This is a genomic window from Kitasatospora sp. NPDC088548 (assembly GCF_044753005.1).
Classification (GTDB): domain Bacteria; phylum Actinomycetota; class Actinomycetes; order Streptomycetales; family Streptomycetaceae; genus Kitasatospora.
Genome location: NZ_JBIVMI010000040.1, coordinates 1 through 57,671 on the forward strand (window position 1 = coordinate 1; position 57,671 = coordinate 57,671).

Here is a 57,671-nt window from a genome sequence, read left to right on the forward strand (position 1 = left end):
AGCCTGACGGCTGGACGATGGGAGCCGTGTGAGCCGAGAGGCTCCCGCACGGTTCTGCGAGCGGCGGCGGGTGCAATTCCCGCCGCCGACTCACCACGTCGTCTTGTTAAGGGGAGATTCTGCAGACGGCGTTGAAGGGCTGCGCGAGGAGATCAGCCAAGTGCTCGAACCCATGGGACTACGGCTCTCCGAGGCCAAGACCAGGGTAGTGCACATGGAGGAGGGGTTCGACTTTCTTGGGTTCCACATCCGGTGGGGCCGCAAGAGGGGAACGGATAAGTGGTACGTCTACACCTTCGTCGCTGACCGGCCGTTCAAGTCTGTCAAGGCGAAGATCCGGATGATGACCCCCAGGACGTCACAGCAAGACCTGAGGGACGTGCTTGAGCGCATCAATCGGCTCGTGCGCGGCTGGACCACCTACTTCCGGCATGCAGTGGCAAGCCAGACGTTCGCACATCTGCGCCAGTTCATCTGGTGGCGGATCGTTCGGATGATGCGCCATCGGCATCGTTGGGCGTGGAAGGACGTTCGTCGTTGGCTCACCGGTCCCACCGGGGCATGGAAGCCAATCGCGGCGGACGGGATCGAGATGTTCAACCCGGCAGCGGTCACCATCATCCGGTACCGCTACCGGGGCGAACGCATCCCCAACCCTTGGGCTCAGGCTGTCTAAATCACGCCCACGGCGACTCTGTGGAGAGCCCGGTGCTCGGTAACGGGCACGCCGGGTTCGGCGAGCGGCCTGGAGAAACGGACAGCGGGCAACCGCTGCACCGCGCTCCAGGCCGACTCAACTTCCCCGACCCGACCGGCCAGCACGTGTGCGAGCGCCGTGCCCGGGACGTGGCCAGCGCCGACCACCTCTACGTCAAGTCCGCAGCCATCGCCTGGCTCCTCGACCAGGACCACCAGGGCGCCGTCCACCTGCGCGAGCCGCTCGGCTCCGTCGTCGACATCGCCTGGGAACACGGAACCCGCGGGCTGCGCCTGATCAGGTAGATCATGTCGCGTGACGCGAGTGCAACTGACGGATGAGGAATGGGAGTTCATCGAGCCGTACCTGCCGATCGGCGAGTACGGCCCGTACCCGGAGCGACTGCGGCAGCAGTTCGGGGGCGTGATCTGGCGGTTCAGGACCGGAGGGCAGTGGCGGGAGATGCCGGCGGAGTTCGGCGCGTGGTCAACCGTCTCCGATCGCTTCCGGCAATGGCGTGACGCGGGCGTCTTCGAAGCCCTGCTGGAGGGCACGATCGCGGAGGCCGCGAGGCGGGGCGAGCGCCCGATCAACAAGTTGAAGGCCTGGCGGGGCATCGCCACCCGCTACGACAGGACGTCCGCCGGCTACCTCGCCGGCCTCCACCTTCGCGGCGCGATGATCTGGATCCAAAGACCTCAACAGGATCACCCCTTGATCGCGACCAAATACGCTCCATGGGCGGGCGGTAACTCAGGGTTAAGGCCTCGCTATGATGACAGCCTGTTCGACGGGCCTGGGCCCACTCGAAGTTGTCCAGCAGGGACCACAGGTAGTAGCCGCGGACATCGGCGCCCGCGGCGAGGGCCCGGGAGACCGCGCCCAGGTGCTGGGTCGAGGTAGCGGATGCGCCGGGGGTCGTCGACCGAGCCGTCGGGGGCGACGGTGTCCTCGAAGGCCGCCCCGTTCTCGGTGACCAGCAGGGGCAGGCCGTGGCGTCGGTGCAGGGAGACCGGCGAGTCGGACAGTCCGGTGGCGTCGATGGGCCAGCCCATCGCGGTGACGTCGTCGTTGGCGCGGTGGAAGCCGACGCCCTCGCAGCCGGGCCAGGGGCTGTGCGGGCCGTCGCCGTGGCCGTCCCCGCGGGGGCGCCGCACGCCCGGGACGGCGGCGGACACCACCGTCGGCGTGTAGTAGTTGAGGCCGAGCAGGTCGACCGACTGGGCGATGTCGGCGAGGTCCCCGGCGCGGACGAGGGCGGCCCAGTCGACCAGGTGGCCGGTGTCGGCCAGCAGGTCGTCGGGGTACCCGCCGTCGAGCATCGGCCCGGTGAAGACCCGGTTGCCGACGGCGTCGACCCGGCGGGCCGCCTCCGTGTCGTCGGAGCCGGCGGTGAGCGGGCGGACGGCGTGCAGGTTGAGCGAGACGGCGACCTCTGCGGTGGCCGGCAGCGCCGCGCGCAGGGCCCGCACCGCCCGGCCGTGGCCCAGGTTGAGGCGGTGCGCGGCGCGGCGCGGCGCGGCGCGGAGGGCGTCGGTGCGTCCGGGGGCGTGGGCCCCCGATCCGTAGCCGAGGAAGGCGCTGCACCAGGGTTCGTTGAGGGTGATCCAGGTGGGGACCCGGTCGCCGAGCGCCCCGGCGGCCAGGGCGGCGTAGTCGGCGAAGTGGTTCGCCGTGTCCCGGTCGGGCCAGCCGCCGGCGTCCTCCAGCTCCTGGGGGAGGTCCCAGTGGTACAGCGTGGCGGCCGGAGTGATGCCGTGCTCCAGGAGCTCGTCGGTCAGCGCCCGGTAGGAGTCGAGGCCCCGGGGGTTCGCCGGGCCGCGGCCGGTGGGCTGGACACGGGGCCAGGAGAGGGAGAACCGGTAGGAGGTGAGGCCGAGGCGGGCCATCAGCCGGACGTCCTCGCGGAAGCGGTGGAAGTGGTCGACGGCGGTGTCGCCGTTCGCGGTCCGTCCGGGGGGGCTGAAGGCGTCCCAGATGGAGGGGTACGGCCGGCCTCGGCGACCGCGCCCTCGATCTGGTAGGCGGCGGTGGCGGCGCCCCAGCGGAAACCCCGGGGGAACGCGGCAGCGGGGTGGCCGGGGGAGGCGGTGGCGGGGACGGCCCGGGGTGCGGTGTCGGTCACGGTCGGGTGCTCCTCGGTGGGCTCGGTCACCTGAAGAGGTGAGGTGATGCCGGCTTCGACGGCGCCGGTGGTGATGCCGCCGACACCATGCATGCCCAGGACGGCGCGGGCCAGCAGCGGAAGAGCACCGATGCGGGGGCCGAGAACGCGTCCGCACCGGGCCGCCGCCACCCGAATGCCCCCCCTCCCGGCCCCGCGCTTTACCACGTCCGGGCCCGCGAGCCGGGCGCGGCACGCGGGATCTGTCACCTGGACGGCAGATCCCCGCGGTCCTACCGGGTGCACCCCAGTGGCGGTCACCGCGTTATCGACTGACGGTGAATAAGCATTCACTGCGAGCTAGCGAACTGGCGCCCGGTCGGTTCCGCGCGGTGGCACTGAAAGGAACACACGCTCATGCGTTCTGTACGCACCGTTGTTATCGGCGCGGCGCTCGCCGCGTCCTTCATCCTGGCCGCGCCCGGCGCCGCGTTCGCCGATGACGGCCACCGGTCCGACGGCAGGGGCAATTTTTCCTCCGAGAAGGGCGGCGGCCGTGGCGAGGAGGGCCGCGGCGAGGGCCGTGGTGACGAGGGCCGTGGTGACGAGGGTCGCGGCGGTGAGGGCCGTGGTGACGAGGGTCGCGGCGGTGAGGGCCGTGGTGACGAGGGTCGCGGCGGTGAGGGCCGTGGTGAGGGCGGTCGTCACGAGGGCGGTCGGGGCGGTGAGGGCCGTGGTGAGGGTGGCCGTCACGAGGGCCGGGGCGAGGGCGGTCGTCACGAGGGTGGCCGTCACGAGGGTGGCCGTGGGGGCGAGCGCGGTGAGCGTCCCCGTGGCGGGGTTCACGCGGGTGGCGGGTTCATGGCTTCCTTCGTGACCGCGGACCAGGGCCGGGAGGAGGGCCGTGGTGACGAGAAGGGCCGGGGCGAGGAAGGTCGCGGCGAGGGTGGCCGTGGCGAGGGCGGCCGTGGTGAGAGTGGCCGTGGTGAGGGTGGCCGTGGCGAGGAGGGCCGGGGCGGCGAGCGCGGTGAGCGTCCGCACGGCGGTGTCCACGCGGGTGGCGGCTTCCTCGCCTCGCCCGGTTCCGACCTGCTGGGCGGCACCGCCCTGCTGCTGGGCGGAGCCGGCTTCAGCGCGTTCGCCCTGCGTCGTCGCGCGGCGAACCGCAGCGCGATCTGACCTGACCCCGCTCGGCGCTGCCGGTGCGGTCACCGTCCGCAGCGGCGACCGCACCGGCAGGCGCCGGGCCTCCGTACGATGACCGGCTTCCATGGAAGGGCATACACCCCATGAGGTCCCGTTCCGCACCACCGGACGCCAACCCCTGCCGGCGGGCACCCCGGAGCTTCGGCAGACGCTGGCTCCTCGGTCCTGGCATCGGAATGTTCGCTCTCGGCCTCTCCATGATCTATGGGGCCAACGACATCTCCCCCCGCGCCGCGTCCCTACCACCGGCCCCGGCCCCGGCCGTCGTCTCGTCGCTGGCGGTCACCACCGCTCCGGCACCGGAACCCAGCCCCCCGGCGGCCTCTTCTCCGGTCTCTTCCCCGGTGGTCTCTTCCCCGGAGGTCTCTCCTCCGGAGACCGTGACGGCGCTGCCGTACTCGCCGCCGACCCGCCTCAGCATCCCCGCCATCGGCGTGGACGCACCGTTCGGTGAACTCACCCTGGACGCCTCGGGTGCGCTCACCGCCCCGCCGCCGGAGGAGGAGAACCTTGTCGGCTGGTACCGCGACGGTGCCGCGCCGGGCGAGAACGGCACCGCCGTGGTCGTCGGCCACGTCGACACCACGACCGGACCGGCGGTGTTCCTGCTGCTCCGCAAGCTCGCACCGGGAAGCACCGTCGACGTCACCCGCGCGGACGGCGTGGTCGCGACGTTCTCCGTCGACGCCGTCCGTCGCTACTCCAAGGACCAGTTTCCCGACCAGGACGTGTACGGGGACAGCCCTGACGCCCAGCTGCGGCTGATCACCTGCGGGGGGACCTACGACAAGGCCCGCAACGACTACACGGACAACGTGGTCGCCTTCGCGCACCTCGTCTCCTCCAAGTAGCGGCCCTGCTACCGGGCCCCGTCGGCGATGGAGTCACGGACGGACCGTGACGTCGCCGTCGGGGCCGTCGGGGTGTCCTGGACCGGTTGCCGGCCGTCCGCCCAGGTCAGAGTGGAGACCAGGGACCGGAACGCGGTGCGGTAGGTGCGGGGGCTGGTGCCCGTGTGGTGCTGGAAGTGGTGGCGAAGGTTGGCGGGGGTGCCCAGCCCGGTGCGGGCGGCGATGCGCTCCACCGGCTCGTCTCCGCGTTCCAGCAGACGCTGCGCCAGCTGGATGCGGGCGCGCAGGAGGTACTGGAGCGGGGTGAGCCCGGTCTCGGCCCGGAACCGCCGGGTCAGGCTGCGGACGGTGAGTCCCGCGTGGTCGGCGATGTCGTTCAGGGTCAGCGGGCGGTCGAGGTGGGCCTCCATCCACCGGGTGGTGGGCCCGAGGCCGCTTCCGGGCCGGGTGACCGCGCGGTACGCCGCGTCCGCCCGGGCGGCAGGGACCGCGGCTTCCCCGGCGTCGGCGGGGCCGGCGGGCAGGTGGAGCTGCAGGAAGATCTGCCGCTCGGTCTCGACGGCGACCGGGTTGCCGTGATCCAGGGTGATCAGCCGCAGGCAGAGATCGAGACCGCCGAGCACCCCCGCCGCGCTGTAGTACGGATCCGCGTCCACGACCGAACCCTCCGGGTCGACCTCGACCAGGGGGTGGCGCCGCGCCAGCTCGGCGGCGTGCCGGCGGCTGGTGGTGGCCCGCCGGCCGTCCAGGAGACCGGTGGCGGCGAGGGTGAACGTCCCGGTGCCGATCGCGCCGATCCGGCTGCCCCGGTCCGCGGCGGCCCGCAGCGCGTCGACGACCTCGGCGGGCGGTTCGTCGCGGAACCCGTCGTGCCCGGGCAGCAGGACGGTGTCGGCGCCCTCCAGCCCCTCCAGGCCCCAGGGTGTGTCGATCCGGAACGGGGCCGGGGAGCCGGTCGCCCGAAGGCCGGGGGCGGTGCAGTACCACAGCTCGTAGGCGACGTGGGGGTGGTGGCGCACGGCGGTGCCGAAGGAGAGCCCCGGACCGGTGAGCTGATGGCCCGGCACGCCGTCGAGCGCGAGGACAGCGATCACTGACATGTCCAGAATTTAGCCGAGGGTGACATCGGGACCGCTTTTTCCGGCCGGGCCGGCTGCGGAGGATGGGTCGTACGCGGATCCGGAGCGAGGGGACGCCCGGCAGCCGGCTTCGTCCTTTCCGTTTCAGGTATTTCCGTTTCATCCGAACGAAGGGTTTTCCGTGTTCAAGCCCAGCTCTCTGCCGCGCAGTGCCGCGCGCGTCGCCGCCGTCGCCCTGGCCGCCGGGACGGTGTGCGCCACCGCCATGACCGGCAGCGCCGGAGCCATCGTCAAGGGTCAGGACTCCACCGAGCGTTACCCGTTCATGGTGTCGATCCCGCTGAGCGCCCCGGACATCCACGTGTACGACGCCCCGTGCGGCGGAACGCTGATCGACCCGCAGTGGGTGCTGACGGCGGCCCACTGCGTCGACCCCGATCTGGTGAAGCTGGACGGGACCGTCCGCGTCGGCTCCGCGCAGCGCAAGTCCGGGGGCACCGTCCGCGCCATCGACCGGACGGTGATCCACCCCGGCTACCGGCTGGGCAGCCCCAACCAGAACGACCTCGCGCTCGTCCGGCTGGCCCGCCCGGTCGCGGAGAAGCCGATCAGGATCGCCGGGGAGCCGGGGCGGCCCGGCACCCCGACCCGGCTGCTCGGGTTCGGCACCGTCCTCGACACGACCGATCTCACGAAGGCGGAGTTCCCGGACCGGCTCCAGGAGCTGGACACCCGCAGGGGGGCCGACGACGAGTGCTCTCCCGGGCGTGCGGGAGCGACCAGGCTCTGCACGGTCAGCCGGACGCCGGGCAGCATGGCCTGCTTCGGGGACTCCGGCGGCCCGCAGATCCAGCAGGGCAGGGGCGGCCGCTGGGAGCTGATCGGGACCACCTCGGGTGACGGGGACACCGACCCGGCCTGCTCCACCGGCCCCGGCCTCTACACCAACGTTCCCGCCTACGCGAGCTGGATCTGGAAGACGGTCCACCAGCACGGCTGACGCGGGCCGGAATGTGGTCCGGGCCCGGCTCTCGGTTAGGTTCCAGGCATGTCGGTGATCGCCGTTCTCGTACTCGACGGGGTGCCCGGACACCACCTCACCACCCCGGGGCTGGTGTTCGGCGCGGCGGCCCGCGACCGCCCGGGCGTCGCCTACGAGGTGCGGCTCTGCGCCGGTCCCGGGTTCACCGGGGTGGGGCTGCCGGCCCCGCTGCGGATCACCGTTCCCTGGGGGCTGGAGGGTCTCGCCGACGCGGACATCGTGCTGGTGCCCGGTCACGACGGCTACCACGGCGAGCCCGCGGCGGCGGTGCTCACCGCACTGCGGGCCGCCGCCGCGCGGGGGAGCCGGATCGGGGCGGTGGGGACGGGTGTGTTCACCCTGGCGGCCACCGGCCTGCTCGACGCCCGGCGTGCCACCACCGGCTGGCGCCACACCGGGGAACTGGCCCGGCGCCACCCCCGGATCGAGGTCGACCCGGTCGGTTCGGCCGTGGCCGACGGCCCCTTCCTGACCTCGGCCGGGATCTTCGGCGGCATGGACGTCTGCCTGCGCCTGCTGGCCCAGGACCACGGGGAGCGGACCGCCGGTGAGACGTCCCGGGAACTCCTCACCCCACTGCTGTCGTACGCGGACCGTGTCCAGGAGGACATCGACCGGGAGATCGCGGACAGCGTCGGCATCGAGCCGACCCTGCGGTGGCTGGAGACCCGTCTGCACCTCCCGCTGACCCCCGCGGACATCGCCGCGCACGCCGGGATCAGCGTCAGCAGCCTCGTCCGCCGCTTCCGCGCGCACGCCGGCGTCAGCCCGCCGCAGTACCTGCTGCGACGGCGGCTGGAGCGGGCGTGTGAGCTGCTGGAGGGCACCGACGAACCGGTGGAGCGGGTGGCGGCCCTCGCCGGGTTCACGTCCCCGGCGAGCCTGCGGCAGCACTTCTCCCGGCTGACGGGCACCACGCCCCGGTCCTACCGCTCCCGGCGCAGGGCGGCCCGCGCGGCGGCGGACGGTCCGGTCGGGGCCGGGCCGGGGCCGGATGTGAGGATCGGGGGATGAACCACATCATCAGGGCCGTGCGGCACGAGGACTGGAGCAGGGTCAAGGCGATCAGGCTGGAAGCACTGCGGGACCCGCTCGCGCATCTCGCCTTCCTCGAAACCCACGAGCAGGCCGCGGCGAAGCCCGACGCCTTCTGGCAGGAGCGCGCCGCCGGAGCCGCCGAGGGGAGGACGGCCCGGCAGTTCGTCGCCGAGTCGGCGGACGGGCGCTGGCTCGGCACGGTCTCGGTGCTCGTCGAGCGGGCGGGCGTCGAGACGTTCTTCGACGATGTCCCGGAGCAGGCGCAGACCCACTTCGTGGGGGTGTTCGTCCAGCCGGAGGCGCGCGGTACCGGCCTCGCGGAGGAGCTTTTCCGGGCCGCGCTCGCGTGGTCGTGGTCACTCCCCGAGCCACGGATCGAACGCGTCCGGCTCTTCGTGCACGAGGACAACCCCCGCGCGGAGGCGCTGTACGCCAAGGTCGGTTTCCGGCGCACGGGCTTCTCGGTGCCCGCCGCCGCGGACCCGGCGCGCCGGGACAACGAGCTCGTCCTGCTTCGCGGTTGAGAAAAGCGGCTTGCCTGGTCCCGGGCGGGGCGGGCGCGGTCGTCCTTCGGTGACCGCGCCCGCTCGCGCCTGGCGGCGGCGCACCGGTAGGAGACGGAGGGGGCGCCGTCGCGCTCAGCCGGTGCCGGGAATTCTCCCAGGGTTCACCCAGCGGGGTGTGGCACGCTCTTACGGTTCGCGCTCTTACGGTCCGATTTCTTTTACCCGTGCCCGGGCCGTTGCGGTGGTTTGCCCCCCCCGGGAGTCTTCGTTCCGTGTCCATTCGTCACGCCGTTCCCCATTCCGTGCGACGCCCGCTCGCCGCGCTGGCCCGCCGATGGGCTGTAGCGCGTCCCGAGACGGGCACCGCGGCCGAGCCCGAGCAGCCCGAGCAGCCCGAGCAGCCCGAGCCGGGGACCGGTCCGGAGGAACCGGCGGTGGACGGACGGCGGATACGGGAGGACGAGCTGCTCGCCGGTCTTCCCGGGACGGTTCGGCACGGCGACCACCTGGCGGTGGTGCGGGAGGGGCTCATGCCGGCCGCGTGCCGGGACGGGAACCTCGCCGACGTCGCCGATGTGCTGGAGGCGGCGGGCATCGCCTACGGGGTGGTGCCCGACCCGCTGCCGCGCCACCGCCTGGCGATCGCCCCCGGCGACCGGGCGGCCGTGCTGGAGGCGGTGTCCGCCGCCTTCGGCGGACAGGCCGTCTATGCCGATCTCCTCGAACACGGCCGGACCCTCGCCACCGCCCTGGCCGAGCAGCTCGTCGAGACGGTCGCGGCCGTCGAAGGCCCCGAAGCCGTTGAGGTCGCTGAAGCCGGCGAGGCCGTCGAGGCCCCCGGGTCCGAGCTCCCGGCCGAGCCGGACCCGGCCGGCCCGCCGCCGGACCGGGTCAAGGGCATCCGCGTCTACCGGCCCGCCGTGGTCGGCGACCTCCTGTACGGGGCGCAGGAGGGCTGCGACGTCGAGTTCTGGGACTCGGCCGCGCCGTCCCCGGGTGCGATCGCCTCGATCGACCAGACCTCCTTCGGATGGTGGCTGCCGTCGCTGGCCGCCACCGCCACCACCAGCGTCTCCGGCCGCGACTACCCGCTGGTCGACGCGTTCGCCACCGTGTTCCCCGACGATGTCGACTTCCCCGTCGACGCCGTCATCACCTGGGTCGACGGCGACGACCCGGACTGGCGCCGGCGCCGGGACGCGGCCCGCGGGGACCACCCCGGCCGGTCGCGGGGCCTGGCCGACGACACCGAGCAGCGCTACCGGAGCCGCGACGAACTGCGCTACTGCCTGCGCTCGATAGCGGCGTACGCCCCGTGGATCCGCCAGGTCTTCCTCGTCACCGACGACCAGGTCCCCGCCTGGCTGGACGCCACCGGGCCGGGCCTGACCGTCGTCTCGCACCGTGAGCTGTTCGCCGGAACGGGCGCCGGGCCGGTGTTCAACTCCCGCGCCATCGAGAGCCGCCTGCACCTCGTCCCCGGCCTCGCCGAGCACTTCCTCTACCTCAACGACGACATGTTCCTCGCCCGCCCGCTCGCCCCGCAGCAGTTCTTCCTCGGCAACGGCCTGCCGCTCTGCTTCCCCGACAGCCGGGTGATACCGCCCGGCCGGAGTCTGCCCGACGGCGGCGATCTCAGCGACACCGTCTACGCCAGCGCGCAGTACAACACCCGTGCCGTGCTGACCGAGGCCACCGGCCGCACCTACCCCCGCACGCTCAAGCACGTCCCGTACCCGCTGCGGCGCAGCGTCCTGGCGGAGGCCGGCGAACGCTTCGCCGCCGAGCTCGCGGCGACCGTCACCTCGCCCTTCCGCTCGGCCGCCGACCTCGCGCCGGTCACCCTGGGCACCTACTACGCCCACGCCACCGGCCGCGCGGTGGAGGGGGAGCTGGTCGACGGCTACTTCGTCACCGACAGCACCGAGGACCTCGCCCGCCTGCCCGAGCTGCACGGCCACCGGTGGGCCGATGTGCTGTGCCTGGCCGACGGCGTGCGCGACAACGTGCCCGCCGACGAGCAGGACCGGGCCGTCACCGCCTTCCTCCGGGCGTACTTCCCCGCCCCCTCGCCGTTCGAGCACCCCGGGGCCGGACCGGCGTAGCGGCCCCGCGGCACCCGAGGCCCGGCCCGCCGCTTCATGGGCTGCCGCGCTTCGAGCACCTCTTCGACGGAGGGAAAGGTGTAGCCGTCAGATATCCGGGCCTGGCGAAGACCGGCGGACCTTCCGGCGAGGAGGTGCGCCGGAAGGTCCGCCGCCGACCGGACCGAGGTCGTGCTCAGCCGGGCTGTGCGGAGTCGGGGGTGCGGGAGCCGGCGGACGCCAGATCCGCGACCAGGAGGGCCAGCAGTTCCCCCGGCGCCTCGATGAAGCGGTAGTGGCCTCCGTCCAGGAGCTCGAAGGCCGTTTGGCCGCAGGCCGACCAGCCGGCCATGAGCGACGGGGGAATGCCCGTGTCCCCGGTCCACCCGATGGCGGTGACGGGGCACGGCAGCCGGACCGGCTCGGCCACGTGATACCGCTTGTTCATGTCGACGTCGTTGCGCAGCACGCCGAGGTAGAGCTCCAGCAGGCTCGGCTCCAGGGTGCCGCCCAACTCCGCGACGAGCTGGCGCAGTTCGGCGGCCAGCTCGTCGTCGGTCAGGTCGAGGAAGCGGCCGTAGGGGCCGTCCTGCGGCGCCACCTCGGCGGAGACGAACACCCGGGCCGGGGCGGGGCAGCCCCGCTGGACAAGCCGTACGGCCGTCTCGTACGCGGCCAGCGCGGAGCCGCAGTGCCCGAACAGCGCGTAGGGGCGGTCCAGGTAGGGCCGCAGCGCTTCGCCGAGGTCGTCGGCCATCGCCTCGTAGGTGGAGTAGGCGGGCTCGCGCATCCGGTTCTCCCGGCCGGGCAGTTGCACGGGGCAGATCTCGACGCCGTCGACCGTCGACGGCCAGTGGCGGTACATGCTCGCTCCGCACCCGGAGTAGGGCAGGCAGAACAGTCTCGCCGGTGCCACCGGTGAGGGCTCGCGCAGGAACCACTTGTTGCGGGTACGGGCCGTTGGGGCGTCCACTGATGACCTTCCGTGAGGGGGGGGCTTCTTCCCGGTGCTCGCTGTGCCGGTGTCGGCAGCGGTGAGCCGGCAGCGGTGGAGCCGGCCGGGGTTGGGGCGGCCGGGGTTGGGGCGGCGGCGCCTACCGGGCTCGCGCGGTGATCGGCAGGTGGGTGAAGCCGGCGATGATGTTCGACCGCATGCGCCGGGGCGTCCCGGCGAGTTCGAAACCGGTGAACCGGCCGAGCAGTTCGGTGAACAGGATCCGCAAGGTCACCCGTGCCACGGTGTGGCCGATGCAGTAGTGCGAGCCCACACCGAACGCGATGTGCTTGTTGGGCCGGCGCCGGATGTCGAAGGTGTCCGGGTCGGCGAACACGGTCTCGTCGCGGTTGGCCGACGCCAGCCACACGACGACCGCGTCCCCCGCCGGGATCGGCACCCCCCGGACCTCGACGTCGCGGGTGGTGTGGCGCATGAAGTGCTGGGTGGGCGAGGCCCATCGCAGTGCTTCCTCCACGCCGCCGTTGAGCAGCTCCGGGTGGGCCGCCCAGTCGTCGAGGACCGCCGTCCCGGCCAGCTCCGCCATCGCCGCGTTCGGTGGCTGGGCCGTGGTGACGGCCGCGCCGAGCAGCAGGCTGTAGCAGTTGGACACGATCTCGCCCGGCGACAGCCGCCGTCCGTCCAGCTCCATGGTCAGCAGCACGCTGATCAGATCGTCACCCGGCGAGCGCCGGCGCCGGGTGACGACGTCCTGGAAGTAGGCGAACAGCTCACGGTGGGCGGTCACGAGGGTGGCCTGTGGTCCGGCGGCGAGCTGGAACTCGGGGTCGTCCGCGGCGATGCACGCGTGGGTGAGCCGGACCAGGCGCGGCCAGTCCTGCTCCGGCAGCGCCATCATCGTGCCGATCACCGCCATCGGCATGGCGGCCATCGCGGCGGCGAAGTCGAACGGCCCGCCGTCGGCCAACGGCCGGAGCAGCTCGACGACGACGGCGCGGACGGCCTCCCGGTCGTTCTCCACCGTCCTGATCGACAGCGCCTGTTGCAGCGGGCCGCGCAGACGCGAGTGCTGCGGCGGGTCGGTCACCGCCATCTGCCTGCCGCCGGCGGGGTCACCCTTGCCGAGGAGGTTGAGCAGGGTGCCCTGTTCGGAGGTGAACGCCTCGTGGTCGCGGAGTACCCGGTTGGCCTCGGCGTATCCGACGACCGACCAGTAGCCGAGGTCGCCGGCCGCCTGCCGGCTCACCGGAGCGTCGCGGCGCAGCCGTCGCCACAACTCGTGGGCCCCGCCCCTGTGGTAGAGGCCGGGGTCGATCAGATCGACCTGCTGTGGTGCGGAGACCGGGCATCGCGTGGTCGGGGGAACCGCCGTCATCGGGACCGCTCCTCCCGCGTCGCCGTACCCGGCGTCGTACCCGGCGTCTCCATCCGGGCGACGAGGGCCGTCGCCAGCTCCGCGACGGTCGGCGACAGGTACAGGGTCTGCGCGGGGATGTCCACGCCGAACTCGCGCTGGACGGCGACCAGGAGGTCGGTGGCCAGCAGCGAGTGCCCGCCGAGGTCGAAGAAGTCGTCGTCGACCCCGACCGGCTCGACGCCGAGGAGGTCGCCCCACAGCTCGACCAGCCGCAGCTGCACCGGGGTGAGGGGTGCGACGAACTCGTTGGCCACGTTGCGCGGCACCCGGGTGGCGGTGGGCAGGGCCTGGCGGTCGATCTTGCCGTTGCGGTTCACCGGCAGCTCGGGACGGACCAGGATGGCCCAGGGAATCAGGTATCCCGGCAGTCTGCCCCGCAGTTCGTGGCGGAGCCGCCGGCCGAGGTCGGCCGAACCCGGCAGCTGCGGATCGGTGGGCACGACGTACCCCAGCAGCCTGGTGCCACCCGCCGGGTCGGCCTGCGGCAGCACGACCGCGTGCCGCACCTGGGCGAGCCGCTCCAGCTCGACCTCGACGGTGCGCGGTTCGGCGCGGTAGCCCTGGACCTTGACCTGGTCGTCCGCGCGTCCGACGAACTCCAGCGTGCCGTCCGGCAGCCAGCGCACAAGGTCGCCGGTCCGGTACATCCTGGCCCCGGGCTCCGTTCCGAACGGATCGGGCAGGAACCGTTCGGCCGTCGCGGCCGGGCGGCCCAGGTAGCCGCGGGCCAGGCCCGCCCCGGCCGCGTACAGCTCGCCGCACTCGCCGGCGGGCACGGGTTCGAGGTCGCCGTCGAGCACGGCGACCCTGGTGCCGCTGACCGGGCGGCCGATCGGCACGCTCCGCAGCGCCGTGAGGGTACTGCTGGTCCAGCAGGTCGTGTACGTGGTGTTCTCGGTCGGCCCGTAGCCGTTGGTGAAGAGCAGGTCCGGGTACCTGGCCAGCAACCGCTGGACATGGCTCGGCGAGGCCACGTCACCCCCGGTGAGGACGTGACGCACACCGGCGAACGCCTCCGGGTGGGAGCTCACCATCTGGTGGAAGAAGCCGGTGGTCAGCAGAAGCACCGTCACGCGCTCGGCGCGGACGACGCGCGCCACGTGCTCCAGCGTGATCGCGACCGGGGGGAAGAGGACCAGCCGGCAGCCGTTGACCAGGGGAGCCCAGATCTCCAGCGTGGACGCGTCGAACGCGACCGGCGCGATGTGGAAGAAGACGTCGCCGGAACGGATCTCCATCCAGTCCGCGCCCCGGACGAGCCGGTCGATCGCCCGATGGGGCACGCCGACGCCCTTGGGCTCGCCGGTGGAGCCCGAGGTGTAGCTGAGGTAGGCGAGCCGGTCCGGGCTGTCCGGGCCGTCCGGGCTTTCCGGGAGGGCCGGGGCCGGGGCCGTCGGCTCGGCGGCCGGCCGTTCCGGCGCGGGGCCTTCCACCACCGCGACGACCCCGGCGGGTATCCGGTCCCGCAGCGCCTCTTCGGCGATCACCAGGCCCGCGTCGGCGTCGTTGAGCAGCAGCTCGTGGCGGCCGGGCGGGTCGTCCGGTTCGAGTCCGAGGTACGCCCCGCCCGCGATGAGGACGGCGAGCAGGGCCACGATCAGCTCCGGTGACCGTCGCACCAGCACGCCGACGACGTCCTCCGGCGCCAGGCCGGCCGCTCGCAGCCGCCCGGCGAGCCGGTTGGCACGGTCGTTGAGCTGCCGATAGGTCAGGGTCTGTCCGTCGCAGGTGACCGCGGGCGCGTGCGGAGCCCGCTCCGCCTGCTCGGCGACCAGCTCATGAATGGTCCGGGCGTCGAACGGCGGCCGTCCGCTGCCGATGAACCCGGGAGTGCCGGAGGTGAAGACCGTCCTGGTCAACTGCTTCCCACTTTCCTGTCCTGAGGTGTCCCCGTCGGGGCCGAACGCACCCAGGTCGCGACGGCGCGGCCGAGCTCCGTCCCGTCGCGACGGAAGAGTGCGGTGGTGCAGGTGAGGACCCTGCCGTCGCCGGGTACGCCGCGGCCGACCACGACGACGGCCTCGCCGACACGGGGAAGGGCCGAGACGCGGGCCGTCATCCGGCCGAGCACCAGCGGGCCGCGGAGCGGGTCGAGCGTCCAGCCTCCCGGGCAGTCCAGCACGGCCCACACCGATTCCTCGGTGACGGCGCCGGTCCCGTCCCCGTCGGCGGCGTCCGGTGTCCAGACGCACGCGACCCGGTTCCCCGGGCCGGGCACCGGGCCCGGTGCCAGCCGCGGACCGTCCCGGTGGTCGGGACCGCAGACGAAGCAGGTGGGGAAGGGGTGGGAACGGTGCCCCTCGTAGCGGCGCATGGCGTGCTCCGCGACGGCCGGCGGGACGAAATCCACCGGGCCCGCGACGGCTGCCCGGGGTGACGCGGTCGCGATGAGCTCCTCGCCGTGCCAGACATGGACCCGCTTGCCGCTCCGGGCCGTCCGGAGGCCGGTGTCCAGCGGTGGCGGGGCGTGCAGCTGGACGACGAGATCGCCGCCGGTCGCCAGCATCCGGCGGGCCCGCGCCGCGACGAGACCGCACGCGTAGCCGCCGTGGGCACTGTCGGGTGGGCCGTTGTAGCGGCGGTCGATACGGATCACCTGGTTCGCGGTGCCACCGGGGGCGTCCACCGGCTCAGACCGCCGGGACGTGGAAGAAGGTGTCCCGTGCCGCGATGCGGCCCTGCGGCGTCATCCGGAAGAAGTCCGCGAACCGCAGCTCGACCTCGCCGCCGTCGTGCAGTACGCCGCGGAACAGGCCGTGCACCGCTATCTCGTCATCGGTCGCGACCACGGTGGCCAGGGTGTGCGCGCCGGTACGGATCACCCGCTGGTCGAGGTAGAAGCGCTCCAGTTCGGCATGCCCGACCATGGGCCGGTACCCGGGCCGGTGGTAGCGCGCGTCCGGGGTGAACAGGGCGACCAGCGCGGGCACGTCTCCGGCGTCGACGAGCTGGTAGTAGCGGCGGATCTGGGACACCCCCAGCGCCTGGGGCGCCGGTGTCGCCTGGGCCGCCGGGGTTCCGTCGGGGTGGGGGAGGGTGTGGACCATTACGAGGTGCTTCCTGTGATCGCTGTCGGAGCGGTGGTTCGCGGGGCGAGATCCGGTACCGCCGCGGCGTCCGGGGCGCCGTCGAGCGCTTCGACCAGCCGGGCCGGCGTGGGTGCCTGGAACAGGGCGCCCAGGGTGAGTTCACGGCCGAACCGCACCCGCACCCGGTTGATCAGCCGGGTGGCGAGCAGGGAATTGCCGCCCAGCGTGAAGAAACCGTCGTCGACGCCCACCGGGGAGAGACCGAGCACCTCGGCGAAGAGCGCGCACATCGCCTGCTCCGCCGGGTTTCCCGGCCCTCGCCCGGACGGTGCCGGTGCGAGGTCCACGGCGGGCAGCGCGGCCCGGTCGATCTTCCCCCTGGGGGTCAGGGGGAGGGCGTCGAGCGTGACGATCACCGAGGGCACCATGTAGTCGGGCAGGAGCGCGGCGGCGTGCTCCCGCAACGAGGCCGGGTCCAGCCCCGAGCCCCCGGCCGGGACGACGTAGCCGATCAGGCGCTTGTCGTCCGAACCGCTGGTGCCGGTGACCACGGTCGCCTGGGCGACCCCGGGATGCCCGGCGAGCACGGCCTCGATCTCGCCCGGCTCGATGCGGAAACCATGGAGTTTGACCTGCTCGTCCGCCCGGCCGAGGAACTCCAGTTCGCCATCGGGGTTCCAGCGGACCACGTCGCCCGTGCGGTACATCCGCCCGCCCGGTTCGCCGAACGGGCACGGTACGAACTGGCCGGCCGTCAGGCGGGGGTTGTTCAGGTACCCGCGCGCCACACCGGCACCGGCGACGTACAGCACACCGGCCACCCCCGGTGGCACCGGCGACAGCGCCTCGTCCAGGACGTACACACGTCTGTTGTCCACCGGCCGGCCGATGGGCACGACGTCGGGCACGGCCCGACCGGGGCGGAGCACCCTGCGGGTGGTGAACGTGGTGGCCTCGGTCGGGCCGTATCCGGCGACCACCACGGAGTCCGGACAGTGCTCCAGCACCCGCCGAACCGCGTCGGCCGGCACGATGTCACCGCCGGTCCACACCTGGCCGACCCGGGCCAGGGCGCCGGGGGACTCCTCGGCGAACACCCGGAACAGCCCGGCCGTCAGCCACAGCGCGCTGACCCGGTGATCGGCGATGAGCCGGTGGAGGGCCGAGAGCGCCAGTTCGCCGGGCGGGGCCACGACCACCTGGCCCCCGTTGAGCAGCGGCACCCACCACTCGAAGGTCGAGGCGTCGAAGGCGTGCGGGGAATGCGCGAGCACCCGGGGGCCGCTCCCGCCCCGCCAGGAACGCTGCGAGGTCAGGCTGACGACATTGCGGTGGCTCAGGGCCACGCCCTTCGGTGTGCCCGTGGACCCCGAGGTGTACAGGACGCATGCCAGGTGGTCCGGGCGCAGCGGTACGACGGGGTCGGTGGCCGGCTCTCCGGCGAGGCCGGGGTCGGCGTCGACGACGACACCCGGTGTGCCGCGGGTCAGCTCGTGGTCCTGGGTGGCTCGATGGGTGAGCAGCACCGCCGCCCCGGTCCCGGCCATGACGTGCCGCAGGCGGGCCACCGGGGACCGGGCGTCCAGCGGTACGTAGGCGCCGCCGGCCTTGCTGATCGCCAGGACCGCCACCACCACGTCGGCGGAGCGTTCCATGAGCACGGCCACCGTGCTGTCGCAGCGGACCCCCATCGACACCAGCCGGTGGGCCAGTCGGTTGGCCCGGGCGTTCAACTCGGCGTAGGTCAGGGTGGTTTCCCCGGACACCACGGCGGGCGCACCGGGGGTGCGCGCGACCTCGGCGGCGAAGGCCAGCGGCACCGTCGGGTGCGGCAGCGGACGCGTGGTGCGGTTGCCCGCCACGACCGTCCGGTGCCGTTCCTCGGCGGTGAGGATGTCCGGCCCGCCGACCGGCTGGTCCGGATCGGCGGTGACCGAGTCCAGGAAACGCAGGAACCGCCGCTGGTGGGCGGTGAGTTCGGCCTCGGAGTAGAGCGCGGGGTTCGCGTCGAGGTCGAACCGGGGCTCGGTGCCGTCGGACCGGTCGTAGACGGAGAACGAAAGATCCTCGACCGGCCCGTTGGACAGGTTGTGCGCGGTGGCCCGTACGCCCGCGAAGTCCAGGTGGTAGTAGAAGGACATGATGTTGGCGACGGGGCCGAACAGGACCCGCTCCGACCGTGCCGGGTCCAGCTCCCTGCGCAGGTCCTCGCTGCGGTGGCGCTGGTGCGGGCGCAGGGCGCCGATCTCCTCGGTCGCCTGCCGGACGAGCGCGGACAGGCCCTGGTCCGGGCGCACGCGCAGCCGCAGCGGTACCACGTTCGCCACCATGCCGGGGACGGCCGGCGCGGAGGATCCCGTGCGCCCGGTCACCGGCATGCTGAGCACGACGTCCCGTTCGCCGCTGAGGCGGTGGAGGTACGCGGCGACCGTCGCGATGAAGGCGGTGGGCCAGCTCGCTCCGGCGGGTCGTGCGGCCCGCCGCAACGCGGCCACGGTGGGCGCGGAGAGGCTGCCGGTACGACGCAGGAAGCCGTCCGAGACCGGCGCCGACCGGCTGGCGAGGCTGACCGGGTCCGGTCGGCCGGCCAGCCGGTCCGCCCAGAACTCCCGGTCCAGTCGGGGCTGTTCCGACGCGTGGTAGGCCGCGTCGTGCGCCAGCAGCAGGCTCAGCGGTCCGAAGGCCGGTCCTGCGCCGGCCCTGCCCTCGACCAGCCTGGTGTAGGTCCTGGCGACGCGGCGCGCGATGAGCGACATGCTGAAGCCGTCGACCACGATGTGGTGGACGCGCTGGTACCAGAGGAAGCGGTCCGGCGCGATCCTGAACAGGGCCTGGCGGAACAGCGGGTCGCGGGTGAGCCCGACCGGGGTGGCCAGGTCGGTGCGCATCCACCGCTCGGCCGCCCGCAGCGGATCGGGTGCCGAGGTGAGGTCGGCCCGGTGCAGCGACCAGTCGGGCGACGGGGTGACGACCTGCCGGGGGCCCTGGGCGCCGTCGGTGAAGCGGACGCGCAGCGACTCGGTCTCGTCCACCACGCGCCGCAGCGCCGCCTCGAACAGCTCCGCGTCGACCGGCCCGGGGATGTCCAGGTACTCGCCGGTGTTGTAGGCGGGGCTGCCGGGGCGCAGATGGTGGGCGTACCAGATGCCGGACTGCGCCGACGACAACGGCAGCTCGTGTCCGTGGCTCATCCGAGTTCCTCCAGGATCGCCGAGAGCGCGCCGGCGAAGGACGCGACGTGCGGTGGCGACAGCATGTCGTGGTGGTTGCCGGGTACCTCGACCACGCTCAGCGCCCCCTGGGTGTGTTCCTGCCAGAGCGCGGGAACCACCACCGGGCTGCCGAGCGTGGGGTGGGTCTCGGCGCTCGTGAACAGGTGGATCGCCGTACGCAGCCGCGCCGTTGAGCGGTAGCGGCCGGCGGCTTCGCCGTTGGCGGTGAAGACCCGCACCATGCGCCGCAGTTGCTCGGTCCGCACCCGCGCGGGAAGCAGCTCGCGGACGTGTGCGTCGTGGAGCAGCAGCGCGATGGCGTCCCGCTCGTCGAGGTCGTCCCGTTCGTCGACGGCGTGGGCCGGCGGCCCGGAGGCGATCGCGAACCGGGTGGCCTCGCTCGTGTCACGGTCGCCGGACGGGCCCATGGAGCCGGGCGCTCCGACGTCGATGATCCCGAGGAACCCCGGTGGGTGCCCCCGCTCCTCCAGCAGACGGGCCATCTCGAAGGCGACCAGCCCGCCGAAGGACCAGCCGGCCAACAGGTACGGGCCGTCGGGCAGCACGGCCCGCAGCTCCCGCAGGTAGCGCTCGGCCTGCTCCTCGACGGTGGCCGGCGGCTGTTCGTCGGTGTTGTAGCCGACGGCCTCCAGGCCGTAGACGGGCCGCCCGGCCGTGAGGTGTCCGGCCGTGAGGTGTTCGGCCAGGTGTAGGAAGGAGCACACGTCACCGCTCTGCGGATGCACCAGGATCAGCGGCGCCCCGCGTCGGTCTCCTTCGACCAGCGGAACCACGAGCCGCCGCAGCGCCGCCGACGCGGTGGGCAGTTCCGCGCACAGGCCCTCGACGGTGGGATGACGGAACACCGTGTTCAGCGGCACGGTGACGCCCCACTCCCGCCGGATCGCCTCGACGAGCTCGACCGCCCTGAGCGAATGTCCGCCCAGCTCGAAGAAGTTGTCCCGCACGCCGACCCGCGGGATGCTCAGCACCCGCCCCCAGATCCTGGTCATCAGCAGTTCCAGCCGGTCCCGCGGCGGCAGCACGCCCTCCTCGGGACCGCGGCGGGCGGGCGCGGGCAGGGCCGCGCGATCCACCTTTCCGTTGGTGGTCAACGGGATCCGGTCGAGGACGGTCAGCGTCGCGGGCACCATGAACTCCGGCAGGGTCTCGCGCAGCGAGCGCCGCAGGGCCGCCGGGTCGCCGGGCCGGTCCTGCCACACCACGTAGCCGGCCAGTTCGGCGTCGGTCCCGCTGCCCCGTACCGTCACCGCCGCCCTGGCGACACCGGGCCGCGCGCACAACGCGGCCTCGATCTCGCCCAGCTCGATGCGGTATCCCCGGATCTTCACCTGTTCGTCGGTCCGGCCGAGGAAGACGAGGTTGCCGTCCGGCAGATACCGGGCCAGGTCACCGGTCCGGTACAGCCGTCCGCCGTCGCCGCCGAACGGATCGGGGACGAACCGTTCGGCGGTCAGTCCCGGCCGGTTGGCGTACCCCCGGGTGACGCCGACCCCGCCGATGTGGATCTCACCCGGCACGCCGACGGGCACCGGGGCCCCGGCCCGGTCCAGCAGGTAGATCCGGAGGTTGCCGAGCGGGCGGCCGATGGGCACCGACCCGCCCGGCCGGCCCAGATCCCGTTCGGCGTCCACCCGCCGGGTGACACAGCCGACGGACGCCTCGGTGGGGCCGTAGCCGTTCCACAGCGTGGGAACCACGTCGAGCAGCCGCCGGGCGAGCCGTGGCTGGAGCGGCTCACCCACACAGATCGCCTGGAAGCGGCTGCCGCCCTTCCAGCCGCTGTCCAGCAGCAGCAGCCAGGTGGCCGGTGTGGCCATGAGCGTGGTGACGCCGAACTCGCGCATCATCTCCGTGAGGCGCGGCCCGTCGACCGCGACCTCCGACGGGGCGATCACCACGCTCGCGCCCCAGGCCAGGGGCATGAGCACCTGGGGAACGATGACGTCGAAGGAGATCGAGGCCACCGAGGCGACGACATCGGCCCCGCTGAGGTCCAGTTGCCGGCCGCGGACCACCAGGTAGTTGACCACGCCCTCGTGCGGGACCAGCACGGCCTTGGGGCGGCCGGTCGAACCGGAGGTGTAGATCGAGTACGCGAGGCCGGCCGGCGTCGCCAGTGCTGGCAGCCGGTCCTCGGGCAGGGCCGCGATGAGCCGTGCCTCGGCGTCCATCCAGACGGTCGCGGCGCTGTTCCGCGGGAGCCGGTCGCTCAGGGACCGCTGGGTGAGCAGCAGCGGCACCTCGGCGTCGGCGAGCATGAACGACATGCGTCGGGCCGGGAGATCCGGGTCCAGCGGCAGGTAGGCGGCGCCGGACTTGAGGACCGCCAGCAGGGCCACGACCAGGTCCGCCGAGCGCGGCAGGCAGACGCCGACCAGGCGTTCCGGGCCCGCGCCCCTGGCCCGTAGATGGCGGGCCAACTGGTTGGCCCGACGGTCGAGTTCCCGGTAGGTCAGGCGGTGGGCGCCACAGCGGACCGCCACCGCGTCGGGGGTCAGCCGGGCCCGCTCCTCGACCAGCTCGTGCACACAGAGGTCCGAGGGGAAGGGCTCGTCGGTGGCGTTGGCCGCCACCAGCAGCCCCTCGCGCTCGGCATCGGTGAGCAGGTCCAGGCGCGAGACGGGACGGCCGGGATCGCTCGACGCGCTGTCCAGCAGCCGCAGGTAGTGGCCGACCAGACGTTCCACGGTCGCGCGGTCGAAGAGATCGGTGTCGAAGGCCACGGTGCCGGTCGTCCCGGTCGGCCGGTCGGCCACCACCAGGCTGAGATCGACCTTGGCCGTGCCGTTGTCGACGTCGATCTGTTCGGCCTCCGCCCCCGCCAGCCGCAGGGCGGCGGCCGGGTCGGACAGGCCCGCGAACATCACCTGGAACAGCGGATTGCGGTCAAGGCCGCGCTCCGGCCGCAGCTCCTGCACCAGCCGTTCGAACGGCACGTCCTGGTGCGCGTAGGCGTCCACGGAGGTCCGGCGGACCCGGTCGAGCAGATCGGAGAAGCCGGGGTCGTCCGCGAGGTCGGTGCGGATGACCAGGGTGTTGATGAACGAGCCCACCAGCGGATCGAGTTCAGGCCTGGTCCGGCCCGCGACCGGTGTGCCGACCGCCACGTCGGACTGTCCGCTGCAGCGGGCGAGCAGGGCCTGGAACGCGGCGAGGAGCGTCATGAACATCGTCGCGCCGTGCCGCCGGCCCACCCGTCGCAACCGCTCGGCCAGCTCTTCGGGCACCGTGAAGGTGATCCGCTCGCCCCGGCCCGAGCGGACCGGCCCGCGGGGCCGGTCGGTGGGCAGGTCCAGCGGCGAAAGGCCGGTCAACTGTGTTTTCCAGTAGTCCAGTTGGCTTCGCAGGCGGTCACCGGAGAGCCGGTTCCGCTGCCAGTGGGCGAAATCCGCGTACTGGATCGGCAGGGGCGGCAGCTCGTGCTCCCGGCCTTCCAGCCGGCTCCGGTACATCGTGGACAGGTCGTCCCACAGCAGCGGCATCGACCAGCCGTCGACCGCGATGTGGTGGACCACCACCACCAGGACGTGGTCGTTCTCGTCCATCCGCAGCAGCGAGGCGCGCAGCAGCGGGGCGGCGGTCAGGTCGAACGGGCGCAGGATCTCGGTGTGAACGAGATCGAGGGCCCGCCGCGTCCGGAGTTCCGCGGGCTCGGACCGCAGGTCCGTGACGGGCAGTTCGATCGGCCGGACCGGCGAGACCGAGGGCCGGGGGCGCCCGTCCTGCTCGGGAAAGACGGTGCGCAGGACTTCGTGCCGCCGCACCAGATCGGTGAGGCCGTGGCCGAGGGCGGCCACGTCCAGCGGGCCGCGCAGCCGGAAGACCTCGTGGACGTTGTACAGCGCGGGGCCGTCGGACAGCCGCTCGACCAGCCACATGCGTTCCTGGGTGAACGACGCCACCTGGGCGCCCTCGGGGCGGGGCGGGACGGCGTCTCCCGTAACTCCCGCATCTCCCGCAACTCCCGTGGCTCCCGTGCGGCCCTCGGCGGCCCTTCTCCGGGCCGCGCGTACGCGCTGGTCGAGCAGCGCCCGTGCGGTGGCCGGCACGGAGCCGGCCGGCTCGTCCGGCCCGGGTCGACTGTGCTGCGCCTTCACGGCTGCTGGACCTTTCCGGCGGGAAGCGGTGCCGTTTCGGCGGCGGCGCCGAGGTCCGCCAGCAGCGCCGCGTCGATGCCGTCGGCCAGCTCGGCGACGGTCGGGTGGTAGAAGAGCAGGGCGACCGGCAGTTCGAGGTCGAGCGCCCGCCCGAGGCGGGACATGATCTTCGACGCGAGCAGCGAATGCCCGCCCAGCTCGAAGAAGTCGCTGTGCACGCCCTCCGGGGTGACACCGAGCACCTCGGCCCAGGTCTCCAGCACCAGAAGCTCGGTCTCGGTGGAGGGAGCACCGGTCTGCCCGGTCTGCCCGGCCTGCCCGGCATCGGGCTCCGGGGCGTCGGGCCGTGCCGCGGGACCGAACCGGCTCACGCGGACGCCGAGCGGGGGCTGCCACGCCGAAATCGGCCGCTCGGGGCTGTCGACGAGGTGGTCGAGCAGCGAACGGAAGTCCTGGGCGAGCTGCCGCATCGTCTCGGGAGCGAACAGATCGGCGGCATAGCGGACCACGCCGGTGAAGTGATCACCGCAGTCCGTCATGGCGACCTCGACATCGAACTTCACCACGGTGTTGGGGACCTGATGGGCACTCACCTCAAGCCCCGGAAGGCCGGCCGGGAGCGCGGACGGCTCGTCCAGCTGGAACATGACCGTGAACAACGGGTGCTGGCCGAGGTCGCGTTCGGGCCGCAGCTCCTCCACCAGCCGCTCGAAGGGAACGTCCTGATGGGCGTAGGCCTCCACCGCGTGTCGCCGTACGCGGGCGAGCACGTCGGTGAAGCCGGGGTCGTCCGACAGGTCGGTACGCAGGACGAGCGTGTTGACGAAGAAGCCGATCAGTGGCTCCACCTCGATCCGGGTCCGCCCGGAGATCGGTGTCCCCACCGGCACGTCGGGCTGTCCCGTGCAGCGCGCGAGCAGGACCTGGAAGGCGGCCAGCAGCGTCATGAACGGCGTCACCTCGTGGGTGCGCCCCAGCGCCCGGATCCGGTCCGTGAGCTCTGCGGGGATCTCGATCCCGACCTGGTCGCCCCGGCCCGACCAGAGCGCGGGGCGGGGCCGGTCCGTCGGGAACGCCACAGGGCTCCGGTCGGCCAGCCGCTCACGCCAGTAGGCGAGTTGGTCGTTCAGTGCCGCGCCGGCCTGGTGGCTCCGTTGCCAGTCGGCGAAGTCCGCGTACTGGACGGGCAGTTCCGGCAAGGCGGCCGGCCGGTCGTCGAGGGCGGCCCGGTACGCGGCGGAGAACTCCTGCCACAGCACCGACAGCGACCAGCCGTCACAGGCGATGTGATGGATCACCAGCAGCAACAGGTGGTCGTCCTGGGCGGTTCGGATCAGCCGGGCCCGCAGCATCGGCGCGGCTCCGAGGTCGAACGGGACCGCCGCGTCGGCGGCCACCAGCTCGTGGGCCCGTTCCCGCGCCCGCGCCGCCGGTAAGTGCGTCAGATCGGTGATCGCCGGCACGAACGTCTCGTCCGGCTCCGTGACTTGGTACGGGCTGTCGTGTACGACGACGAGTCTGCTGCGCAACACCTCGTGGCGTCGCACGACTTCGGTCAGCGCCCGCACGAGCGCCGCTTGTTCCAGCCGGCCCCGCAGGCGAACCGCGGTCGGGACGTTGTGGTCCGGCCGGCCCGGCCGCAACTGGTCGAGGAACCACAGTCGTTGCTGCGCGAACGACAGTACTGCCGGAGCGTTCACGTGCCGATCGGGGCCAGGCATGACGGGTCCACCTTTCACGGCGATCGGGGAACTTTCGACGACATGGAAATCCCCTCGCTGATTCGCCACTTTGCGAACAGTACGGCGGATGCTAGGTGACGCTCGTCCCGCTCCGCAAGATCAAGAGGGGGGAAAGGGGGCGTCAAGGGATCTTTACGCCGATCAACCAGGGAACTTATGTTGATCGAACACGCTCGACGGATAGCATCGCCCTGACGGGCAGCCCAGTCTGCCCTGACGTGCAGTCATCGACGGCTTCTGTGAACCCACTTCTGCGGGGAAGGTGCCATGTGATAGTTCTTTTGCCGCCGGGGGCCGGTCGGGCAGGGCCCTTTCGTACCGGGTCGTCATTGGGTCCGAATTATTTGAGTGAACCCGTTGCCTGGACTCGGAGAAGTCATGATGCCGCAGCAGAATCTGGTGAGTTCATTTGTCTCGCACGCCGCCGGTCACCCTGATGATCCGGCGCTGGTGTGGCACGGAGAAGAGACGACCTACCGTGAACTCCATGAGCTGGCGGACCGGGAGCGCGTCCGGATCACCCGGCTCGCCCCGGAGGCGGACGAGCCGATCGGCATCCTGGCCGCCAAGTCGCCCGCGGCGATCGCCCTGGTGCTCGCCTGCCTGATGGAAGGGCGGCGTTTCCTGCTGCTGCCGGCACCGGCGCCGCGATCGCCGCACGGGCTGTTCGAGCAGGCCGGCATCCGGCACGTGCTGTCGCCGGAGAGCCCCCCGGCCTCCGGGCCCGGGCCGGTTCCGTCGGATCCGCCGACGGGGCCGACGGGTCTGGTGGCGCCACGCCGCACGGAGCCGGCCGACGTGTCCTTCATGTTCACCACCTCCGGCTCCACCGGACAGCCGAAGATCGTGCCACTGAGCACGGGGGCGGTGGACCGCTTCACCACCTGGGCCGGCGAGCAGTTCGGTATCCGTCGGGGAACGACGGTGCTCAACTACGCCCCGCTCAACTTCGACCTGTGCCTGCTGGACATCTGGACCACGCTCAGGCACGGCGGCCGCGTCGTCCTGGTCGACCCGGCGCAGGCCCTCCAGGCGGGCCACCTGCTCGATCTCGTCTCCCGCCATGAGGTCCAGCTCGTCCAGGCGGTGCCGATGTTCTTCCGGCTGCTGATCGACGCGGCCGCGGAACGCGACCGGTCGCTCGACACGGTCGAGCACGTCATCTTCACCGGTGACAGCCTGCCCGCCCGCTGCCTCGCCGAACTGCCACGGTTGTTCGCCAACGCGCGGCTCTACAACGTCTACGGCTGCACCGAGACCAACGACAGCTTCATGTACGAGGTCGACGGCACCGAGCCGACGGGCGCCCCCGTCCCGATCGGCCGCCCGCTGCCCGGGGTCCACGCGGTGATCGTCGGCGCCGACGGCACGGTCCTGACCGGGCCGGGAGCCGGCGAGCTCCATGTCGCGACGCCTTTTCAGACCGACGGTTACCTCGGCCGGGAACAGGACACGGACAGGTTCGCGACCCACCCCCATGGGCCGGAGACACTGCGCTACTTCCGCAGTGGCGACCTCGTGCGGCGCGACCGGGACGGCCGCATCACCCTGGAAGGCCGAAACGACCACCAGGTCAAGGTCCGCGGCGTACGGGTCAACACCCATGAGGTCGAGCAGGTGCTGCTCGACCATCCCGACGTCGTCGAGGCGGCCGTGGTGGCGGTGCCCGATCCGGTGGCCGGCCGCCTGCTGCGAAGCGTGGTCCGACGCGCCCCGGCCAGCACGCTGAACACTCTGACGCTCCGTCAGCACTGTGCCCGGCGGCTTCCGCTCACCGCCGTCCCCTCGGCCCTGCGGATCGTGGACGACCCGCTGCCCAGGACGTCCACCGGAAAGATCGACCACACGCTCGTCGAGCGCGCCTGCTCCTCGGCACAGCCAAACGAAGGAACGCCCACGTGAAACACGCCGCGGTTGTCAAGCAGTTCATCATCGAGGAGTTCCTGCCGGACGTCGGCGCGAGCGAGCTGGACCCGGACTACGATCTCGTGGACGGCGGGGTCATCGACAGCCTCGGTCTGCTCAAGACGATGGCCTGGCTGGAGGACCGGTTCGACCTGTGCGTCGAGGACCTCGACCTCGACCCGGACAGCTTCCGCTCCGTCGGCTCGATCAGCAGGTTCATCGAGCACGCCCAGCTGTGCCGGCCGGACTCCCGCTAGCCGTGCACGAGGTGCTGCGTGCGCTGATCGGCCGCGACCGCCCCGTCGATCAGGAGATGTGGCGGTCCTTCTGGGACCAGTTGCGGGACGGCGCTCTCCGGCCCGGCGAGACGGTGGCCCTGCTGACCTCGCTGTCCACCCGGATGCCTGATCAGGACACGCTGATCGGGATGCTCCGCTCGCTCGACGAGCGCCGGCCGGCGGTCGCCGCCCGGCTGGACAACACGGCCAACATCGTCGGCACCGGAGGCGGGCCGGCCACGTTCAACATCTCCACGGCGGCGGCGTTCGTCGCCGCCGCCCTGGGTGTCCGCATCGTCAAGACCGGATCCCGCGCCCATGCGAGCACCTGCGGCTCCTTCGATCTGCTCGACCGTCTCGGCATCGGGCTGACCACCTCGTACGAGCAGACCGATGCCATGCTGGAGCGCTTCGGCATCGCCTTCCCGGGGCACTTCGTGTACCCGCGCGAGGTGGCGGCGCTGGCCAGGAGCATCGTGCCGATGGATCTGCGGATGATCGGCGGCTTCATCAACGCGGTCGGCCCCTTCCTGGCCGCGATGCCGGTCTCCTCCCAGCTCGTGGGCGTCTCGGACCATTCGCTGCTGCCGGCTCTGCGGCAGGTCGCCGCCACCGTTGCCGACCGGAGGATCTGGCTGTGCTCGAACGGGCTGGGAATCGACGAGCTGGTCAGCTCCGTCGACAACGTCATCCACACCAATGACGGCACCGGCGAGATCCGTCTGCGAGCCGACGCTCCCGGTCCGGCCTCCGGCGGGATCGCCGAACTGCGGCCGGCCAGCGGCAGGGCAGAGGTGGTTGACCACTTCCTCGGCGTGCTGTCCGGAAGCGGTCCGGGGCTCGCGACGCGGACCGTCGCGCTGAACGCCGCCGCACTGGCCGTCGCGAGCGGGCTGATCGGCGAGTGGACGGAGGCGGTCAAGGCGGCCGAAGACGTACTGCGCGGCGGCGCCGCACGCGACCTCGTCCATCGCCTGCGCGCGCGGCCGGTACGCAGGGCGGCGGACGGGGGAGGTGCGCGGTGAGCGGGTTCTTCGCGCGCCGACCGCCGGACCGGCCCGGCCTGGCGGTGTTCCTCAACGCCGGAGACCCGCCACTGCCCGTACTGGCCGACCTCATGCGGATGCTCGACGACCGCCGGGTGGACTGCCTGGAACTGGCGGTGCCCTTTCCCGACTCCGTCACCGACGGAGCGGTCATCCGCCGGTCGGCGCGACGGGCACTGGCAGGCGGTGCCGGACTCGACGAGGTGCTCGACTTCCTCGGCGGGATCCAGCCCCGGCTGCGCCACCTGCGGGTGGCACTGCTGGCCGACTGGAGCCACACGGTCAGACCCCTGTCCATGCCCGGCTTCGTCCGCCGGGTCGCCGACTCGGGTGCCGACGGGCTGCTGGTCCATGGCCTGCCGCCGCGGCTGCGGGCGAGCTGTCTCGAAGCGGTGCGGGAGGCCGGGCTGCCCCTGGTCGCCACCTGCTACGCCACGTCGGCGGCCGAGGTGAAGGCCGAGGCCGCCGAATGCGCCTCCGCGTATCTGTATCTGGTGGCCCACTACGGCCGCAGCGGCGGCACACTCACCACCGGTCACCAGGAACTGGCCACCGCACTGGCGGTGTTGCGCAAAGCGGCCACCGTGCCGATCGCCGTCGGATTCGGGGTCCGCTCAGGGGCCGACATCGCCGTGCTGCACGGCCTCGGTGCCGACGCCGCGGTCGTGGGCAGCGCCGGGGTCGCCCGCGTCGAGCACGCCCTCGCCGAACGGGCCGACGTGGTCGAGGAGTTCCAGGCCTTTCTGCACACCCTTTCACCCTGTTCAGCAAGCTGGTAGGAGGTACACCCGATGATTGTCCGACGCCTTGACGAGGTGACGACCGTGGACTGGGGCAACGGGCTCAGCCGCAGGTTCCTTCTCGAATCCGACGGCATGGGCTACTCGATGACGGACACCACCGTGCGCGCCGGGACCAAGTCGAGGCTGGAGTACCGGCGTCACCTGGAAGCCTGCTACTGCATCAAGGGAACGGGAGAGGTGGTGGATTCCGCCGGCACCTCCCACCCGATCGAACCGGGCACGTTCTACGCGCTCGACCAGCATGACGCCCACTTCCTGATCGCCGGCCAGGAGGAGGACCTCCGCCTGGTGTGCGTGTTCTCGCCCGCGCTGCGCGGAGGCGAACGGCACAGCCTGGACTCGGCCGATTTCTCCCAGTACTGACGGGGCTGACACGTGATCGGATGGAACGCCGACCAGACCGCCCTGCGCCAGGGGCTCGGCCGCTGGTGCGAAGAGCTCAGCGCGGGCCACCTCGAACGGGACGCGGAAGGCGTGTTTCCGCGGGACGAGTGGAAGCTGGTCCAGGGGTCCGGAATCCTGGGTCTGCCGTTCGACGAGCAGTGGGGCGGGCTCGGCCAGGATCTGCTCACCACCATGTACGTGCTCGAAGAGCTCGGCGCGAAGTGCCGTGACGGCGGACTGAATTTCTCGGTCGCCACCCATATGGTCAGTACGGGCGTTCCACTGCAACGGTTCGGGTCGCGGGAGCTCAAGGAGCGCTACCTGCCCGGGATCTGTTCGGGGGAAACGATCGGGGCACACGCGATCAGCGAGACCGAGAGCGGCTCCGACGCGCTGGCCATGAGGACCACGGCGACCCGCGAGAACGACGGCTTCGTGCTGCGGGGCGGCAAGTCCTTCGTCAGCAACGGCCCGGTGGCCGACGTGTTCGTGGTCTACGCCCGCACCCACCCGGACGGCGGGCCACTCGGCATCACCTCCTTCCTCGTGGAGCGGGACACCCCTGGGCTGGTCGTCGGGGCACCCGTCGGCAAGATGGGGCTGCGAACCTCGCCGCTGGGCGAGCTGCACTTCGACGACTGCAGAATCCCCGCGTCCGCCGTGATCGGCCGCGTCGGCTCCGGGTTCCTGATCCTGGACCACGTGATGAAGTGGGAGATCCTCTGCTCCTTCGTCATCACCACCGGACAGATGCGGTACCGGCTCGACCGCTGCGTCGAATACGCCAAGGAACGAGTCCAGTTCGGCCGGCCGATCGGCTCGTACCAGTCGATCTCCAACAAGATCGTGGACATGAGGATCGGCTTGGACACCGCGCGGAAATGGCTCTACGACACGGCGGTCCGGCTGACGGACGGCGAGAACGTCACGACGGACATCGCCGTCAGCAAGCTGCTCGCCAGTGAGAGCAACCTCGCCTCCGCGCTGGCGGCCGTGCAGATCTTCGGCGGCAGCGGGTACCTGACCGAGTACGGCCTGGAGAAGGACGTGCGTGACGCGGTGGCCGGCCCGATCTACTCGGGTACTTCGGAGATCCAGCGCAACCGCATCGCGGCGATGATGGGGCTGTGACGCCTGATGCTGGTCAAGATATGCGGAGCCACCTCGGCGCGGGACGTGGAGGTGCTCGACACCGCCGGAGCCGATCTCGTCGGCCTGTGGCACGGCATCCCCGGGGGCCGGGCGGAGCTGTCGGCCGCTGAGCTGTCGGTACTGGCCGCGGCCGCGCACCGCACGGCCCGGCTGCGGCCGGTACTCGTCACCTTCCTCAACGACGCCGGGGCACTGCGCGAGGCGGCGGCCGGTGCACGGGTGCGGTGCGTCCAACTGCACGGCTACCAGTCGCCGGGCATGGTCCGCGCGCTGAAGAGCGCCGCGGATCTCGACGTGATCAAGGTATTGCACGTAGGCGCGGACACCCGCGCGGAGCGGTCCCTGATCGCGGCGTACGAGCGGGCCGGAACGGACCTCTTCCTGCTGGACGCGGTCGCCGAGGACGGCCGGATCGGCAGTACCGGGCGGCAGGTGGACCGCGGGGCCGTCCTTGAGATCGCGGACCGCATCTCGCGACCGTTCCTGCTCGCCGGCGGCATCTCGGCCGGCAACCGGGAGGGCTACCGGGCCGTGGTGGAACACCCCCTGTTCCTGGGGATCGACGTGGACACCGCGGCCAGAGACCCCGCCGGACGGCTGCGGGCCGACCGGGTCACGGCGGTGCGGCGGGGCTGGCGGGCGCCGGACGACACCGGGGCGGCCCCATGACGGCCGGGTTCGCCGAAGCGCTGCTGGACGCCCGCCGACCGGTGATCATGGAACTCAAGCGGCAGGACGCCGACGGCCGCGATCTGTTCGGCGGCAGATCGGTCGCCCGCCTGGTCGCCGACTACCAGGACACCGGCGCGCCGTGCCTCTCCGTGGTGACCGGGCGATGGTTCGGCGGCACCCGGGACCTGCTGCGCGAGGTCGTGGAAGCGACGGATCTCCCCGTGCTGCAGAAGGACTTCCTGACCCGCCGGAGCCAGCTGGTCCAGGCCCGCGAGAGCGGCGCGTCCGCCGTCCTGCTCACCGCCGGGCTGCTGCCGCGGTCCACCCTGGGCCACCTGATCGACGTCAGCCTGCGGCTTTGCCTGACGCCGTTCGTCGAGGTGACCACCGAGGAGGAGATCCGCCGCCTGCCACGCGCCGAGGAGTGCGTGGTCGCGGTGAACAACAAGGACATCGCCACCCGCGAACGCGGCGCGGGCGACCTCGGGCGCAGTACGTCGCTGCTGCCCGCGGTGCTGAGCAGCGGTACCCGGTGCGCGGTGAGCGCCGGTGCCATCCAGCGCCCGGACGACGCCGCCCGGCTGCTCCGGGAGGGCTTCGCCGGTGTGCTCATCGGGACGGGCCTCCTGCGCGCCGCCAGCCTGCCGGGCTGGCTGGACGACTTCGACGCCCGCCGCGGCGCCGGCCGCGAACCGGCCCCACCGGCCCCACCGGCCCGCCGCCCGGCGGACCGTGCAACCACCGACACCTGGAGGTAACGGCATGACCGGCGAAGCACCCGAGCAGTGGAAGGTCGTCGTCAACGACGAGGAGCAGTACTCGATCTGGTCCGCCGACCGCGAGCCGCCGGCGGGCTGGCGCGAGGTCGGTGTGCGCGGCGCGAAGGACGACTGCCTCGCGCACATCGAACGCGTCTGGACCGACATGCGCCCCCGGAGCCTGCGGACCGCTCCGGAAACCGGTGCGCGGTGAACCAGGCACTGCCCCGGCCCGGTGCGCGCCGGGTGACCGGGCCCATGCTCTCCACCACGTTGAACATGCCGGGGTGCGAAGCGCGAGGATGGGTCGTCGTCGACTCCATGGTCGACGGGCTGGCCCTGGGAGGCACCAGGATGACCCCGACGGTGACCGAGCGGGAACTCGCCCACCTCGCCAGGGCGATGACCCAGAAGCTGGCGCTGGTCGGCCTCCCCATCGGTGGCGCCAAGGCCGGCATCGCGCCCGTCCCGGGGGCCGCCGTCGAGCGGCGTACGGTGATGCGGGGGTTCGGCCGCGCCGCCGCCCCGCTCCTGCACGGCGGGGTGTACCTGGGCTGTGACCAGGGCACCACCTACGCCGACCGGCAACTGGCCTTCGAAGCCGCCGGATACGACGTCGCCCGCCGGGCCGGCACCACCCGCCTCACCGTCGGCTGGGCCGAACTGTGGGACCACATGGCCGACATCACCGGGTTCGGGGTGGCCGTCGCGGTGCTCGGCGCGCTGCGTGCCTCCGGTGCGCGAACCCCGCAGCGCATCGCGATCCAGGGTTTCGGCACCGTCGGGCGCGCGGTGGCCGGCCACCTGGCCGCCCATGGCCACCGGGTGGTGGCGGTGGCCGACGTACGGGGCACCGTCGAGGATCAGCGCGGACTGCCCGTCGCCGAACTCACCGCGCTCACCAGCGGCGACGGCACGATCGACCGGACGCGGCTGCCCGCGGAGGTCAGGGTCCACGGGCCCGGGCAGGCGTGGCTGCACGTCGACGCCGACGTGCTGGTGCTGGCGGCATCCGCCTTCGCGGTCGACGAGGACGCGGTGCCCGCGGTCCGGGCCCGGATGGTGGTCGAGGGCGGAAACATGAGCTGCACCGCACCGGCCCGCCGGCTGCTGCGCGAGTCCGGTCACACCGTACTGCCGGACGTGGTCGTCAACGTCGGCGGTGCGGCGGCAACCGGCTGTGTGCTCGCCGGACTGGCCCCGTCCGACCTGCCGCTTCCGCAGCTGTCCGAGTGGCTGCGCGCGTGGGTCGCCGACCGGATCGCCAGGAACTGCGAGCTGGTGCAGGAACTGAGCACGTCGGGCAGCGCCGATCCGGTCGCACACCTCCTCGCCTCCCACGGAGCACCGGCCGGCCCCCCTGGACCAGGGGCGCCCGTCGAGCGGTGATCACCGGGAGGGGCCGCCCGCCCGGGGCGGGAACCGGGCGGCCGGCCGGGCCCTGACCCGACCGGCGCAGACCTTCGTCCACGTCCCTCGCGCCCCATTTTTCTCTTGACGGCATTTAGAAAATCTCCATATCATCCCTAGGGGCGGCGATGATTGCATCAGACGGGGAGGGGCGCCTGGCTGCGCCAAATCGCCAAGACCCAGGGGGCGGGGAGGCGTGTGATCACGCTGTTTGAAAGCATTCGTCTGTTCTGACCCTGGTTTCACGCGGGATCATGAATGGTGTTTCCCGCCCGGCGCACGAGGCGGTCGGGCAGCGGTAAAGCGCCCGAAAATCGATCCCGGGTCACACCGGCTGTTTCGGCGATGAATTCGCTCCTTTGCGGCCGCCGTGCGGTGTTCCACCCGTGCCGAGCGTGCCGACCGTCGCCGGTGCTCGCCGCAGGCGGCTTTTCCTTGTCCGGCCGCCGGATCGTCGACCGCCTCGCGACAAACCTTTGCTCACCTGTGTAACGGACCGTGAAGACGTTGACCAACAGGCAGGGGGATGCAGTAATGAGTTCGCAGAGTCCGCCCGAATCGACCGTGCCACCGCCGGAAAACGACGCGCCCACCGAACCCCGCCCACTGACGCCCTATCAACTGGACATCTGGGCCGCCGAGGCCCAGTCGCCGGGCAGCCCGCAATTCGTCACGGCCATGTACCAGAGGTTCACCGGCCGCATGGACCTCGAACTTCTCCGGCTGTGCATGGTTCGCGCGCTGGAGCGCCACGACACCTTCCGGCTGCGTTTCGACGAACGCGAGGGCGTCCCCTTACAGTGGCTGGCCGATCACCCCGGCACGGAGCCCGGGGAATCCGTCGTCCGATTGATCGACTTCGCCCGGGAACCCGATCCGGCCGCGGCGTGCCGCGCCTGGCGCGAGACCGCGAGAGCCACTCCGTTCCCGTTGTTCGACCGCCCGCTCTTCGAAGCGGCGGTGCTCCGCGAGAGCGACAGCGTCCAGTACCTCCACATCACGTTCCACCATCTCCTCGTCGACGGCTGGGCCGCCGACCGTCTCCGCAACGAGATCCTGAAGGACTACGCCCGGCGCGGCAGGGGAGAGCGGCCCCCGACCCCCGGACCGGCACCGTCCGTCCTGGCCGTGGCCCGGGAACGCGCCGCGTACTTCTCCTCCCCGGACCACGAGAAGGACCACTCCTTCCACCTCGCCGCACTCTCCGGCATGGAGCCGGCCTTCTTCCCCCGCCGACCGGATGCGACCACCCAGGCCCCGGCTCCGGCGCGCGGTGGGCCCGGAACGCCGGTCCGTCCCGGCTTCGGCCAGCACTCGTTCACCGTCGAGGCCCACCTCGTCGAGCGCATGAAGAAGCAGGGCGGCTCGCCTTTCACCTGGCTGCTGGCCGCACTCGGCGTCTACCTGGCCCGGGTCCACCGGACCGATCACGCGGTGGTCGGGGTGCCGCTGCTGAACCGCCGGACCAGGGACGAACTGGCGGTGGTCACGCTGTACGCCACCACGCACGCGCTGCGGATCGACGTACCGGAAGACAAGGCACTCGCCGACATCGTCGCCGACGTGCAGGAATCGATCGCGGCGCTGCAGGAGCACCAGCGGCTGCCGGCCGGTGAGGCCCTACGGGGGCTCACCGCCGCCACCGGGACCCGTGAACGCAGGCTCTTCGACGTCACGTTCTCGTACCTGCCGCTGAAGCAGCTGACCCGGCTGGACGGCGTCGACATCGCGCCGGCCCGGCACTTCGCGCCGCCGCACGACCGGGAGGCGCTCTCCGTCAACGTCACGGTCTTCCCCGGTACGACGGATCTGACCATCGACCTGAACCATGCCCTGGACGTGTTCGACGCGGACCTCCCCATCGCCTCGGTGGCCGGGCATCTCACCGAACTCCTCACCCAGGGGCTCGAAAAGCCGGAACGCCCCGCCCGGGAACTGGGGGTGCTCACCGACTCCGAGCAGGAGACGATGCTGCGCCTCGCCCGTGGTCCGCGGGTGCCGTACGCCGCCGGGAAGACCCTGCATGGCCTGTTCGAGGAGCGGGCCGCGCGGGTGCCCGACCAGCCCGCGGTGTTCGCGGCGGACGGCGGCGTGCTCACCTACGCCGGGCTCGATGCCCGCGCCAACCAGGTCGCCCGCGCGCTGAGAGCCCGCGGTGTCGGCCCGGACGACCGGGTGGCCGTCCTCATGGAGCGGAGCCCCCGTCAACTGGCCGCCGTGCTGGGCGTGCTCAAGTCCGGTGGCGCCTATGTTCCCGTCGACCCCGGATACCCCGCCCAGCGGGTCGCCTTCGTGCTGGCGGACAGCGGGGCGAAGGTCGTGCTGGTCGACGCGGACGCGGACCTCCCGGCGACGGACGCCCCCGTGCTCCGGACCGACGACCTTCTGCACGGTCCGGAGGGCCCCCTGGAGCCGGTCGGCGACGGCCGCGCTCTCGCGTACGTCATCTACACCTCCGGTTCGACCGGGCAGCCGAAGGGCGTGATGGTCGAACACCACTCCGTGGTGAACCGGCTCGCCTGGATGCAGCGGGCCTACCCGATCGGGACCGACGACGTTCTGCTGCAGAAGACACCCGCCTCCTTCGACGTATCGGTGTGGGAACTCTTCTGGTGGGGCATCGAGGGCGCGGGGGTCGCCCTCCTGCCGCCGGGCGACGAGAAGGACCCCCGGCAGATCCTGCGGAGCGTCGCGGACCGCAACGTCAGCGTGCTGCACTTCGTGCCGTCCATGCTGGGCCCCTTCCTCGACCTGCTGGAGGAGAACCCCGGCCTCCGCGGCGGCGCCCGGACGCTGCGCCGGGTCTTCTGCAGCGGCGAGGCGCTGCCTCCGGCGCGGGTCGAGCAGTTCCACCGGGTCTTCGGCGCCGGCGGGGAGACGGGCGAACCGCCCGTACTCGTCAACCTGTACGGCCCGACGGAGGCCACCGTCGACGTCTCGGTGTACGAGTGCCCCGGAGGAGCGGCCGGGCCCGTCGCCAGGGTCCCGATCGGGCGCCCCATCGACAACACCGACCTGTATGTCATGGCTCCCAACGGGACGCCGCAACCGGTCGGTGTCCCGGGCGAACTGTGGATCGGCGGTGTCGGGCTCGCCCGCGGCTACCTCGGCCGCCCGGAACTGACCCGGGAGAAGTTCCGCACCGAGCCGCTCGTGCCCGGCGGCCGGCTGTACCGTACGGGCGATCTCGCCCGCCGGCTCGCCGACGGCAACCTCGAATATCTCGGCCGCGTGGACGACCAGGTCAAGATCCGTGGCAACCGGGTCGAACTCGGCGAGGTCCAGGACGCCCTCTCGCGGCTTCCGGGCGTGCGTGACGCCGTCGTCGTGCACCGCACCCGCCCGGACGGGGGGGCCTTCCTGGCCGGGTACTACGTCGCCGGCGATCCCGCCCCCGACCCGGCGGGACTCCGTGAGCAACTGGCCGGGTTCCTGCCGCAGTTCATGCTCCCGGCCCGGCTCGTCCCGCTCGACCGGATTCCGCTGACCCCGAACGGCAAGGCCGACCGGAACCGGCTCCCCGACCCGGAGCCGGGCTCCGACCGGCGGGAGGACGACCCCTCCCGCCGTACCGAGGCCGAGGCCGTCCTCGCCGGGATCTGGGCCGAGGTGCTCGGCACGGGGCCCATCTCCGTCCACGACGACTACTACGCCCTCGGTGGCGACTCGATCCTGATGATCCGCATCCGGGCGCTGGCCGAGCGGCGCGGCATCCACTTCGCGCTCAACGACCTCGTCTGGCATCCGACGGTGGCGGCACTCGCCGCCCGCGCCACCACGGTCGCCGACACCGGGGCCGACACCGAACCGGCTCCGTTCGAACTCGTGTCGCGGGTGGACCGGGCGCGGCTGGAGGGCGCCGTCGACGCCTTCCCGCTCACCCGGCTGCAGCTCGGCCTCGTCTACCACAGCCGCCAGTACGAGGACTCCGCCGTCTACCACGACGTGTTCCAGTACCGCCTGGCGATGGCGTGGGACGAGGACCGCTTCCGGCAGGCCTTCGACCGTCTGGTCGCACGGCACCCCGCGCTCCGCTCCTCCTTCGACCTCGGCGGCTGCGCGGAACCGATGCAGGTCGTGCACCCGGGCATCACCGGTGGCCTGGAGACCGTCGACCTGCGGGGGCTCCGGCCCGACGAGGCCGACGCGGCCGTCCGGGCGCATGTCGAGCAACGCCGCTTCCACCGGTACCGGTTCGGGAAGGCACCGCTGTACCTCTTCCGGGCCCACGTCCGCGAGAGCGGCGTCGACCTGGTCCTCAGCTTCCACCACGCCCTGCTGGACGGCGGCAGTGTCGCGGGCCTCCTGAGCGAGCTCCTGCGGGACTACCTGCACTCCGCCGGGGCGGACATCGGCCCCGTCCCGCCCGGTCCGCACCCGAGCCCGGCCCACCACGTACGGGCCGAGCGCGCGGCGCTCGCGGACCGGGACGCGCGGGACCACTGGGCGGGCGTGCTCGCCGGCACCAAGGCCCTGCGGCTCGACGGCTTCGCCTCGGCCGAGCCGCCCCGCGGTGGCCGGGCGGTCGTGCACCACGCCGTGCTCCCGGCCGAACTGGCCGAGCGGGTACGCGCGTTCTCCCGCCGGCACGCCGTACCCGTGAAGTCGGTCCTCTTCGCCGCGTACTGCCAGTCGCTGCAGGTGTTCTCCCCACGCGACGGGGACCTCGCCGTCGGGCTGATCACCCACGGCCGGCCGGAGCGGGACGGCGCGGACCGCATGAGCGGGCTCTTCCTGAACACCGTCCCCGTACGGCTGGAGGGCCGTGACCGTCCCGCCCCGGGCAGCCGGCTCGAAGCCGTGCGGGCACTGTTCCACCAGGAACGCTCCGGCCACGCCCATCAGCACTATCCGCTGAGCGCGATGCAGGAGGACCTCGGCGGCGCCACCGTGCTCCACACCGCCTTCAACTACGTCCACTTCCACGTGCTCTCCGACGTGCTGCGGCTGCCCGAGGTCCGGCTGGAGTCCTTCCTGGCCTGGGAGGAGACCAACTTCCAGCTGCTGGTCAACGCCTTCACGGACCCGGTCGACGGCCGCCTCGGGCTGCGGGTCGACGGCGACGGCCGCACGTTCACCCCGGCGCAGGCGGAGCTCTTCGCCGACACGTACGCGGACGTGCTCCACCGCATCGTCACGCATCCGGACGAGGCCCCCGGGCACGACTTCCTGCCCGCCGCGCCCTCCCGGGCGGGCCGCGGCACCGCCGCGCCGGCCGACGTCGTGGGGCTCTTCGGCCGGAAGGCCGCCGAGACCCCGGACGCCGTCGCCGTCATGGCCGGCAGCGGCGGGGAGCGCCGGCAGTGGACCTACCGGGAGCTGGACGGGGCCGCGGAGCGGGTGGCCGGGCGGCTGCTCGCGACCGGCGTCCGGCCCGGTGCCCGGATCGGGATCGCCATGGACCGGTCGCCGGAGGCGATCGCCGTGATCCTCGGTGTCGCCAGGGCCGGTGCCGCGAGCGTCCCGCTGGACACGAGCTATCCGCGGGCCCGGCTCGCCACCATGCTGGAGCAGGCCCGGCCCTTCCGGGTGATCGCGGAGCACTCCCGTGCCCACCTCGTCGCCGACCCCGGCCTGGTCCTCCTGGCGGAGTCGCTCTTCTCCGACCGGCCCGCGCCCGAGCAGGAAGCGCCCGACCAGCCCGTGCCCGCCGTTCTGCCGCCGGGCCCCCTCGATCCCGACAGCCTCGCGTACATCCTGTTCACCTCCGGCTCCACGGGCCGGCCCAAGGGCGTCGCCATGCCGCACCGCTCCCTGGCGAACCTGATCGACTGGCAGACCCGGCAGGCCGGCGGTGCCGTCGGCGGCGTCACGGCGCAGTACGCGCCGCTCAGCTTCGACGTCTCCTTCCAGGAGATCTACTCCACCCTCTGTTCCGGCGGCACCCTGCGGGTGGTCTCCGAGTCCGAGCGCCGGGACATGGCCGCCCTGTCGCGACTGCTCGACGCGGACGGGGTGGAACGGATCTTCCTGCCGTACGTCGCCCTCCAGCAACTCGCCGAGGCATCGGTCGCCCACGGGCTCGCCCCGCGCCGGCTCCGCGTGGTGATCTCCTCCGGCGAGCCGCTGAGGGTGACCGACGCGATCCGCCGGTTCCTCGGCACCCTGCCCGGAGCGCTCCTGGAGAACCAGTACGGTCCGACCGAGTCGCACGTGGTGACCAGCCACACCATGACGGGCGATCCGGCCGGGTTCCCCGCGCTCGCTCCGATCGGCAGCCCCATCGACGGCGCCGAGGTCCGGGTACTGGACGGGCGGGGGCGCCCCGTGCCGGTCGGCGTGCAGGGCGAAATCCACATCTCCGGCGTCTGTCTCGCGGACGGCTACCTCGGCGACCCGGAGCTGACCGCCGAACGCTTCGCCGCCCTCCCCCCGGACACCGACACCGACACCGGCACCGGCACCACGCACCGGATCGCGTACCGCACCGGTGACCTGGGCTTCGTCCTCCCCGGTGGGGCCATCGTCTGCGCGGGGCGTTCCGACGCCCAGGTCAAGGTGCGCGGCTACCGCGTCGAACCCGCCGAGACCGAACTGGCCATCGGCCGCGTCGCGGCCCGGCACCCGGCCGTCAGCGTCCAGGAGGCCGCGGTGGTGGCCAGGGAGCAGGCGGCCGGGGAGATGTCGCTCGTCGCCTTCCTGGTCGGCTCCGCCGACCGGACCGACCTGCGCGGGCTGCGGGAGGAACTGCACACGACGCTGCCGCCGTACATGGTCCCGACGCACTTCGAGTGGCTGCCCCGCATGCCGCTGACCCCGAGCGGCAAACGCGACGACCAGGCGCTGCGCACCCTGCCCCTCACCCGGCCCGTACCGCGGGACACGACGCCACCCCGCGACGCGCTGGAACGCGCCCTCGCGGCCGTGATCGGCGAACTGCTCGGCGTCGGGGGGATCGGGGTCGACGATTCCATCTTCGAGCTGGGCGCCACCTCCATCACCACGATGCGGCTCGTCGTCCTGATCGAGCAGCGGTACGGGGTCACCGTCCCCATCTCCGCGTTCGTCGCCGCACCCACCGTGGCCGCCCTGGCGGAGCTGCTGCGGTCCGGTGCCACCGCACCGCGCTTCGAGCCGCTCGTACCGATCCGCCCGGCCGGTACCAGGCGGCCGCTGTTCCTCGTCCACCCCATGGGCGGCAACGTGCTGTGTTACATCCCCTTCGCCCGGCACCTGCCCGAGGACCAGCCGCTGTACGCGTTCCAGGCCGCCGGCGGCGATGTGGGCACCACACCGCTGAACTCGATACCCGGCATCGCCGCCGGCTACATCGCCGCCATGCGGCGGGTCCAGCCGGAAGGCCCGTACACCCTCGGCGGCTGGTCCTTCGGCGGCTTCGTCGCCTTCGAGATGGCCCGGCAGCTCCGGGCGGCGGGGGAGGAGGTCGGCAAGGTCATCCTGCTGGACACCGTCGCGCTCGGCCCGGAATCCCGGCGCGTGGCGTACTCCGACGACGCGCTCCTCGGGTGGTTCTTCTGGGAACTGCTGCTGCTGGGGCGCGGCGGCGACGCCCCGAAGGTGGACGTCCCCGAAGAACTCACCACTCTCGAAGAGAAGTTCACGTTCATCGCCGGATTCGCCGCCGACCTGGGGGTGCTGCCCGCGGACAGCAACGGGGCCCTGGTGCGCCGGCTGTTCGAGATGTACGCGGCGCACTGGCGGTCCACGCTCACGTACCAGCCCGATGCCGCGTCCGTCGACATCACCGTGCTCCGGGCGACCGAGCCGCTGCCGCAGGTGCTCCTGCCGATGCACAGCACGGCGGGCACCCGGTACGAGGACCCGGCCAACGGCTGGCACTCCATGACCGGCGGGGTGGTGGAGGTCGTCGCGGTGCCCGGCGACCACCTCACGCTGATGGAGGAGCCGCATGTGCGCGAGGTGGCCGGGATCGTGGCCGCGCTGGCCCGGGCGGGCACCTCCGACCCCGTTCCGCCGGCCTCTGCTCCGCCGGGCTCTGCTCCGTCGAGCCCCGTTCCGCCAAGCCCTTCCGTATCCGAAGGAGAGTGACATGACACAGCACACGAGACGCCGCAAGGCTCTTGTCATCGGGGCGGGGATCGGTGGCCTCACGGCCGCCGTCACCCTGCGCCGCGTCGGCATCGAGGCCGTGGTGTACGAACGCGCACACGAGATACGACCGGCCGGGTTCGGCATCTCCGTGATGACCAACGCGCTGGCCGCGCTGCGTGCCCTGGACATCGACCTCGGCCTGGAGAAACGAGGCGGGATCCTGCTGCGCAGCGACCTCCTGGACAGCCGGGGCCGGCTGCTGCGGTCCCTGCCGTTCAAGGACGCCTGCGACCGGATCGGCGCCCCGAGCGTCGCCATGTACCGGGGCGACCTGCAGGCGGCGCTGCTCGACGCGCTCGGCGACTGCCCGATCGAGGTGGGCGCGACCGCCACGGAGTACGAGGTGACCGAGGACGGCGTCCGGGTCCGCTTCGAGGACGGGCGGGAGGACACCGGGGACATCCTCATCGGGGCCGACGGCATCAACTCGGCGATCCGCCGCCAGCGCACGGGTGCCGGAGCGCCCACCGACGGCGGCTTCATCTGCTGGCTGGCGGTGACCCCGTTCGAGCACCCGAAGTTCACCCAGGGTCTCAACGCCCACTACTGGGGTCTCGGCCGCCGCTTCGGCCTCCACGACGTGGGCCACGGCCGGGTCTACTGGTGGGGAACGGCCAACATGTCCGCGGAATCCGCCCGCAGCTGGAACGGGGACAAGGAACAGATCGTCCGGGCCTTCGCCGGCTGGGCCGACGAGGTGCGCGAGGCGATCCGGGTCACCCCCGCCGAGACCATCGTCGGCGTACCGGCCCAGGACCGTCCGTTCCTGGAGCAGTGGGGCGAGGGACCGGTGACCCTGCTGGGGGACGCGGCGCACCCGATGCTGACCAGCCTCGGCCAGGGCGGCAGCAGTGCGATGGAGGACGCCGTGGTGCTGGCCCAGTGCCTGAGCGCGCTCTCCGACCCGGTGGCCGCGCTGCGCGCCTACGAGGATCTGCGGCGGGAGCGGACCCGGGAAATGGTCGAGGTCTCCCGCCGGCTCGGCGCGGTGGAGCAACTGGACAAGCCCGTGCAGCGGGCGCTGCGCGACGCCTACCTCCGCTTCGCCCCCGTGTCGGTCCTCATGGCCCCCTTCGAGCGCGCCCTCACCCCGAAGCTGTTCACGATCGGAACACAGTGACGAGCCGGCCGGCCGCCCCCGACGCGAAGAGCGTGGTCCTGCGGTACCTCCAGGCACTGCGCGAGAAGGACCTGACCGTGCTGCTGGAGACGCTCTCCCCGGAGACGGTCTTCCACATCCCCGGCACCCACCCGGTGGCGGGGGCCTGGCACGGTCCGGCCGAAGTCATCGAGAGGTTCATGGTGCCCATGGGCGAGCGCTTCGCTCCCGACGCCGACTACTCGGTCGACGTCAAACACGTGATCGCGGAGGGGGACCAGGTCGCGGTCGAGTGCGTCTCGCACTCGACGACCAGGACCGGGGCACCGTACCTCATCCACATCAGCGCGCTCTTCACGGTGGCGGACGGGCGGATCACCGTCATGCGCGAGTTCTTCGACACCCAGTACTTCGCCCGCACCCTGTTCGGCACCGACTGACACCGCGCCGCGGCCCGCCACCCCACCCATGCACGGGCTCGCGTCCCGCGAGCCCTCGGCACAGCACCGGAGAAGGCCCGGGTGGGGCGGCGGGCGGCAGCGGGAGCGGTCCGCCCGCTACCGCAGCGCCGTCGGAGCGTCCACGCTCTGCAGGCAGGCGATCAGCGTACGGGCCTCGATGTTGAGGTAGTGGCTGTGCCGGATCAGCCCGACGAGTTCCGGGACCGGGATCCAGCGGTAGTCGGGGCCGGGATCGGCGTCGCGGAGGCCGGGGTCGGCGTCGACGACGAGATAGCGGTTGCGGGCGTGGTAGAAACGCCCGCCCTCCTCCGAGAGGACCGAGTCGAAGAGCACCCGCTCGGGCGGCGCCCCGGCCACCTGGTCGAGGAGCGGCGGCCGGGCGGCGGCCGGCAGATGGGTGTAGTTCTCGGGCGTGCACTGCACGGTGGGGGCGAGCTCCAGGACGTCGGTGTATCCCGGTTCCACGCGTGCGTGCACGAGCGCCTGCAGGGTGCCGTCGACGCGTCGGGTCAGGAAGGCCGACAGGCCGGTGCCGTGCGGCTCGATCATGGGCTGGGACCAGCTGCGGACCTCGCGGCCGCCGGCCTGGACGTCCACCGCGATGACGCTGAAGAATCCGCCGGTCTCGTGGGAGATGCGGTCCGCCGAACGCTGCCAGTGGAGCACCCTGTTCAGCGGGATGCGCGCGGCGCACGGGTCGTACCGGGTGCGGGCCTCGGTGATCCAGCTGAGCAGGTCGGTGCCGACGGGTACGGCGTGCGGGCCGGCGTCGCCCACACCGCATCCGTGGAACGGGAAGGGCAGACAGGCGAGGACACTGCGCGAGTCCATGTTGACCAGGTCCTCGACGACGAGCAGTTGATGCAGTTGGCTCAGGGTCAGCCAGTGGAACCCGTCCAGGACCTCGATGTCCTCGTCCACTTCGATGATGATGTTGCGGTTGCGCTTGCGGTAGAACCAGCAGCCCTGCTCGGACTGGCGCACGTCGGCGAGGATCCGGTACCGCCCGGGCCGCTGGAAGTACTCGACGTAGGGGACGGCCGCGCCCCGGTGGATCCGGGTGTAGTTGCTGCGGGTGGCCTGCACGGTCGGCGAGAGCTGCAGCCCGTTGCAGTTGCCGGGCTCCATCTTGGCCTGCATGAGGAAGTGCAGCACACCGTCGAACTCCTTGGCTATGACGCCGAGGATGCCGATCTCCGGCTGGTTGAGGATCGGCTGGGTCCACGTCTCGACCGCGCGGCCCGGCATGCTGACGTCCAGGCCTTCGACGCTGAAGAACCGACCGCTGTCGTGGACGAGGTTGCCCGAACCCGGCTCGAAGCCCCATCCGCGCATGGCCGCGAACGGGATGCGCTCGATCCTCGACGCATCGGCCCGGCGGCGCTCGTCGAGCCAGTCGTGGAAGCCGGACAGCGTGACCGTGGAGCTGTCGGCCGCGTGCGCGGAGCGCGCGACGCGGGTCGCGAGGGCATTCACCACGCCCACGCTTCGGGGCCGGGCCCGCCGTTGCCGACGGGCGGGAACAGGGTGTCGATCTCGGCCAGCAGCTCGTCCGTCAGCTTCAGGTCCAGGGCGTTCAGGGCGCTCTCGAGCTGACCGGTGCTGCGCGGGCCGATGACCGGGGCCGTGATCCCGGGCCGGGACATGACCCAGGCCAGGCCCACCTCGGCCGGGTCGGCGTCGATGCCGGCGCACAGCTTCTCGTACGCGGCGACGGCGTCGCGGTGCTTCTCCAGCGCCTCCATCGCCCGCCCCTGCGCGGTCTTGACGGCGGTGCCCTCCTCCAGCTTGCGCAGCGCGCCGCTCAGCAGCCCCCCGTGCAGGGGCGACCAGGCGAGGACGGCCACCCCGTACCGCTGGGCGGCCGGGATGAGTTCCAGCTCCACGTAGCGGGTGACCATGTTGTAGACGGACTGCTCGGACACGATGCCGAGGAAGTTGCGGCGCGCCGCGGCCTCCTGCGCCTCGGCGATGTGCCAGCCGGCGAAGTTGGACGAGCCCACGTACCGGACCTTGCCCTGCTGGGTGAGCATCTCCATCGCCTGCCAGACCTCCTCCCAGGGGGCGTGGCGGTCGATGTGGTGCATCTGGAAGAGGTCGATCCAGTCGGTCCGCAGCCGGCGCAACGAGGCTTCGCAGGAGGCGATGATGTGGCGGGCGGACAGGCCGCCGTCGTTGGGGCGGTCGCTCATCGGGTTGAACACCTTGGTGCCGAGCACGACCTGGTCGCGGCGGCCACCGCCCTGGGCGAACCACTCGCCGAGCAGTTCCTCCGTGAAGCCCTTGTGGACCTGCCAGCCGTACTGGTTGGCGGTGTCGAAGAAGTTGATCCCGCGGGCCAGGCCGCGGTCCATGATCTCGAAACTCTCGTCCCTGGTCGCCCGGACCCCCAGGTTCAGCGTGCCCAGGCAGAGCCGGCTCACCTGGAGGGCCGTGCGGCCGAGGTAGGTGTACTCCATCAGTGATTCCTTTACCGTTACTGGTTCTCTGAGGCTGCGGCCGTCCATTGATCAGCGATCGACTGTGCGTGCGGGGGAGACCCGGGCCGGCCTCCGCCTCGCGTGCGCTGCGGAGGCCGGCCCGGGTCCTGTCCCATCTCACTGTCGGCGGGTCACTGCCAGCGGAACAGCCTGGCCGCCAGCACGCTGCACAGGGTGCCGACGACCACGAGGACGACCAGGTGCAGGGTCTGCGGCCAGTGGCCTTCCCAGGAGTCCCGCAGGGCTTGCAGGGTGGCGCCGAGGGGGGTGTAGTCCCCGATGGTGGAGACGGTGTCGGGCAGCTGCTCCTTCGGGAGGAACACCCCTCCGAAGAACAGGCTGGGGAACAGCAACGACAGGCCGATCGAGGTCGCCGCGCGGCTTCCCGGCGCCACCGCGGCGACGACCAGGCCGACCGAGAACAGTGCCCAGGCGCCGAGGAAGAACGTCAGCAGGAAGGCGGGCACCTGTTCCGGCAGCGCCGTGTCGAGCGCGAGCCGTCCGACACCGAGGACCAGCAGCGCCCCCAGGACGGCGGTCGCCAGGTTGATGACGAGCTGGGCGAGCAGCAGGTTGACGGGGTGGACGGGGCTGGCCGCCATCCGGCGCAGAATGCCCTTCTCCCGGTAGGTCGCCAGGGTGGTGGGCAGCAGGTTCAGCGACAGCATGGTGAGGCACATCGAGATCGCCATGGCCGGGACGAACGCCGCCATCGCCGCCTTCTTGGCAGGGGTGTCGTCCGAGTTGCCGGTGATGATGTGGAAGATCTGCAGCAGCACGAGCGGCAGTGCGATGACGAAGAACACCGCGGTCGGATCGCGGAGGAAGAGCTTCGTCTCGACGAGGGTGAGCTGGGAGCGCCCGGTCATGCGTGTCCTCCTGGCGGCCGGCGGCCGCCCTTCGGTCGGGGTGGCTGCCGCAGGGGCCGGCAGCAGGTCGTCTTGGGGCCGGTGCGGCCCGGCGTCGGTCGGTCGTGGCACGGCGTCAGTGGCCCGGCGCCGAACCGGTGAGCTTCACGAAGGCGTCCTCCAGCGTCGGTTGTTCCAGACGCAGTTCGCCGGGGACGATCCCGTGCCGGGCGAGGGCCGAGACCACCGCGTACACCAGGTTCTCCGTGCCGGTCACCGTCACCCGGGAGTTGGTCCGGGTCACCGACGTGACCTCGGGCAGCGCGGTCAGCAGGGTGTCGTCCAGCGGGGCGGAGGGGGTGAAGCGCAGGCGCTGTTGGGTGTCGGCGGCGGAGATCAGGCCGGCCGGGGTGTCGAGGGCCACCAGCCGTCCTTCCCTGATGACCGCGATGCGGTCGCAGAGCCGCTCGGCCTCCTCCATGAAGTGGGTGACCAGCAGGACGGTGACGCCCTGGGCGCGGACCCGCTCGATCAGCTCCCAGGTGTCCCGCCGGGCCCGGGGGTCGAGTGCGGTCGTCAGCTCGTCGAACACCGCGATCCGTGGGTTGCCGACCAGCGCGAGGGCGATGGACAGCCGCTGCTTCTGGCCCCCGGACAGCTGCCCGAACCGGCTGTCGCGTTTCTGCTCCAGCCCCCAGTCGGTGATCAGGCTCCGCCAGTCGGCCGGGTCGCGGTAGAAGGTGCTGTACATCTGCAGCGCTTCCCAGACCTTGAGCCGGGGCGGCAGTTCGCTCTCCTGGAGCTGAATGCCGATGTGCTGCCGCAGCTGCTCCTTGTCCTGGTGCGGGTCGAGCCCCATGACGGAGACCTTGCCCCCGTCGTACCTGCGCAGGCCCTCGACGCATTCCACGGTCGTCGTCTTGCCCGCGCCGTTGGGGCCGAGAATGCCGAATATCTCGCCCTCTTCGACGACGAATGAGACGTCGTCCACGGCGACGTGGTCGCCGTAGGTTTTCCGGAGTTTCTGGACCTCGATCGCCGGCATGCCTACTCTTTCTTTCTCCACCGGTATTCCTTCGTCTGTGCCGCCGGAGGCGGGCATACCCGTGCCCGACCACCCGATGCGACCATCGGAGGCCTTCCGTCCGGTGAACGGCGCCGCTCCACCGGACGGCCGCGGGAAATCAACCGGCCGGTGGAGCTGCCATGGTGGCGCCGTGTCAGTTGCGGCGTAGTTCAGCGTAGCGCGCCGAACACACGCCGTAGTCCGGCAGTGCGCCGGCCTGCCGGGCCTCCCGCAGGGTGGGCGCGTCGCGGTCCCGGTCCGACACCAGGGGCGCGATGCCGTCCGGCCAGGGGAGGCCGAGCGCGGGGTCGAAGGGATCGATCTCGTGCTCCGCGGCCGGGTTGTACTCGGTCGAGCAGAGGTACGCGGCCACGGTGTCGTCCTCAAGGGCCATGAACGCGTGCCCGAGCCCCTCGGCGAGGTAGACCCCTTCGCGCTTCCCGGAGTCCAGCACGAGGGAGTCCCACTGCCCGAAGGTCGGTGAGCCCACCCGGATGTCCACCACCACGTCGAGCAGCGAGCCGCGGGTGCAGGTGACGAACTTGCCCTGCCCGGGCGGTACATCGGCGAAGTGGATCCCGCGGACCGTGCCGCGCCGGGACACGCTGTTGTGGTACTGCCCCAGCCGCAGCGGGTGCCCGACCGCCGCCACGAAGGAGGACTCGGTGTAGCTCGCGCAGAACGTCCCCCGCTCGTCGGGGTGGACCGCCGGCGTGAACGCGTAGGCTCCGTCGACGGCCAGCTTCCGTACGGTCATGAGCGGTGCTCGGCGGTCAGCTTCTCGAGTACCGGCACGAGTTCGGCGGGGCTCGGCGTCGCCAGGATCTCCGCCCGCAGCCGGTCGGCGGACTCCTGGAAGGACTTCTCGCCGAGCAGCCGCTCGATCCCCTCGCGCACGCCCTGGGCGGTGAGTTCGCCGGCGTGCGTGTAGATGCCCGCGCCCGAGGCCTCCAGGGCGGTCGCCTTCGACCACCAGTCCGCGAACCGGATCGGGGCCATGAACTGCGGCACGCCGTTGACGAGTGCGGTCGCCCAGGAGCCGAAGCCGCCGTGGTGGAGGATCACGGAGCAGCTGGGGAGCAGCGTGTGCAGCGGTACGAAGTCCACCAGGCGGGCGTTGTCCGGCACCCGCTCCAGCCCGGCGGACACCTCCGCGGGCAGCGCCGCGATGAGCTCGATGTCGAGGTCGGCGACCGCGTCCAGGATCTCCTGGATGGGCACGAAGGAACCGCCCAGCGCCCCGAAGGAGATGCCGGAGGTCAGGCAGACCCGGGGCCGCTGGGGCTTCTCGCGGACCCAGGCGGGCTCCACCGAAGGACCGTTGAACGGCACCCAGCGCACCGGGACGCGCTTCACGTCCAGCGGCAGCTGGAGGCTGTCCGGGATCTGGTCGATGGTCCACTGGCCGGTGGTGACCTCTTCGGCGAAGTCGCAGCCGTAGCGGGCCAGCAGTTCGGTCAGCCAGGCGGCCAGGGGGTCCTCGCGCTTCTCCGCCGGCTGCTGCTCCATCAGTTCGAGGAAGACCGAGCGCATCTTGGAGTAGATGTCGACCGCCCACAGCATGCGCGCGTGGGCGGCGCCGACGACGCGGGCCGCCACCGGTGCCGCATAGGTGAGCGGGTCCCAGATGACCAGGTCCGGCTGCCAGTCCCGGGCGAGCGCCACCATGTCGTCGACCATGCAGTCGTTGTAGATCCGGTAGGCGAACTGGACGCTCATCCGGTACTTGGTGAGTACCTTCTCCCAGGTCTGCTGGTCCGCGTACGGCTGCGACCAGTCGGAGATCTCGTTCTCCAGCTGGTCGTGGTGCATGGCGAACATCTCGTGCAGGTTGTGGTCCGTACCGACGGACACCGCGGTGAGGCCGGTGCGGGCGATGGCCTCGGTGAGGGCGGGGTTGCTGGCGACCCTCACCTCGTGGCCGGCTGCGGCGCACGCCCACGCCAACGGGACCATGGTGTACAGGTGGGATTTCTCGGAGACGGTGGCGAATAGCACGCGCATGAGTGTTTCTTCTTTCCTAGGGTCCCGTTACGCGGGTTCAGCAAAGCTGAATCGAAGACTGGCGACAACCCCTACCGACCCCTTACGCGGCGGGAGTTGAGTTCAGCCGGAATTCAACTGACGGGGGCTTCACTACGGCGTGGAGCGGACCGTCGTGTCTCTCGCCTGCGCATTCATCCGCCGGCGACTCGCGAAGGCAGCACCGTGATCGTGTTACGGGCCCTGAGGAAATCCCACACCGTGTTGACGACAGCGGCCTTCTGGTCGCTGAGGTAGAAGTGGCCCCCGGGGAAGACCTGCAGCTCGAAAGTCCCGGAGGTGTGGTCGCCCCAGGCCGCCACCTCCTCGACGGCGACGCGGAGGTCGCCGTCGCCGCCGAGTCCCACGATGGGACAGTGCAGCGGGGGGCCGGGCACATAGCGGTAGGTCTCCGCGGCCTTGTAGTCGCTGCGGATCGCGGGCAGCGCGAAGCGCAGCAGCTCCAGGTCGCCCAGGATGCGGGAGTCGGTGCCGCTGAGCCGCTGCAGCTCCGCCACGATGCCGTTGTCGTCGAGCAGGTGGATCTCGTGGCTGCGGTGCTGGGACGGCGCGTTCCGGCCGGAGGCGAACAGGGCGGCCGGCACGATGCCGGACTCCTGCTCCAGCAGCCGCGCCACCTCGAAGGCCACGCTGGCGCCCATGCTGTGGCCGAAGAGCGCGATGGGCAGATCCGTCCATCGGGTGAGCACGGTGAAGATCTCCCGGGCCAGCCCCTGGACGCTCTCGACGGGTTGCTCGGAGCGTCGGTCCTGCCGTCCCGGGTACTGGACGGCCATCACCTCGATCCCCGAGGACATCTCCTCCGACATCGGGAAGAAGAAGCTCGCGGATCCTCCGGCGTGCGGGAAGCAGATCAGCCGCACCGTGGCGTCGGGCTGGGGGTGGAAGCGGCGCAGCCACAGGCTGTCGTCGTTGTTCGGCGGTGCCATGGTCGTAGGTGTCCCTTTCGGTCTCTACCGGCCGTGCCGGTACTGGTCGAATGCGAACCGCGTCCCGCGCGGAGGCGCGCCGGCGAGCGCGCTCACCGGGCGTCGTCCTGCGGCGGCAGGGCCGAGATCCAGGCCTCGACGGCGGCCGCGGTGGAGGCGACGTGGTCCTCCATCACGCTGAAGTGGTTGCCCCGGACGTCGACGACGTCATGGGGCAGGTCCCAGTAGGAGCGCCACTTCTCGGGGGCGGCCTGGGTGTTGCCGCCGGCCAGCGGCTCCTCGGCCCGGACGAGCAGGGTGGGCGCGTCGACGGGCCGCGGCTCCCACTCCTTGCAGATGTCGAGGTACCAGCCCATCGCCGTCAGCCGGTCGTCGTCCATCGCGACGAAGGTGCCTTCGCGTTCCGTCATGCCGTCCATCAGGGCCAGCCCGAACTGGTTGACGAAGTTGCTCTTGGGCACGTACGTGTCCACCAGGACGACACCGGCCGGCCGGATGCCCAGGTCTTCGAGCCGGCCCGCCGCGGCCTGGGCGAACCAGCCGCCCGCCGACGTTCCGAGCAGGACGAACGGGGCACCGTCCGCGGCCTCGGCGATGGCCGCCGCCTGGGCCTGGACGACGGCGTCCATGGTCGCCGGGAGGCTCTCGTCCCGGACGAATCCGGGCAGCGGAAGCGCCGACACGTCGCGCAGTCCCCTGAAGGACGACGCGAACCGCGCGTACTGGTGCAGTCCGGCCAGGGCGAGGCACGAGGGGAGGCAGAACACCTGGGTCGGTGCCTCGCCCCGGCCGAGCCTGATCGGCGTCGGCGGCTTGTCGAGGTCGGCGGAGGAGCTGAACTGCGGCCGCAGCGCGGCGACGGCCCGCAGCAGGTCGAACGCCTCTCCCCACTTGCCACGCTGAAAGGCCCCCATGTAGAGCGAGCTCAGCGTCGCCGAACCGCCCTCGGCGGCGGCCTGGGCGGCTGCCGGCGACTCCGGTGCGCGGCCCGTGGCGGCCGGCGCCTCGGCCAGCTCGCGGCGCAGCCGCTCCGCCAGGTCGGCCGGGGTGCGGTGGTCGAAGGCCAGGGTGGCGGGCAGTCGCAGCCCGGTGGCGGCGTTCAGGCGGTTCCGCAGCTCGACCGCGGTGAGCGAGTCGAAGCCGGAATCCACGAACTGGTGGTCCTCGGGCACCGACTGCGGCCCCGAGTGGCCCAGCACGGCGGCCACCTGGACCCGCACCAGGTCGATCAGCACGCCGAGCTGTTCGGCCTCCGGCATCGCCGCCAGGCGCCCGGCCAGGGACGGTCCGCCCGTGCCGCCGTCGCCGGACACGGCCGTGGCCACGGTCCGGCGGCCCGGGGTGCGCACCAGGCCGCGGAGCACGGCGGGAAGGGCGACGCCCGAAGTACCGGTCCGCAGCGCCGCGGTGTCGATCCGGATCGGCACCAGCAGCGGGTCCTCCAGGCCGAGCGCCGTCTCGAACAGCCGCAGGCCCTCCTCGGACGACAGCCCGCCCACACCGGCGCGGGCCGCACGGGCGATGTCGCCGGCGTCGAGCGTGGCGGTCATGGTGCTGAGTTCGTCCCAGGGCCCCCAGGCGAGCGAGGTGGCGGGCAGCCCCTGGCCGCGCCGGCTGTGCGCGAACGCGTCCAGGAAGGCGTTCGCCGCCGCGTAGTTGGCCTGGCCCGCACTGCCCAGCACCCCGGCCGCCGAGGAGTACACCACGAAGGCGGCGAGGTCCTGGTCGCGCGTCAGCTCGTGCAGGTTCAGCACGGCGTCCACCTTCGGCCGCAGCACCGTGTCCAGCCGCTCCGGCGTGAGCCCGTCGACCAGACTGTCGTCGACGACGCCCGCCGTGTGCACCACGGCGGTCAGCGGATGGTCCGCGGGGATCGCGGCGAGCACCGCGGCCAGCGCCTCGCGGTCGGCGGCGTCGCAGGCGGCGACGGTGACCTGGGCGCCGAGCCCGGTGAGTTCGGCCCGCAGAGCCTCGGCACCCTCGGCGGCCGGGCCGCGCCTGCTGGTCAGCACCAGCCGGCGGACGCCCCGCTGCCGGACGAGGTGCCGGGCGAGCAGGCCGCCCAGAAGGCCCGTACCGGTGATCAGAACGGTGCCGTCGGCGTTCCAGGCCGGCGCGCCGGTCTGCGGAACGGACGTCACCCTGGCCAGCCTGGGCACCGTGAGTTCGCCGCCGCGCACCGCCAGCTGAGGTTCGCCGGACAGCAGCGCCGCGCCCAGGGCCCGGCCGGACGCCTCGTCCTCGTCGACGTCGACCAGGACGAAGCGGTCGGGATGCTCCGACTGCGCCGCGCGGACCAGGCCCCAGACCGCGGCGTTGGCCAGATCGGACACACCCTCACCGGGGGCGGTGGCGACTGCCCGCCGGGTGACGAACACCATCCGGGACGACGCGAACCGCTCGTCCGCGAGCCAGGACTGCACCAGGGACAGAGCACGGCGGGTGGCGGTCCGTACCGACTCGGCGCCGTCCGGTGCGGACGGGCACGGGACGAGCACCATCGCGGGGGCCGAACTGCCCGAGGCGACGGCACCGGTGAGCGCGACCAGGTCCGTGTAGGACTCCAGGAAGAACCCGAGGTCCTCCAGGACCTCCAGGTGCTTGAGGTCGTCCGGTCCGACCAGGGCCAGCCTGGTGGGCCCCGGCAGCTGCGCCGGGGCCGGCACGGACGGCCAGTCGACCCGGAACAGCGCCTCGTGCCCGGTCGGCCGGGCGGCCCCGAGCTGCGCGGCCGACATCCTGCGCAGCACCAGCGCGTCGATGGCGGCGACCGGGCTGCCGGAGGAGTCCGCGACCGCCACGGACACCGCGTCGGTGCCCGCGACGCCGATCCGCACCCGCAGTTCCGTCGCTCCGGAGGCCCGCAGGGACACGCCCGTCCAGGAGAACGGCAGCCGGCCCTCCCCCTCGCCGCTGTCGATGAGCGAGCCGAGGGCGATGCCGTGCAGCGCGGCGTCGAGCAGGGCCGGGTGCAGTCCGTACGCACCGGCGGGCGCCCGCTGTTCCTCGGGGAGCCGTACCTCGGCGTACACGGCGTCGTCGGCCACCCACACGTGCCGCAGCCCCTGGAAGGCGGGGCCGTAGCCGAAGCCGGCCTCGGCGAAGCGCTCGTACAGATCGCCGACCTCGACGGGCTCCGCACCCGCCGGGGGCCACACACCCAGGTCGGGGCCGATGGCGGGTGCGGTGCCGTCATCGATGCCCAGGGCGCCGCTGGCGTGGCGGGTCCAGGGCTGGTCGGGGTCGGTGTTCTCGGGTCGGGAGTGGATGGTGATCGGGCGGGTGCCGTTGTTCTGGGGGGCTTCCGCGGTGATCTGGAGGACGACGCCGCCGTGGTCGGGGAGTACCAGGGGTGCTTCCAGGGTGAGTTCTTCCACTCGGTCGCAGCCCACGCGGTCGGCGGCCTGGACGGCGAGTTCCAGGAACGCGGTGCCGGGGAAGAGGATCGCTCCGGAGACGGCGTGGTCCGCGAGCCATGGCTGTGACTGGACGGACAGTCGTCCGGTCAGGACGAGGCGGTCGCTGTCCGCGAGGGGGAGGGCGGCGCCGAGCAGTGGGTGTCCGGCGGTTCCCAGGCCCGCCGAGGTGAGGTCGCCGGTGGCGGTCGGTGCGTCGAGCCAGTAGCGGTCGCGTTGGAAGGCGTAGGTGGGCAGGTCGATCCGGTGGGGGTTGTGTCCGGTGAAGTAGGCGTTCCAGTCGACGCTCAGGCCGAGGGTGTGCATGCGGGCCAGGGCGGTGACGGCGGTTTCCTCTTCGGGGCGGTCCTTGCGCAGGAGGGGGACGAACTGTCCGTCCTGGAGGCAGGACTGGCCCATGGCGGTGAGGACTCCGGCGGGGCCGAGCTCGATGAAGCGGGTCACTCCGCGGGCGTTGAGGGCCGTCATGCCGTCGTGGAAGCGCACCGATTCACGGACGTGACGCACCCAGTACTCCGGCGAGCAGACCAGCTCGGGCGAGGCGATGTCGCCGGTCACGTTCGACACCAGCGGGATGCGCGGCTCGGAGTATTCGAGGCTCTGCGCGATGTGTCGGAATTCTTCCAGCATCGGTTCCATGCGGGGGGAGTGGAAGGCGTGGCTGACCCGCAGCCGGGTGGACTTCCAGCCGCCGGCGGCCACGACATCGAGGACGGTGTCCTCGTCCCCGGACAGGACGGTGGAGGTGGGGCCGTTGACGGCGGCGACCGCCACCCGGCCCTCAAAGCCGGTCAGGAACGGCAGAACGTCCTCTTCCGAGGCCACGACCGACACCATCGCCCCGCCTGTGGGGAGGGCCTGCATCAGGCGGCCGCGGGCGGCGACCAGCGCACAGGCGTCGGTGAGGGACCAGATCCCGGCGACGTGGGCTGCCGCGAGTTCGCCCACGGAGTGTCCGACCAGGAAGTCCGCGCGCACGCCCCAGGACTCGACCAGGCGGAACAGCGCCACTTCGACGGCGAACAGTGCCACCTGCGTATACGCGGTGCCTTCCAGGAGCGCCGCCGCAGAATCCGACGGATCGGCGAAGACGACCTCACGCAGCGGACGGTCCACAAACCCGTCCACCACCGCGCACACCTCGTCGAACGCCGCCGCGAACACCGGGAACACCCCATACAACTCCCGACCCATCCCCAGACGCTGCGCACCCTGACCGGTGAACATGAACGCCGTCCGGCCGTCGGTCGCCTGCGTACCGGTGGTGTCGTCGTTCGTGACTTCTTCCAGGGCACACAGCAGTTCTTCGCGGTCGCGCCCGGTCACGGCGGCGCGGTACTCGAAGGCCGTGCGGGCGGTCGCGAGCGAGAAGCCCACGTCCACCGGCGATAGCTCCGGCGACGCCGCCACCTGCTCACGCAGCCGCGCGGCCTGGGCCCGCAGTGCCGCCGGGGACTTCCCCGACACCACCCACGGCACCACGGAAGCGCTGTCCGGCGCCGCAGGGGCCGAGCTCTGGGGTTCGTCGTCGGTTTCCGGTGCCTGTTCCAGGATGGTGTGTGCGTTGGTGCCGCTGATCCCGAACGCGGACACACCGGCCCGGCGCGGCGCGCCGGTCTGGGGCCAGGGCCGGGCCTCGGTCAGCAGCTCGACCGCGCCCGCCGACCAGTCGACGTGCGGGGACGGCTCGCCGGCGTGCAGGGTCGCGGGCAGTACGCCGTGACGGATCGCCATCACCATCTTGATGACGCCGGCCACACCGGAAGCGGCCTGCGTGTGACCGAGGTTGGACTTCAGCGCCCCCAGCCACAACGGCCGCTCCACGGAACGCCCCTGGCCATAGGTCGCCAGCAGGGCACCGGCCTCGATCGGGTCACCCAGCGTCGTCCCGGTGCCGTGCGCCTCCACCGCGTCCACATCGGCCGTGCCCAGGCCGGCGGATGCCAGCGCGGCCCGGATCACCCGCTGCTGCGAAGGACCGTTCGGCGCACTCATCCCGTTGCTCGCGCCGTCCTGGTTGATCGCGCTGCCCCGGATCACGGCGAGCACCCGGTGCCCGTTGCGCCGCGCGTCGGACAGCCGCTCCAGGAGCAGCATTCCGGCACCCTCGCCCCAGCCGGTGCCGTCCGCCTGCGCGGAGAACGCCTTGCACCGGCCGTCGCGGGCCTGGCCGCCCTGGCGGCTGAAGTCGACGAAGAGGTTGGGAGTCGACATCACGGTGGCACCGCCGGCCAGCGCCATCGAGCACTCGCCCCGGCGCAGCGACTCCGCCGCCAGGTGCAGCGCCACCAGCGACGACGAGCAGGCTGTGTCGACCGTCACCGCCGGGCCCTCCAGGCCCATGGTGTACGCGATGCGACCGGAGGCGATGCTGCCGGAGCTGCCGCTGCCGATGTACGCCTCCAGGTCCTCCGGCACCTGTGGCAGCCGCATGCTGTAGTCCTGGTACATCAGGCCCGCGAACACGCCGGTGGGGCTGCCCTTCAGCGAGACGGGGTCGATGCCGGCCCGTTCGAAGGCCTCCCAGGAGGTCTCCAGAAGCAGCCGCTGTACCGGGTCCATCGCCAGCGCCTCGCGCGGCGAGATGCCGAAGAAGGCGGGGTCGAAGTCGTAGGCGTCGTAGAGGAACGCGCCCTCGTTCGCGTAGGACTTGCCGGGCAGGCGGCCCGTCGGGTCGTACAGGTCGTCGACGTCCCAGCCGCGGTCGGTCGGCATCGCGGCCATCGCGTCCGTGCCCTGGGACACCAGCCGCCACAGGTCCTCCGGGCTCCGCACGCCGCCGGGGAACCGGCAGCTCATGCCGACGACGGCGATCGCGTCGTCGGAGCCGGAACCAGAACCGGAGCCGTCGCCGGCCGGTGAGGCAACCGTCTTCCCGACGGCCGTACGCAGCCGGTCGCCCAGTGCTTCGGTCCGCAGGTATTCGGCGAGCGCCGTGGGGTTCGGGTAGTCGAAGACCAGTGTGGTCGGCAGCCGCAGCCCGGTGGCCGTGTTCAGCCGGTTCCGGAGCTGCACCGACGTCAGCGAGTCGAAGCCGAGCTCCCGGAAGGCCCGGTCCGCGGCGATCGAGTCGGACGAGGCGTGCCCCAGCACGGCCGCGACCAGGGAGCGCACCAGGTCCAGCAGGAAGCGCTGCTGCTCGGTCCCGGTCTGCCCGGCGAGACGCCGCGCGAGCGAGTCCGCGCTGTCCGCCGGCGTCCCGGCCTCGACCGTGCGGCGGGCCGGGGTCCGTACCAGTCCCTGGAGCAGGGCCGGGACGGAGCCGGTGGCGGCGCCCGCCCGCAGCGCGGCGGTGTCCAGCAGCATGGGCACCAGCAGCGGCTCGTCCACTGCCGCGGCGGCGTCGAACAGCACCATGCCCTGGTCGGCGGAGAGCGGGGCGACACCCGAGCGGGTGGAGCGCGCGGTGTCCTCGGCGTCGAGGTGGCCGGTCATGCCGCTGCGGTCGGCCCACAGGCCCCAGGCCAGCGACTGGCCGGCCAGGCCGCGCGCCCGGCGGTGGCGGGCCAGGGCGTCCAGGAACGCGTTGGCCGCGGCGTAGTTGGCCTGGCCGGGACCGCCGAGGACGCCCGCCGCGGAGGAGTACAGCACGAAGCCGGACAGGTCCAGGCCGGCGGTCAGCTCGTGCAGGTTGACGGCCGCGTCGACCTTGGGGCGCAGCACCCGGTGCAGCTGTTCGGGGGTCAGCCCGTTCACGACGCCGTCGTCCAGCACACCGGCGGTGTGCACGACCGCGGTGAGCGGGTGCGCCTGGTCGATGCCGGC

38 protein-coding genes and 2 pseudogenes (1 of these 40 running past the window's edge) are annotated in these 57,671 nt (G+C 72.3%); 21 read left to right on the top strand and 19 right to left on the bottom strand.

Features of this window, described 5'->3' with window-relative positions:
- Window positions 1–160 precede the first annotated feature (160 nt).
- The 3 genes and pseudogenes from ACIP82_RS34540 to ACIP82_RS34550 all read left to right on the top strand — a co-directional run.
- Entirely contained in the window at window positions 161–676 is a 516-nt protein-coding gene (locus ACIP82_RS34540; RefSeq protein WP_400659211.1) for a group II intron maturase-specific domain-containing protein, read from the top strand.
- A 32-nt stretch (window positions 677–708) separates the two neighbouring features.
- Window positions 709–1,002 (top strand): hypothetical protein, encoded by a 294-nt coding sequence (locus tag ACIP82_RS34545; protein ID WP_400659213.1) that lies wholly within the window; start codon window positions 709–711, stop codon window positions 1,000–1,002.
- 10 nt (window positions 1,003–1,012) lie between these two features.
- Window positions 1,013–1,277: pseudogene (locus tag ACIP82_RS34550) on the top strand (transposase); the annotation flags it as partial.
- A 9-nt stretch (window positions 1,278–1,286) separates the two neighbouring features.
- Here ACIP82_RS34550 and ACIP82_RS34555 read toward each other — a convergent pair.
- Both ACIP82_RS34555 and ACIP82_RS34560 read right to left on the bottom strand, forming a co-directional pair.
- Window positions 1,287–2,915 (bottom strand): annotated as a pseudogene (locus ACIP82_RS34555) (glycoside hydrolase family 1 protein).
- A gap of 246 nt (window positions 2,916–3,161) precedes the next feature.
- Window positions 3,162–3,854: a hypothetical protein gene (locus ACIP82_RS34560; RefSeq protein ID WP_400659215.1), complete on the bottom strand. Its 693-nt coding sequence runs from the start codon at window positions 3,852–3,854 to the stop codon at window positions 3,162–3,164.
- Between the two features lie 497 nt (window positions 3,855–4,351).
- On the opposite strand from ACIP82_RS34560, the gene ACIP82_RS34565 reads away from it, so the two are divergent.
- A complete protein-coding gene (locus ACIP82_RS34565) occupies window positions 4,352–4,858 on the top strand; it encodes a class F sortase (RefSeq protein ID WP_400659217.1) in 507 nt (168 codons plus the stop codon).
- Between the two features lie 8 nt (window positions 4,859–4,866).
- Here ACIP82_RS34565 and ACIP82_RS34570 read toward each other — a convergent pair whose 3' ends face one another.
- On the bottom strand, window positions 4,867–5,958 hold the full coding sequence (locus tag ACIP82_RS34570) for a GlxA family transcriptional regulator (RefSeq protein ID WP_400659219.1): 1,092 nt from the start codon (window positions 5,956–5,958) through the stop codon (window positions 4,867–4,869).
- 160 nt (window positions 5,959–6,118) lie between these two features.
- Here ACIP82_RS34570 and ACIP82_RS34575 point away from each other — a divergent pair, with 160 nt between their 5' ends.
- The 4 genes from ACIP82_RS34575 (at window position 6,119) to ACIP82_RS34590 (ending at window position 10,628) form a co-directional block, all read left to right on the top strand.
- The gene (locus ACIP82_RS34575; RefSeq protein ID WP_400659221.1) at window positions 6,119–6,937 is read left to right on the top strand and encodes a S1 family peptidase; all 819 of its coding nucleotides are present in this window, start codon (window positions 6,119–6,121) and stop codon (window positions 6,935–6,937) included.
- 48 nt (window positions 6,938–6,985) lie between these two features.
- On the top strand, window positions 6,986–7,993 hold the full coding sequence (locus tag ACIP82_RS34580; RefSeq protein WP_400659223.1) for a GlxA family transcriptional regulator: 1,008 nt from the start codon (window positions 6,986–6,988) through the stop codon (window positions 7,991–7,993).
- A complete protein-coding gene (locus tag ACIP82_RS34585) occupies window positions 7,990–8,541 on the top strand; it encodes a GNAT family protein (RefSeq protein ID WP_363609437.1) in 552 nt (183 codons plus the stop codon). The genes ACIP82_RS34580 and ACIP82_RS34585 overlap by 4 nt, the downstream gene beginning before the upstream one ends.
- A gap of 254 nt (window positions 8,542–8,795) precedes the next feature.
- Entirely contained in the window at window positions 8,796–10,628 is a 1,833-nt protein-coding gene (locus ACIP82_RS34590; protein WP_400659225.1) for a stealth conserved region 3 domain-containing protein, read from the top strand.
- 175 nt (window positions 10,629–10,803) lie between these two features.
- On the opposite strand, the gene ACIP82_RS34595 is transcribed toward ACIP82_RS34590, so the two are convergent.
- The 8 genes from ACIP82_RS34595 to ACIP82_RS34630 form a co-directional block, all read right to left on the bottom strand.
- Window positions 10,804–11,580, bottom strand: coding sequence for a thioesterase domain-containing protein (locus ACIP82_RS34595; protein WP_363609441.1), 777 nt, complete (start codon window positions 11,578–11,580; stop codon window positions 10,804–10,806).
- A gap of 121 nt (window positions 11,581–11,701) precedes the next feature.
- Window positions 11,702–12,937: a cytochrome P450 gene (locus ACIP82_RS34600; RefSeq protein ID WP_400659228.1), complete on the bottom strand. Its 1,236-nt coding sequence runs from the start codon at window positions 12,935–12,937 to the stop codon at window positions 11,702–11,704.
- Window positions 12,934–14,838 carry an amino acid adenylation domain-containing protein gene (locus tag ACIP82_RS34605; RefSeq protein ID WP_400659230.1) on the bottom strand — a complete coding sequence of 635 codons (1,905 nt, stop codon included), beginning with the start codon at window positions 14,836–14,838 and terminating at the stop codon, window positions 12,934–12,936. Before ACIP82_RS34605 ends, ACIP82_RS34600 begins: the two co-directional genes overlap by 4 nt.
- Window positions 14,835–15,575: a hypothetical protein gene (locus ACIP82_RS34610; RefSeq protein WP_363609447.1), complete on the bottom strand. Its 741-nt coding sequence runs from the start codon at window positions 15,573–15,575 to the stop codon at window positions 14,835–14,837. Before ACIP82_RS34610 ends, ACIP82_RS34605 begins: the two co-directional genes overlap by 4 nt.
- 34 nt (window positions 15,576–15,609) lie before the next feature.
- On the bottom strand, window positions 15,610–16,026 hold the full coding sequence (locus tag ACIP82_RS34615; protein WP_400659232.1) for a nuclear transport factor 2 family protein: 417 nt from the start codon (window positions 16,024–16,026) through the stop codon (window positions 15,610–15,612).
- Window positions 16,026–19,199 (bottom strand): amino acid adenylation domain-containing protein, encoded by a 3,174-nt coding sequence (locus tag ACIP82_RS34620; RefSeq protein WP_400659234.1) that lies wholly within the window; start codon window positions 19,197–19,199, stop codon window positions 16,026–16,028. The genes ACIP82_RS34615 and ACIP82_RS34620 overlap by 1 nt, the downstream gene beginning before the upstream one ends.
- Complete coding sequence (locus ACIP82_RS34625) at window positions 19,196–23,146, bottom strand: amino acid adenylation domain-containing protein (RefSeq protein WP_400659236.1); 3,951 nt, start codon at window positions 23,144–23,146, stop codon at window positions 19,196–19,198. Before ACIP82_RS34625 ends, ACIP82_RS34620 begins: the two co-directional genes overlap by 4 nt.
- 191 nt (window positions 23,147–23,337) lie before the next feature.
- Window positions 23,338–25,062 (bottom strand): condensation domain-containing protein, encoded by a 1,725-nt coding sequence (locus ACIP82_RS34630; RefSeq protein WP_400659238.1) that lies wholly within the window; start codon window positions 25,060–25,062, stop codon window positions 23,338–23,340.
- Window positions 25,063–25,461: 399 nt separating this feature from the next.
- Between ACIP82_RS34630 and ACIP82_RS34635 the strand changes: the two genes are divergently transcribed.
- From ACIP82_RS34635 to ACIP82_RS34695, 13 genes are all read left to right on the top strand, one after another.
- The gene (locus tag ACIP82_RS34635; protein WP_400659240.1) at window positions 25,462–26,985 is read left to right on the top strand and encodes an AMP-binding protein; all 1,524 of its coding nucleotides are present in this window, start codon (window positions 25,462–25,464) and stop codon (window positions 26,983–26,985) included.
- A complete protein-coding gene (locus ACIP82_RS34640) occupies window positions 26,982–27,245 on the top strand; it encodes an acyl carrier protein (RefSeq protein ID WP_363609459.1) in 264 nt (87 codons plus the stop codon). The genes ACIP82_RS34635 and ACIP82_RS34640 overlap by 4 nt, the downstream gene beginning before the upstream one ends.
- 2 nt (window positions 27,246–27,247) lie before the next feature.
- Entirely contained in the window at window positions 27,248–28,291 is a 1,044-nt protein-coding gene (locus ACIP82_RS34645; RefSeq protein ID WP_400659243.1) for an anthranilate phosphoribosyltransferase, read from the top strand.
- Window positions 28,288–29,091, top strand: coding sequence for a tryptophan synthase subunit alpha (trpA, locus tag ACIP82_RS34650; RefSeq protein ID WP_400659245.1), 804 nt, complete (start codon window positions 28,288–28,290; stop codon window positions 29,089–29,091). Before ACIP82_RS34645 ends, trpA begins: the two co-directional genes overlap by 4 nt.
- A gap of 12 nt (window positions 29,092–29,103) precedes the next feature.
- On the top strand, window positions 29,104–29,478 hold the full coding sequence (locus ACIP82_RS34655) for an ectoine synthase (protein ID WP_363609465.1): 375 nt from the start codon (window positions 29,104–29,106) through the stop codon (window positions 29,476–29,478).
- A gap of 12 nt (window positions 29,479–29,490) precedes the next feature.
- A complete protein-coding gene (locus tag ACIP82_RS34660) occupies window positions 29,491–30,630 on the top strand; it encodes an acyl-CoA dehydrogenase family protein (protein WP_400659247.1) in 1,140 nt (379 codons plus the stop codon).
- 6 nt (window positions 30,631–30,636) lie between these two features.
- Complete coding sequence (locus ACIP82_RS34665) at window positions 30,637–31,320, top strand: N-(5'-phosphoribosyl)anthranilate isomerase (RefSeq protein ID WP_363609469.1); 684 nt, start codon at window positions 30,637–30,639, stop codon at window positions 31,318–31,320.
- On the top strand, window positions 31,317–32,081 hold the full coding sequence (locus tag ACIP82_RS34670) for an indole-3-glycerol-phosphate synthase (protein ID WP_363609471.1): 765 nt from the start codon (window positions 31,317–31,319) through the stop codon (window positions 32,079–32,081). The genes ACIP82_RS34665 and ACIP82_RS34670 overlap by 4 nt, the downstream gene beginning before the upstream one ends.
- Window positions 32,082–32,085: 4 nt before the next feature.
- Window positions 32,086–32,295, top strand: a complete 210-nt coding sequence (locus ACIP82_RS34675) for an MbtH family protein (protein WP_400659250.1) — start codon at window positions 32,086–32,088, stop codon at window positions 32,293–32,295.
- Between the two features lie 44 nt (window positions 32,296–32,339).
- Complete coding sequence (locus tag ACIP82_RS34680) at window positions 32,340–33,470, top strand: Glu/Leu/Phe/Val dehydrogenase dimerization domain-containing protein (RefSeq protein ID WP_363609475.1); 1,131 nt, start codon at window positions 32,340–32,342, stop codon at window positions 33,468–33,470.
- Between the two features lie 555 nt (window positions 33,471–34,025).
- Complete coding sequence (locus ACIP82_RS34685) at window positions 34,026–41,501, top strand: amino acid adenylation domain-containing protein (protein WP_400659252.1); 7,476 nt, start codon at window positions 34,026–34,028, stop codon at window positions 41,499–41,501.
- A gap of 1 nt (window position 41,502) precedes the next feature.
- On the top strand, window positions 41,503–42,684 hold the full coding sequence (locus ACIP82_RS34690) for an FAD-dependent monooxygenase (protein WP_363609479.1): 1,182 nt from the start codon (window positions 41,503–41,505) through the stop codon (window positions 42,682–42,684).
- Entirely contained in the window at window positions 42,681–43,103 is a 423-nt protein-coding gene (locus ACIP82_RS34695) for a nuclear transport factor 2 family protein (protein WP_363609481.1), read from the top strand. Before ACIP82_RS34690 ends, ACIP82_RS34695 begins: the two co-directional genes overlap by 4 nt.
- A 117-nt stretch (window positions 43,104–43,220) precedes the next feature.
- Here the strand turns inward: ACIP82_RS34695 and ACIP82_RS34700 are convergent, their stop codons facing one another.
- From ACIP82_RS34700 to ACIP82_RS34735, 8 genes are all read right to left on the bottom strand, one after another.
- Window positions 43,221–44,603 (bottom strand): NDP-hexose 2,3-dehydratase family protein, encoded by a 1,383-nt coding sequence (locus ACIP82_RS34700; protein WP_400659255.1) that lies wholly within the window; start codon window positions 44,601–44,603, stop codon window positions 43,221–43,223.
- Window positions 44,597–45,583 carry an aldo/keto reductase gene (locus tag ACIP82_RS34705; protein WP_363609485.1) on the bottom strand — a complete coding sequence of 329 codons (987 nt, stop codon included), beginning with the start codon at window positions 45,581–45,583 and terminating at the stop codon, window positions 44,597–44,599. The genes ACIP82_RS34700 and ACIP82_RS34705 overlap by 7 nt, the downstream gene beginning before the upstream one ends.
- 152 nt (window positions 45,584–45,735) lie before the next feature.
- A complete protein-coding gene (locus ACIP82_RS34710) occupies window positions 45,736–46,473 on the bottom strand; it encodes an ABC transporter permease (RefSeq protein ID WP_363609487.1) in 738 nt (245 codons plus the stop codon).
- 115 nt (window positions 46,474–46,588) lie between these two features.
- Entirely contained in the window at window positions 46,589–47,497 is a 909-nt protein-coding gene (locus ACIP82_RS34715; RefSeq protein WP_363609489.1) for an ABC transporter ATP-binding protein, read from the bottom strand.
- Window positions 47,498–47,672: 175 nt separating this feature from the next.
- Window positions 47,673–48,275 carry a dTDP-4-dehydrorhamnose 3,5-epimerase gene (locus tag ACIP82_RS34720; RefSeq protein WP_363609492.1) on the bottom strand — a complete coding sequence of 201 codons (603 nt, stop codon included), beginning with the start codon at window positions 48,273–48,275 and terminating at the stop codon, window positions 47,673–47,675.
- The gene (locus ACIP82_RS34725; RefSeq protein ID WP_400659258.1) at window positions 48,272–49,522 is read right to left on the bottom strand and encodes an activator-dependent family glycosyltransferase; all 1,251 of its coding nucleotides are present in this window, start codon (window positions 49,520–49,522) and stop codon (window positions 48,272–48,274) included. Before ACIP82_RS34725 ends, ACIP82_RS34720 begins: the two co-directional genes overlap by 4 nt.
- A 173-nt stretch (window positions 49,523–49,695) precedes the next feature.
- Window positions 49,696–50,490 (bottom strand): alpha/beta fold hydrolase, encoded by a 795-nt coding sequence (locus tag ACIP82_RS34730; RefSeq protein ID WP_363609496.1) that lies wholly within the window; start codon window positions 50,488–50,490, stop codon window positions 49,696–49,698.
- A gap of 92 nt (window positions 50,491–50,582) precedes the next feature.
- Window positions 50,583–57,671 carry the 3' portion of a type I polyketide synthase gene (locus tag ACIP82_RS34735; protein ID WP_400659260.1) on the bottom strand. The gene runs 4,476 nt beyond the window's last position, so the window shows 7,089 of its 11,565 coding nt (coding positions 4,477–11,565); its start codon lies off the right edge, out of view; its stop codon occupies window positions 50,583–50,585.

Bases quoted from the DNA above. Each gene is read 5' to 3' on its own strand.
- ACIP82_RS34570 (WP_400659219.1), bottom strand. From the start codon at position 5,958: ATGTCAGTGATCGCTGTCCTCGCGCTCGACGGCGTGCCGGGCCATCAG.
- ACIP82_RS34580 (WP_400659223.1), top strand. From the start codon at position 6,986: ATGTCGGTGATCGCCGTTCTCGTACTCGACGGGGTGCCCGGACACCAC.
- ACIP82_RS34585 (WP_363609437.1), top strand. From the start codon at position 7,990: ATGAACCACATCATCAGGGCCGTGCGGCACGAGGACTGGAGCAGGGTC.
- ACIP82_RS34600 (WP_400659228.1), bottom strand. From the start codon at position 12,937: ATGACGGCGGTTCCCCCGACCACGCGATGCCCGGTCTCCGCACCACAG.
- ACIP82_RS34615 (WP_400659232.1), bottom strand. From the start codon at position 16,026: ATGGTCCACACCCTCCCCCACCCCGACGGAACCCCGGCGGCCCAGGCG.
- ACIP82_RS34620 (WP_400659234.1), bottom strand. From the start codon at position 19,199: ATGAGCCACGGACACGAGCTGCCGTTGTCGTCGGCGCAGTCCGGCATC.
- ACIP82_RS34630 (WP_400659238.1), bottom strand. From the start codon at position 25,062: ATGCCTGGCCCCGATCGGCACGTGAACGCTCCGGCAGTACTGTCGTTC.
- ACIP82_RS34635 (WP_400659240.1), top strand. From the start codon at position 25,462: ATGATGCCGCAGCAGAATCTGGTGAGTTCATTTGTCTCGCACGCCGCC.
- ACIP82_RS34655 (WP_363609465.1), top strand. From the start codon at position 29,104: ATGATTGTCCGACGCCTTGACGAGGTGACGACCGTGGACTGGGGCAAC.
- ACIP82_RS34665 (WP_363609469.1), top strand. From the start codon at position 30,637: ATGCTGGTCAAGATATGCGGAGCCACCTCGGCGCGGGACGTGGAGGTG.
- ACIP82_RS34670 (WP_363609471.1), top strand. From the start codon at position 31,317: ATGACGGCCGGGTTCGCCGAAGCGCTGCTGGACGCCCGCCGACCGGTG.
- ACIP82_RS34675 (WP_400659250.1), top strand. From the start codon at position 32,086: ATGACCGGCGAAGCACCCGAGCAGTGGAAGGTCGTCGTCAACGACGAG.
- ACIP82_RS34680 (WP_363609475.1), top strand. From the start codon at position 32,340: ATGCTCTCCACCACGTTGAACATGCCGGGGTGCGAAGCGCGAGGATGG.
- ACIP82_RS34685 (WP_400659252.1), top strand. From the start codon at position 34,026: ATGAGTTCGCAGAGTCCGCCCGAATCGACCGTGCCACCGCCGGAAAAC.
- ACIP82_RS34690 (WP_363609479.1), top strand. From the start codon at position 41,503: ATGACACAGCACACGAGACGCCGCAAGGCTCTTGTCATCGGGGCGGGG.
- ACIP82_RS34705 (WP_363609485.1), bottom strand. From the start codon at position 45,583: ATGGAGTACACCTACCTCGGCCGCACGGCCCTCCAGGTGAGCCGGCTC.
- ACIP82_RS34710 (WP_363609487.1), bottom strand. From the start codon at position 46,473: ATGACCGGGCGCTCCCAGCTCACCCTCGTCGAGACGAAGCTCTTCCTC.
- ACIP82_RS34715 (WP_363609489.1), bottom strand. From the start codon at position 47,497: ATGCCGGCGATCGAGGTCCAGAAACTCCGGAAAACCTACGGCGACCAC.
- ACIP82_RS34720 (WP_363609492.1), bottom strand. From the start codon at position 48,275: ATGACCGTACGGAAGCTGGCCGTCGACGGAGCCTACGCGTTCACGCCG.
- ACIP82_RS34725 (WP_400659258.1), bottom strand. From the start codon at position 49,522: ATGCGCGTGCTATTCGCCACCGTCTCCGAGAAATCCCACCTGTACACC.
- ACIP82_RS34730 (WP_363609496.1), bottom strand. From the start codon at position 50,490: ATGGCACCGCCGAACAACGACGACAGCCTGTGGCTGCGCCGCTTCCAC.